This is a genomic window from Halomonas citrativorans, from assembly GCF_014898005.1.
Taxonomy (GTDB): Bacteria; Pseudomonadota; Gammaproteobacteria; order Pseudomonadales; family Halomonadaceae; genus Vreelandella; species Vreelandella citrativorans.
On record NZ_JABUYX010000005.1, the window covers coordinates 1 to 57,671 of the forward strand.

47 protein-coding genes (1 of these 47 running past the window's edge) are annotated in these 57,671 nt (G+C 55.6%); 22 read left to right on the forward strand and 25 right to left on the reverse strand.

Annotated elements, in window-relative coordinates; translation table 11 throughout:
- Window positions 1-248: 248 nt before the first annotated feature.
- The gene (gene htpX, locus INT20_RS07680; protein WP_172117168.1) at window positions 249-1,154 is read left to right on the forward strand and encodes a protease HtpX; all 906 of its coding nucleotides are present in this window, start codon (window positions 249-251) and stop codon (window positions 1,152-1,154) included.
- Between the two features lie 62 nt (window positions 1,155-1,216).
- On the opposite strand, the gene pdxB is transcribed toward htpX, so the two are convergent.
- Window positions 1,217-2,365: a 4-phosphoerythronate dehydrogenase PdxB gene (pdxB, locus tag INT20_RS07685; protein ID WP_193054848.1), complete on the reverse strand. Its 1,149-nt coding sequence runs from the start codon at window positions 2,363-2,365 to the stop codon at window positions 1,217-1,219.
- A gap of 187 nt (window positions 2,366-2,552) precedes the next feature.
- Between pdxB and INT20_RS07690 the strand changes: the two genes are divergently transcribed.
- Window positions 2,553-2,834 (forward strand): hypothetical protein, encoded by a 282-nt coding sequence (locus INT20_RS07690; protein WP_018916661.1) that lies wholly within the window; start codon window positions 2,553-2,555, stop codon window positions 2,832-2,834.
- 17 nt (window positions 2,835-2,851) lie between these two features.
- On the opposite strand, the gene INT20_RS07695 is transcribed toward INT20_RS07690, so the two are convergent.
- Both INT20_RS07695 and rlmKL read right to left on the reverse strand, forming a co-directional pair.
- Window positions 2,852-3,187: a glutaredoxin family protein gene (locus INT20_RS07695; RefSeq protein WP_193056728.1), complete on the reverse strand. Its 336-nt coding sequence runs from the start codon at window positions 3,185-3,187 to the stop codon at window positions 2,852-2,854.
- A 19-nt stretch (window positions 3,188-3,206) separates the two neighbouring features.
- Complete coding sequence (gene rlmKL / locus INT20_RS07700; protein WP_193056798.1) at window positions 3,207-5,429, reverse strand: bifunctional 23S rRNA (guanine(2069)-N(7))-methyltransferase RlmK/23S rRNA (guanine(2445)-N(2))-methyltransferase RlmL; 2,223 nt, start codon at window positions 5,427-5,429, stop codon at window positions 3,207-3,209.
- 325 nt (window positions 5,430-5,754) lie between these two features.
- On the opposite strand from rlmKL, the gene rmf reads away from it, so the two are divergent.
- Window positions 5,755-5,964 carry a ribosome modulation factor gene (gene rmf, locus INT20_RS07705; RefSeq protein ID WP_087106179.1) on the forward strand — a complete coding sequence of 70 codons (210 nt, stop codon included), beginning with the start codon at window positions 5,755-5,757 and terminating at the stop codon, window positions 5,962-5,964.
- 81 nt (window positions 5,965-6,045) lie between these two features.
- Here the strand turns inward: rmf and INT20_RS07710 are convergent, their stop codons facing one another.
- The 5 genes from INT20_RS07710 to INT20_RS07730 form a co-directional block, all read right to left on the reverse strand.
- A complete protein-coding gene (locus INT20_RS07710; protein ID WP_193056729.1) occupies window positions 6,046-7,059 on the reverse strand; it encodes a quinone-dependent dihydroorotate dehydrogenase in 1,014 nt (337 codons plus the stop codon).
- Between the two features lie 176 nt (window positions 7,060-7,235).
- Window positions 7,236-12,059 carry an NAD-glutamate dehydrogenase gene (locus INT20_RS07715; RefSeq protein WP_193056730.1) on the reverse strand — a complete coding sequence of 1,608 codons (4,824 nt, stop codon included), beginning with the start codon at window positions 12,057-12,059 and terminating at the stop codon, window positions 7,236-7,238.
- Between the two features lie 153 nt (window positions 12,060-12,212).
- The gene (trmA, locus tag INT20_RS07720) at window positions 12,213-13,328 is read right to left on the reverse strand and encodes a tRNA (uridine(54)-C5)-methyltransferase TrmA (protein WP_193056731.1); all 1,116 of its coding nucleotides are present in this window, start codon (window positions 13,326-13,328) and stop codon (window positions 12,213-12,215) included.
- A gap of 80 nt (window positions 13,329-13,408) precedes the next feature.
- Complete coding sequence (gene murI / locus INT20_RS07725; RefSeq protein WP_192527792.1) at window positions 13,409-14,197, reverse strand: glutamate racemase; 789 nt, start codon at window positions 14,195-14,197, stop codon at window positions 13,409-13,411.
- Window positions 14,198-14,310: 113 nt separating this feature from the next.
- Window positions 14,311-14,856: a hemerythrin domain-containing protein gene (locus tag INT20_RS07730; protein ID WP_192527793.1), complete on the reverse strand. Its 546-nt coding sequence runs from the start codon at window positions 14,854-14,856 to the stop codon at window positions 14,311-14,313.
- Between the two features lie 304 nt (window positions 14,857-15,160).
- Here INT20_RS07730 and INT20_RS07735 point away from each other — a divergent pair, with 304 nt between their 5' ends.
- Entirely contained in the window at window positions 15,161-16,495 is a 1,335-nt protein-coding gene (locus INT20_RS07735) for a replication-associated recombination protein A (RefSeq protein WP_193056732.1), read from the forward strand.
- Window positions 16,496-16,530: 35 nt separating this feature from the next.
- Here the strand turns inward: INT20_RS07735 and lolA are convergent, their stop codons facing one another.
- A complete protein-coding gene (gene lolA, locus INT20_RS07740) occupies window positions 16,531-17,184 on the reverse strand; it encodes an outer membrane lipoprotein chaperone LolA (RefSeq protein WP_087106192.1) in 654 nt (217 codons plus the stop codon).
- 224 nt (window positions 17,185-17,408) lie between these two features.
- Window positions 17,409-20,606 (reverse strand): DNA translocase FtsK, encoded by a 3,198-nt coding sequence (locus tag INT20_RS07745; protein ID WP_193056733.1) that lies wholly within the window; start codon window positions 20,604-20,606, stop codon window positions 17,409-17,411.
- 118 nt (window positions 20,607-20,724) lie between these two features.
- Here INT20_RS07745 and aat point away from each other — a divergent pair, with 118 nt between their 5' ends.
- The 3 genes from aat (at window position 20,725) to infA (ending at window position 22,605) form a co-directional block, all read left to right on the forward strand.
- The gene (gene aat / locus INT20_RS07750) at window positions 20,725-21,465 is read left to right on the forward strand and encodes a leucyl/phenylalanyl-tRNA--protein transferase (RefSeq protein WP_193056734.1); all 741 of its coding nucleotides are present in this window, start codon (window positions 20,725-20,727) and stop codon (window positions 21,463-21,465) included.
- Between the two features lie 39 nt (window positions 21,466-21,504).
- A complete protein-coding gene (locus INT20_RS07755) occupies window positions 21,505-22,239 on the forward strand; it encodes an arginyltransferase (RefSeq protein WP_193056735.1) in 735 nt (244 codons plus the stop codon).
- A 147-nt stretch (window positions 22,240-22,386) separates the two neighbouring features.
- Window positions 22,387-22,605 (forward strand): translation initiation factor IF-1, encoded by a 219-nt coding sequence (gene infA / locus INT20_RS07760; RefSeq protein WP_007111068.1) that lies wholly within the window; start codon window positions 22,387-22,389, stop codon window positions 22,603-22,605.
- A gap of 156 nt (window positions 22,606-22,761) precedes the next feature.
- Here the strand turns inward: infA and clpA are convergent, their stop codons facing one another.
- From clpA to INT20_RS07775, 3 genes are all read right to left on the reverse strand, one after another.
- A complete protein-coding gene (gene clpA, locus INT20_RS07765; protein ID WP_193054839.1) occupies window positions 22,762-25,035 on the reverse strand; it encodes an ATP-dependent Clp protease ATP-binding subunit ClpA in 2,274 nt (757 codons plus the stop codon).
- A 139-nt stretch (window positions 25,036-25,174) separates the two neighbouring features.
- Window positions 25,175-25,480 (reverse strand): ATP-dependent Clp protease adapter ClpS, encoded by a 306-nt coding sequence (clpS, locus tag INT20_RS07770; RefSeq protein WP_087106453.1) that lies wholly within the window; start codon window positions 25,478-25,480, stop codon window positions 25,175-25,177.
- Window positions 25,481-25,795: 315 nt separating this feature from the next.
- Window positions 25,796-28,030, reverse strand: a complete 2,235-nt coding sequence (locus tag INT20_RS07775) for an NADP-dependent isocitrate dehydrogenase (RefSeq protein WP_172117181.1) — start codon at window positions 28,028-28,030, stop codon at window positions 25,796-25,798.
- Window positions 28,031-28,261: 231 nt separating this feature from the next.
- Here INT20_RS07775 and INT20_RS07780 point away from each other — a divergent pair, with 231 nt between their 5' ends.
- From INT20_RS07780 to INT20_RS07815, 8 genes are all read left to right on the forward strand, one after another.
- A complete protein-coding gene (locus INT20_RS07780; protein ID WP_193056736.1) occupies window positions 28,262-28,873 on the forward strand; it encodes a pseudouridine synthase in 612 nt (203 codons plus the stop codon).
- The gene (locus INT20_RS07785) at window positions 28,870-29,325 is read left to right on the forward strand and encodes an NUDIX domain-containing protein (protein ID WP_193056737.1); all 456 of its coding nucleotides are present in this window, start codon (window positions 28,870-28,872) and stop codon (window positions 29,323-29,325) included. Before INT20_RS07780 ends, INT20_RS07785 begins: the two co-directional genes overlap by 4 nt.
- A gap of 73 nt (window positions 29,326-29,398) precedes the next feature.
- Entirely contained in the window at window positions 29,399-30,556 is a 1,158-nt protein-coding gene (gene mnmA / locus INT20_RS07790) for a tRNA 2-thiouridine(34) synthase MnmA (RefSeq protein ID WP_193056738.1), read from the forward strand.
- Window positions 30,553-31,194: a high frequency lysogenization protein HflD gene (gene hflD, locus INT20_RS07795; RefSeq protein WP_193056739.1), complete on the forward strand. Its 642-nt coding sequence runs from the start codon at window positions 30,553-30,555 to the stop codon at window positions 31,192-31,194. The genes mnmA and hflD overlap by 4 nt, the downstream gene beginning before the upstream one ends.
- A 77-nt stretch (window positions 31,195-31,271) precedes the next feature.
- Complete coding sequence (gene purB / locus INT20_RS07800; RefSeq protein WP_193056740.1) at window positions 31,272-32,660, forward strand: adenylosuccinate lyase; 1,389 nt, start codon at window positions 31,272-31,274, stop codon at window positions 32,658-32,660.
- A 30-nt stretch (window positions 32,661-32,690) separates the two neighbouring features.
- The gene (locus tag INT20_RS07805; protein WP_172117186.1) at window positions 32,691-33,872 is read left to right on the forward strand and encodes a cupin domain-containing protein; all 1,182 of its coding nucleotides are present in this window, start codon (window positions 32,691-32,693) and stop codon (window positions 33,870-33,872) included.
- A gap of 332 nt (window positions 33,873-34,204) precedes the next feature.
- Window positions 34,205-35,803 carry an isocitrate lyase gene (locus INT20_RS07810; protein ID WP_172117187.1) on the forward strand — a complete coding sequence of 533 codons (1,599 nt, stop codon included), beginning with the start codon at window positions 34,205-34,207 and terminating at the stop codon, window positions 35,801-35,803.
- 234 nt (window positions 35,804-36,037) lie between these two features.
- The gene (locus INT20_RS07815) at window positions 36,038-36,505 is read left to right on the forward strand and encodes an outer membrane lipoprotein (RefSeq protein ID WP_087106221.1); all 468 of its coding nucleotides are present in this window, start codon (window positions 36,038-36,040) and stop codon (window positions 36,503-36,505) included.
- 173 nt (window positions 36,506-36,678) lie between these two features.
- On the opposite strand, the gene INT20_RS07820 is transcribed toward INT20_RS07815, so the two are convergent.
- Window positions 36,679-36,957 carry a hypothetical protein gene (locus INT20_RS07820; protein ID WP_192527804.1) on the reverse strand — a complete coding sequence of 93 codons (279 nt, stop codon included), beginning with the start codon at window positions 36,955-36,957 and terminating at the stop codon, window positions 36,679-36,681.
- Between the two features lie 178 nt (window positions 36,958-37,135).
- On the opposite strand from INT20_RS07820, the gene INT20_RS07825 reads away from it, so the two are divergent.
- Window positions 37,136-37,618, forward strand: a complete 483-nt coding sequence (locus INT20_RS07825; RefSeq protein WP_172117189.1) for an FKBP-type peptidyl-prolyl cis-trans isomerase — start codon at window positions 37,136-37,138, stop codon at window positions 37,616-37,618.
- Between the two features lie 53 nt (window positions 37,619-37,671).
- Here the strand turns inward: INT20_RS07825 and INT20_RS07830 are convergent, their stop codons facing one another.
- The 4 genes from INT20_RS07830 to INT20_RS07845 all read right to left on the reverse strand — a co-directional run bounded on the left by INT20_RS07830 (window position 37,672) and on the right by INT20_RS07845 (window position 42,539).
- Window positions 37,672-38,859 carry an MFS transporter gene (locus tag INT20_RS07830; protein WP_193056741.1) on the reverse strand — a complete coding sequence of 396 codons (1,188 nt, stop codon included), beginning with the start codon at window positions 38,857-38,859 and terminating at the stop codon, window positions 37,672-37,674.
- A 61-nt stretch (window positions 38,860-38,920) separates the two neighbouring features.
- A complete protein-coding gene (locus INT20_RS07835; RefSeq protein WP_172117191.1) occupies window positions 38,921-39,556 on the reverse strand; it encodes a C40 family peptidase in 636 nt (211 codons plus the stop codon).
- A gap of 85 nt (window positions 39,557-39,641) precedes the next feature.
- Entirely contained in the window at window positions 39,642-42,107 is a 2,466-nt protein-coding gene (locus INT20_RS07840; RefSeq protein ID WP_193056742.1) for a DUF1266 domain-containing protein, read from the reverse strand.
- Between the two features lie 189 nt (window positions 42,108-42,296).
- Window positions 42,297-42,539, reverse strand: coding sequence for a GlsB/YeaQ/YmgE family stress response membrane protein (locus INT20_RS07845; RefSeq protein ID WP_192527808.1), 243 nt, complete (start codon window positions 42,537-42,539; stop codon window positions 42,297-42,299).
- Window positions 42,540-42,689: 150 nt separating this feature from the next.
- Here INT20_RS07845 and INT20_RS07850 point away from each other — a divergent pair, with 150 nt between their 5' ends.
- The 3 genes from INT20_RS07850 (at window position 42,690) to INT20_RS07860 (ending at window position 46,155) form a co-directional block, all read left to right on the forward strand.
- Window positions 42,690-43,559, forward strand: coding sequence for a D-hexose-6-phosphate mutarotase (locus INT20_RS07850; RefSeq protein WP_193056743.1), 870 nt, complete (start codon window positions 42,690-42,692; stop codon window positions 43,557-43,559).
- A 164-nt stretch (window positions 43,560-43,723) separates the two neighbouring features.
- A complete protein-coding gene (locus INT20_RS07855) occupies window positions 43,724-45,112 on the forward strand; it encodes a YcjX family GTP-binding protein (RefSeq protein WP_193056744.1) in 1,389 nt (462 codons plus the stop codon).
- The gene (locus tag INT20_RS07860) at window positions 45,109-46,155 is read left to right on the forward strand and encodes a YcjF family protein (protein WP_193056745.1); all 1,047 of its coding nucleotides are present in this window, start codon (window positions 45,109-45,111) and stop codon (window positions 46,153-46,155) included. Before INT20_RS07855 ends, INT20_RS07860 begins: the two co-directional genes overlap by 4 nt.
- A 7-nt stretch (window positions 46,156-46,162) precedes the next feature.
- Here INT20_RS07860 and INT20_RS07865 read toward each other — a convergent pair whose 3' ends face one another.
- The 7 genes from INT20_RS07865 to INT20_RS07895 form a co-directional block, all read right to left on the reverse strand.
- Entirely contained in the window at window positions 46,163-47,284 is a 1,122-nt protein-coding gene (locus INT20_RS07865; RefSeq protein WP_193056746.1) for an ABC transporter ATP-binding protein, read from the reverse strand.
- A gap of 38 nt (window positions 47,285-47,322) precedes the next feature.
- Window positions 47,323-48,201, reverse strand: a complete 879-nt coding sequence (locus tag INT20_RS07870) for a carbohydrate ABC transporter permease (protein WP_193056747.1) — start codon at window positions 48,199-48,201, stop codon at window positions 47,323-47,325.
- Window positions 48,194-49,120: a carbohydrate ABC transporter permease gene (locus tag INT20_RS07875; RefSeq protein ID WP_172117198.1), complete on the reverse strand. Its 927-nt coding sequence runs from the start codon at window positions 49,118-49,120 to the stop codon at window positions 48,194-48,196. The genes INT20_RS07870 and INT20_RS07875 overlap by 8 nt, the downstream gene beginning before the upstream one ends.
- Before the next feature lie 139 nt (window positions 49,121-49,259).
- Window positions 49,260-50,519 (reverse strand): ABC transporter substrate-binding protein, encoded by a 1,260-nt coding sequence (locus INT20_RS07880; RefSeq protein WP_193054827.1) that lies wholly within the window; start codon window positions 50,517-50,519, stop codon window positions 49,260-49,262.
- Between the two features lie 111 nt (window positions 50,520-50,630).
- Window positions 50,631-52,046, reverse strand: coding sequence for an ATP-binding protein (locus tag INT20_RS07885; protein ID WP_193056799.1), 1,416 nt, complete (start codon window positions 52,044-52,046; stop codon window positions 50,631-50,633).
- A gap of 80 nt (window positions 52,047-52,126) precedes the next feature.
- Window positions 52,127-52,852, reverse strand: a complete 726-nt coding sequence (locus tag INT20_RS07890) for a response regulator (protein ID WP_193056748.1) — start codon at window positions 52,850-52,852, stop codon at window positions 52,127-52,129.
- A 129-nt stretch (window positions 52,853-52,981) separates the two neighbouring features.
- Window positions 52,982-53,779 (reverse strand): HAD family hydrolase, encoded by a 798-nt coding sequence (locus INT20_RS07895; protein ID WP_193056749.1) that lies wholly within the window; start codon window positions 53,777-53,779, stop codon window positions 52,982-52,984.
- Window positions 53,780-53,953: 174 nt separating this feature from the next.
- Between INT20_RS07895 and INT20_RS07900 the strand changes: the two genes are divergently transcribed.
- From INT20_RS07900 to INT20_RS07910, 3 genes are all read left to right on the forward strand, one after another.
- Complete coding sequence (locus INT20_RS07900) at window positions 53,954-55,891, forward strand: exoribonuclease II (protein ID WP_193056800.1); 1,938 nt, start codon at window positions 53,954-53,956, stop codon at window positions 55,889-55,891.
- Between the two features lie 178 nt (window positions 55,892-56,069).
- Complete coding sequence (locus INT20_RS07905; RefSeq protein ID WP_193056750.1) at window positions 56,070-57,212, forward strand: glycosyltransferase family 4 protein; 1,143 nt, start codon at window positions 56,070-56,072, stop codon at window positions 57,210-57,212.
- Window positions 57,205-57,671, forward strand: partial view of a DUF2334 domain-containing protein gene (locus tag INT20_RS07910; protein WP_193056751.1) — the 5' portion only. Its footprint extends 367 nt past the window's final position; only the first 467 of its 834 coding nucleotides appear in the window; the start codon lies at window positions 57,205-57,207; its stop codon lies off the right edge, out of view. The genes INT20_RS07905 and INT20_RS07910 overlap by 8 nt, the downstream gene beginning before the upstream one ends.

Below are 57,671 nucleotides of genomic sequence, written 5' to 3' on the forward strand. Positions count from 1 at the left end.
TCGACTTCACGAAGCAGGAGTAATCCGGCGTCCGACGTAATGTGGCCCCCGGAGAAGTCGGCTTCAATTTGGCGGCGTGAGAGTGGCGAGAAGGTCAGCTTTTCAGGTACCATTTTGGAAGCGGCTGTTGGTGCTTGATGGATTGGTTAGGTTCTTGAAATCATAGCACTTTCAGCCGCTTTCTTTTATACCCTGTGAGAAATCCGGGCTAGTAACGCTTTACCGTCCTCTTAGGGAGAACCTGCACCATGATGCGAATTGTGCTGTTTTTAGCCACCAACCTGGCGGTACTGCTTGTCGCCAGTATTACACTGCGCCTGTTTGGCGTTGAGGGTTATTTACGCAGCCAAGGAATCAACTTTACCAGCCTGCTGATTTTCTGCTTTATCTTCGGCATGGTCGGCTCGCTGATCTCGCTGTTTATTTCCAAGTGGATGGCGAAACGCAGTACCGGCACGGTAATTATTGAGTCGCCTTCCAATGCCACCGAGCAATGGCTTGTCGATACCGTGGCTGAGCTTGCCCGTGAGGCCGGCATTAAGACGCCGGAGGTGGGCATCTTCCCCGCCCAGCAGTCAAACGCGTTTGCCACCGGCTGGAATAAAGATGACGCTTTGGTGGCGGTTTCCGCCGGGCTGTTAAACCGGATGCGCCCCGACGAAGTGCGCGCAGTGCTTGCCCACGAAATTGGCCACGTCGCCAATGGCGACATGGTCACGCTGGCGCTGATTCAGGGCGTAGTGAACACCTTTGTGATGTTCTTTGCCCGTGTGGTGGCGCAGTTGGTGGATGGCTTTCTTAAAAGCCGCAGCGGCGGCGAAGGTGGCCTGGGCTTTATGGGTTACTTCGCGGTCGTGATTGTCGCAGAAATTGTGTTCGGGATTGTGGCGTCGGCTATCGTTGCCTGGTTCTCTCGCTATCGTGAATACCGTGCCGATGAGGCCGGTGCTCGGTTAGCAGGGACAGGCTCCATGGTGAATGCCCTGGCCCGCTTGAAAGCGGAAACAGAAATGCCGGACCAAATGCCCGACACCCTACGCGCCATGGCGATTACCAAAGGCCAAACACGCTCGCTGGTAGAACAACTTTTTGCCAGCCACCCGCCGCTGGATGACCGTATTCGTGCACTAAAAGAAGCCGCTTACCGTCAATAAACAACATCCGCAACGTATTTAGTCGCAACAGGCCCGCTTAGCGGGCCTGTTCTTTTTACGCGTTAGAATAACCGTGAGACGTGAAATCCCGCGGCACTCAACGGCGCTTCAAGATCAACCGCACTGCCTGATAACTGCACGTTCAGCGTGGCAAATTCACGGCGCAGTGGATAATTGGCTCGGCAGGCATCAAAGCCCTGCTTGATACCCTGCAAAAGCGCTTGGCGCTGCAGGCTATCGTGGTCTCGGCGTACGTCATACACCGCACGCATGCACACACGCAGTGCATCCTCGACCGGCAGTGCATCCTGCAAATGCAATGACGCCAATGCTGGCAGCGGGCAGATATCGACAAACGCATCATGGCGGGGAGCACCAAGATGGCTGGCTAACGCCTGCTGAATCATCCAGGTACCGCGCAGCTTGCCGTCCAGGCTATGCCCGGCAATATGCGGCGTGGCAAGTGCCACCAGGTCGCGCAGCCCTGCGTCAATGTCCGGCTCGCTCTCCCACACGTCCAGCACGGCGGTAATATCGCCTTTCCCCGCTAACCGACCACGCAGCGCTAACCCATCAACACAGTCGCCCCGCCCGGCGTTTAGCAATACCGTGCCAGGCGCTAATTCATTGACGCGCTGAGCATTCAGCAGCTGATAGGTGGCGTGCGGCCCCTCTGACACCAGCGGCGTGTGCAGGCAGAGAATATCGCAACGATCGATCAGCGTATCCAGCGGCTCAAAGCCCTGCTCGCCCTCCTGCTCTGCTCTGGGTGGGTCACAGGCAAGTGTGTTGACGCCCAGCGCATTAAGGCGGGCAAGCAAGCGGCTGCCTACATTGCCGACGCCCACAATGCCAACCGTTTTTGAGAGCAGCGACCAGCCATCGCGCTCAGCCAGCGTTAGCAAGCTGCTGAGCACATAGTCCACCACCGCTTCAGCGTTGCAACCAGGCGCGCTTGCAAAGGTAATACCGCGCTCGGCCAGGGCGGCGTGATCAATATGGTCGGTGCCAATCGTACAAGTACCGACAAAGCGTACAGCGCTGTCTGCCAATAGCGCGGCAGTGACCTGGGTGATGGAGCGCACAATCAGCGCATCCGCGTCCTTGACGTGCGCCGCGCTTATTTCACGCCCTGGCAGATGGGTGATTGAGCCAAAATCACCAAAGCAGCGTTCGGCGGCGGGTATGTTGGCATCTACAGTCAGCTTCACAACGTGATCCTTTTAGTCCGCAGGACAGGCAAGCCTCTCCACAGAAAAACGCTTCATAAGCAAAGATAGGCGTTTGCGATAACGCGCTTTACAATACCGTCCGCCGCATCAAATTGGAAAAGAGTATTCAGGACAAGGAGTGCCTAATGGGTAAGCCAGTGTCAAGAACAACCGTGGGAGTAAGCTTGTGATCGTAAGGTGGGAAACCGACCACGACTATGTGCTGGTTCATATTCACCAGGATATGTTTGGCGACTGGATTTTTAGTCGCGCCTGGGGGCAAATCGGCACGCAGTTTGGCGGCTTAAAACATCAACTGGCCGACACGCTTGAGCAGGCTCAGATGTGGCTGGAAGATGAGACGACCATTCAAAAGTCACGCGGGTTTCATAAAGTACTGGACGTTGATGACCATACTCCAGAAGGCCAGGAAGCGATGCGCCAGCTTTCGCTGCTTGATCTGCTTTAAGCGCCCCCAGTAAGTCATCACTCACCCAGAAAACGCCGCCCGTTGCGAACATAACGCCCTTTTGGCGGCGCTTCATCAGGTTGCATCAGGCGTGTTAGCGCGTGCTCACTTAACCAGCCGCGCTGATGCAACCAAGCGCTTAAGCGCTCTACCTCAAAACCGCGTATTAGTTCATGCCCTTGGCTATCCGCCACAACCGGAATAAGCTCGCCATAGCGCGCTAGTAACTCCGGACAATCACTGATTTCAATGCGTTGCAGCGCCACCGGTTGATTGGCAAGCGCTGCCAGCAGGCCTTCCAACTGGGCGCACAGATGGCAACCCAGCGTGGTGTAGAGCGTAAGCGAGATCACCGCTGCAAGCCCTTACGCCCTAGCTGCGGTGACGCAGCAGGAACACGTGATGCATATTGGTGCGCCGCTGAAAGTCAGGGTCGAAGGTACGCGAGGTAATCTCCTCCACCGCATAACGCTCGCTAAGTGCATCATCAAGCTTGAAGCGACGCTGATTATTCGAGAATACCAGCGTTCCGCCAGGCGCGAGGCGCGCCATGGCAAGTTCGACCAACCGTGGGTGGTCGCGCTGTACGTCGAGCGTATCGCGCATTTTTTTCGAGTTGGAGAACGTCGGCGGATCCATAAAGATCAGGTCAAACTCGGCGTTAGCGGTTTCCAGCCAGCGGAAACAGTCATCACGCACCACGCGATGCAGGCGCAGGTCGAGTTCGTTCAGCGTAAAGTTGTCTTTTGCCCACTCAAGGTAGGTATTGGACATATCCACGCTAACGCTGTCGCTGGCGCCGCCCAGCGCGGCTTGCACCGTGGCCGTGGCGGTATAGCAAAACAGGTTTAAGAAGCGCTTGCCGCTGGCCATTTCACCCAACATGCGGCGCACTGGCCTGTGGTCCAGGAACAGCCCGGTATCCAGGTAGTCACGCAGGTTAACCCACAACCGCGCATCGCCTTCGCGCACGTCAAAACGCTCGCCACTGGCATCACGCTTCTGGTACTGGGCGGTGCCGGTTTGCCGCTCACGACGCTTGATATACACCTTGCTGGAGTCAACGCCCAACGCATCAGGCAACACTTCCAAGGCGTCAAACAGGCGTTTTTGTGCCTGAGCCGGGTTGATCGAGCTCGGTGCGGCGTACTCTTGAACGTGTACACGGTCACCATAGCGGTCAATCGCCAGCGCAAACTCAGGCATGTCGGCATCATAGAGCCGGTAGCAGGTTTCACCGCTCTGCTTTAACCATTTTTTGAGGCGCTTCTGGTTTTTAACCAGACGATTGGCAAACATCTGGGCGTTTTCGGACACCGCACGCGACGCTTGCTGTGGAGAAGCTTGCGTAGCAGCAGGCGCTTGATCGGCAGACTGCCCTTCTGCCTGGGCATCATTATTGGCCGTTGACGTGCCGATATCCATCAGCAGCAGCTTGGCATCCAGCGCACCATTTTTTAACGCATACTGCTTGTGCGCGCGCAGCCCCAAACGGTGGCCCAGGTCGGGGTTGCCGGTAAACATTGCCAGCGTCCAACCTGGAAACAGTGCCTTGGCTTTTTCGCCCAACTGGGCGTAAAGGCGCACCAGTTCGGGAAGTTCCCCCAACCGCTCGCCGTACGGCGGGTTGGTGATCAACAGCCCGCTTGTTGCCGTGAGCGTCTCGGGCCGGGTTAGCTGGGCAAGACTTTGCCCGTGCAGGGTAATCAGCGCTGGAATGCCTGCACGCATCGCGTTGGTTTTCGCCGCAGAAAGCGCGGCTGGGCTTTGGTCAAAGCCCAGCAGCTGCGTTTTACACCGCTTACGGCCAATAGACGCACGCGCTTCGGCCTCGCGCTTTTGCTCAAGCCAGAGCGCTTCATCGTGCCCAGCCCAGCCCTTGAAGCCAAAGCGTTCGCGGTCTAGGTTAGGCGCCTGGTCGGCGGCCATTAGCGCCGCTTCAATCAGCAGCGTGCCCGCGCCACACAGTGGGTCGATCAACGGCTCGCCAGCCTTGGCTCGCTCGGGCCAGCCCGCGCGTATGAGCAGCGCGGCCGCCAGGTTCTCTTTCAGCGGTGCATGGCCTACATCGCGACGATAGCCGCGGCGATGAAGACTCTCACCCGAAAGGTCGATACCAATCGTGAGATTCGCCCGGTGCAAATGTGCGTACAGGCGCAAGTCGGGCGTTTTAGTATCAATCGATGGCCGCTCTTGCCCGGCAAGCTGCAACGAATCTACCACGCCGTCTTTCACCGTTTGCGCGCCAAAGCGGGTATGACGAATGTGGTCGCTGCGGCCATGAAAATCTACGGCCAGGGTTTTGCCCACAGCCAAATGCTGGGTCCAGGCAATGTGGGCAACGACATCGCGTAACTGCTCGGGCGTTTCAATCATCGGCTCGCGAACGAGCTGCAGAATGACCCGGTTGGCAAGCCGAGACCACAAACATACACGGTAGGCGATGGCTTGGCTGGCGGTGAAGTACACGCCTGCCACCGTGGTCTTTCCAGGCGTCGCGCCTAGCGCTGCCAGCTCATCGGCCAGCAGGCCTTCAATGCCTTTCGGGCAGGTCGCCAACAGGTTCAAGGGGGCGTTTTGACTCGTTTCGGTCATAGTCATGGCAGCGCGTAACCGCGCGATATTCCTATATATGGCAAATGTATTTACATCTTATGACAATTTGGGGGTCGACAAGTGCCCCCATCTTGATCTAAGAATAAGAGAGTAGCTACTAAAAACGCATGCGTTGCTTGTCCAGGCCATTTATGACCTATGGCTTGTTTGGGGCGCCGCTTGGTCGGTTCAGCACGTGAGTGCTAGACAAAAGTACCATGCTGGCTGCCTGCTCTTGAGGTTAGCTCTCGAAATAGGAGCCTGACGCCACTAAGGCATAGTGCACTATTTCTTATTAAAGGCTTTCATGAAAAGAGGTTAGCCAATGAAACGACAAAAACGTGACCGCTTCCAGCGGGCTTATGTTCACGGGTACAAAGCAGGTGTTATCGGCCGCTCCCGTGATGAATGTCCCAGTCAAGATGTTAATTTACGTGAGTACTGGATGAGCGGTTGGCGTGAAGGTCGCGGAGACCAATGGGACGGTATGACCGGCGTTTCCGGTATCCACAAAAACCCCATGGTCATGACCTAACCGGTTATAACTTCCTTAATCTACATTTTGGAACATGGAGCCCGCTTAAAAGCGGGCTTTTTAGCCTCAAAACCACGCGAATTACTGCGTTTTTAGCGCACTGGCACATTCGTTCACAAGCGCTGGGCCTTGGTAAATTAGGCCTGAATAGAGCTGAACCAAATCAGCACCCGCCGCAATTTTGGCTTTTGCGGTTTCACCGCTATCAATCCCGCCAACGCCAATAATCGGTAGCGTTGGCAGATGCTGACGCAGCAGACGAATAATCACGTTAGAGGGTTCAAAAACGGGTTTTCCCGATAGCCCTCCCGCCTCTTCCGCCTGAGGGTCACTCTTGACCGCTTCACGGGAAACGGTCGTGTTGGTCGCGATGACGCCGTCCAGTTCATTGCGAGCAATACTACCGGCCACGAGCGCGACTTCCTCTTCGCTCATATCCGGGGCAATTTTAATCAGTAGCGGTACCTTGCGGTTTGCTTCAGCATCCAGCAACCGGCTACGCTCACGAATTGGCCCTAATAGCGCATCCAGCTGCTCACCAAACTGCAGCGTACGCAGCCCCGGCGTATTGGGTGAAGAAATATTCACAGTAATATAATCAGCGACCGGGTGAACGGCATTCAGGCAGGCTACATAGTCCTCCAGGGCATTTTCAACCGAGGTGGTCAGATTTTTGCCAATATTAATGCCCACCACGCCTTGATAGCGGCGCTTTTTCACCTGCTCAATTAAGTGTTCGACCCCTTTGTTATTAAACCCAAAACGGTTAATGATGGCGTCATGGCTCGCCAAACGGAACAAGCGCGGCTTGGCGTTACCCGGCTGTGCCTTGGGCGTCACCGTGCCCACTTCAACAAAGCCGAAGCCCAGCGCGCCGAGCGCATCCAGGTGATCGGCATTTTTATCAAGCCCCGCAGCAAGCCCCACGCGGTTGGCAAAGCGCAACCCCATCAGCTCAACAGGATCCTCGATTGGCTTGCCCACCCAAGGGCGAATACCGCCCACGCGTTGTAATGCGTCTAACGCCCCCAGCGCCAACCCGTGTGAGGTTTCGGGGTCAATACGAAAGAACAGCGAACGCGCGAGTGAATACATCGACAGAGTCTCTCCGGGAGAATGGGCGGCGCAGAGTATAGCGCATCCTGCCCTTTTAGCGCACCGCGCTCGCGCTTAACCAGAAGCTACGCACAAAAAAAAACCGTGCCTGAGTTACCTCAGGCACGGTTACTTCTTACAGCAAGTATGCGTTGTGCTAGCGCACGCTTAGGCGGTTATGCCTCGCTATCGCTTTCTGCAAGGTCCACCAGTTCGCGTACGGCGACGGCAAACAGCGCAAACCCACCTTCACTACCGCTACGCACCTCATCAATCAAACGGCACCAGCGGCGGTGCAGGTCAGCATGCTGCTCAAGCCACTGGTCCACACGCTCCTGAGTATCGCGGCTACCGGCTTCCAACTTCAGTACGCTGGTGGTTAAGGCCAACTGCTGGCGGTCGATATCATCCCGGAACGTTTCCCGGGCCTGCACCTGCCATGCGTCACGTACTCCCAGCTGCGTTACCTGCTGGCTCATCCAGGGAAGTTCCAAACGGCTGCCAATTTCGTAAAACACTTCGGCGACGCGCTGGGGCTTCTCATTGGTAACCCGTGCCGCCTGAATGATCCCCAACCCGGCATACAGGCTAGGCGCGGCGGCAACGGTAGATGCCAGCGCTTCCGGCACGCCCGCGTCCTGCAGCTCATCCCGACGCTGGCGCCAGGCATCAAGCTCTTCGCCGCTTAACAGTTCGCCCATCTCTTCTTGCAACTGCGCCAACCGAGGCGCGAAGTACTCAATGGCATCCTGAGTCGAAAGCCCCATGTGCTGGCGCAGGAACCAGCGTGTCGAGCGGCGGATCAGGCGCATCAGGTCCAGCATCATGGAGTGCTGCACGTCGCTGGGGATCTGGTTATCCAGGTCTTCAATCTGTGCCCAAAGTGACAGCAGGTTGAAGCTATCCCGAGCGATGACATAGTTACGTGCAATATCTGCCCGACCGGCGCCAGTAGAGTCGCGTAGCCGACGGACAAACACGACCCCCATGTGATCAACCAGATCATTCGCGACTTGCGTTGCCACAATTTCACGCTTCAGGCGGTGTTCATACATCTCGGTCTGGTAGCGCTCTGTCAGCACAGACGGGAACAGACGCTCAAGATGGCGATGGATATACGTATCATCGGGCACATCGGAGGTGATCAGGTCGTCTTTTAGCGTGCTCTTGGCGTAGGAAATCAGTACCGACAGCTCCGGCAAGCGCATGCCCTGCTGATTGGCGGCACGCTCTTTTAAGGTCTCATCGGTGGGCAGGAACTCAAGCTCACGATCAATCTGCCCGGCAGACTCCAGCTCGCTGATAAAGCGGCGGTACGGCCCGATGCCTTGGCATGACAGTATCTCGGAGAGGTCCAGCGCCTGAGCCTGACGGTAGTTATCAAGAATCACCAGGTCGGCAACTTCATCGGTCATTTCTGCCAGCAGGTCGTTGCGCTGCTTGTCGGTCATGTCGCCGCGCTTCACCGCATCATCGATCAATATTTTGATATTGACCTCGTGGTCAGAGCAGTTAACGCCACCTGCGTTATCAATAAAGTCAGTGTAAACGCGCACACCTTTGGCCGCGGCTTCCATTCGGCCACGTTGAGTCATCCCCAGGTTGCCGCCTTCGCCCACTACGCGGCAGTTAAGGTCTTCGCCATTAATGCGCAGCGCATCGTTAGCTTTATCGCCGACATCGGCATCGGTTTCATCCGAGCCTTTCACGTAGGTGCCGATACCGCCGTTCCAAACCAGGTCGACCTTTGACTGGAGCATGGCGCGAATCAACTCATTCGGCGACAGGTGCTCTTCCTGAATACCAAAGACCTGCTGCATTTCCGGGGTAATCGCGATGGACTTGGCGCTGCGGTTAAAGACACCTCCGCCCTGCGAAATCAGCTCAGCACTGTAATCCTCCCAACTGGAGCGCGGCAGGTTAAATAGCCTTGTACGCTCGGCAAAGGCCGCATCAGCCTCAGGGTTGGGGTCGACAAAGATATGCAGATGGTTGAACGCACCCACCAGCTGAATCTTGTCGGAAAGCAGCATGCCGTTACCAAATACGTCGCCCGCCATATCACCAATACCAACGACGCTAAACAGATCCCGCTGGGTATCTACGCCGAGGTTTTTAAAGTGACGTTTAACCGACTGCCAGGCACCACGCGCGGTAATGCCCATTTTCTTATGGTCATATCCGTTCGCCCCGCCGGAGGCAAACGCATCCCCTAGCCAGTGGCCATACTCGATAGAGATTTCGTTGGCGATATCCGAGAATGTTGCCGTTCCTTTATCGGCGGCAACCACCATGTAGACATCGTCTTCGTCGTGGCGCACCACGTTTTTAGGCGGAACAACGTCGCTGCCATCCAGATTATCGGTCACATCTAACAGCGCACGGATAAAGGTTTTATAGCAAGCAATGCCTTCGTTCTGCTTCGTTTCGCGGTCAGCATTTTCAGGCATGCGCTTACATACAAAACCACCCTTGGCGCCTACCGGCACGATCACCGCGTTTTTGACTTGCTGCGCTTTTACCAGCCCCAGCACTTCGGTACGGAAATCTTCATGGCGGTCAGACCAGCGCAAACCACCGCGGGCTACTTTGCCACCGCGCAGGTGGACACCTTCCACGCGTGGCGAGCAGACAAAAATCTCGAACATCGGCCGTGGCTTGGGCATTCCGGTGACTTTGGAAGGCTCAAGCTTAAAGGCGATGTAGTCTTTAAAGCGGCCGTCTTCAGCACGCTGGTAGTAGTTGGTGCGCAGTGTTGCTTGAATAAGCTCCATAAAACGACGTAACAATTGGTCGTCGTTTAGGCTGGCAACGGCTTCCAACTGCTCATTAAGCCGTGTGATGCACTCGTCGGTATCGTGTGAGTCCAGCGCAGGATCAAAGCGCAGACGGAACATTTCCACCAGTAACTGAGTAATGGCCGGGTAGTTGGCCAAGGTCGCGGCAATGTAGTTTTGAGACATGCCAAAGCGGATTTGCTTGAGATAACGTGCGTATCCACGCAGCATGGCGACTTCGCGCCAGTCCAGCCCTGCCGCAATAATCAGCCGGTTAAAGGCATCGTTATCCGCTTCGCCCGTCCAAATACGTTTAAACGCTTCACTGAAGGTTTCGCGCATTTCACCCAGGCTGACATCTTTATTACCGTGCTCAAGCTCAAAGTCGTGAATCCAGTAATGCTGCTGCGGCGCACTAATGTCGTAGGGGCGCTCACTAATAACCCGAAGCCCCAGGTTCTCCATCATGGGCAACACATCAGACAGCGGGATCGGCGAACCACGATGGAAAAGCTTCAGGTTTACGCCACTGCCCTGCTCTTCCAGCGGCCGATAAAGCGACAGCGACAGCGCCTCACCGTTATCCAGTGCCAGCAAGTGCTGTATATCGAATACTGCGGTGCGCGCATTGAAGTCTTCGCGATAGCTTGCCGAGAAGGCGCTTTGGAACTGCTCCATCTGATGATTGGCGCGCTCTTCTCCAAAACCCTCAATCATCGCGGCCATCAGCTCGTCGCGCCAGCTGCGTGCCAGGCGGGCGACCTTGCTTTCCAGGCGTTTAAGGTCGTACTGGCTGGGTGCATCGCCGTTAAAGCGTAGAATCAGTTGAATACGCGCCAGAACCGACTCTGACAAGTAGGTATTAAAATCGCCAAAGTGCGCGTCAAGCTCGTCACACAACAGGTTTTGAATGCGTTGACGCAAATCGGTTGAAAACACATCGCGAGGCACAAACACCAGGCACGAGTAGAACTTGCCACTAACATCGGCACGGATAAACAGGCGTACCTGACGGCGTTCCCGAATATCAAGAATGCCCAGCGCCGTATGCGCTAGTGAATCCGTACTGATCTGGAACAGGTCATCGCGGGGATAAACTTCAAGCACCTGTAGAAGCTGCTTACCGTTATGCCCTTGGGGGTTAAACCCGGCGATATCCGAGACAGCTTTTAGTTTACGGCGCAGTAGCGGAATATTGCGCGGCGACTCGTTGTACACCGTCGAGGTGAACAAACCAAAGAAACGACGCTCGCCGATCACATTGCCGTCGTCGTCGTAGCGGTCGACGGTAATGTAGTCTGGGTAGGTCGGGCGGTGTACCCGCGAGTGGTGGGCGCTTTTGGCAAACGAGAGTAATTGGGGCACCAGTTCATAGTTGCCGTACTCGTCAATGCCCTCTTCGGCACGAATGCGCTCATCGTAGCGTGGATCGTCCAGGCGGAAGACCCCAAGCACGCTATTCGGGTCGCGCTGCAGCTCATCGCCTTCCAACAGGTATTCGTCATATCCCAGGAAAGTGAAGTTATCTTTAACCAACCATTCTAAAAAGGCGATGGCCTCTTCATGATCGTCCGGATCAATTTGCGGGGGGCAGTTCTTTTCAAGCTCCTGGATCGCAGCGGTGATCTGACGGGTAATCGCGTCGTAGTCATCAACCGCGGTACGTACATCACGCAGTACTTGATAGAGCTTTTTCTCGATATTCGACAGCGCGTCAGGATCCGTATGACGATCAACCTCGATAACGATGAGCGACTCACGCGCCTCTGGGGCGTTGGCATCACGAGGTGAGGTCAGCGTTTGCAGTTGATTCTGCTCATTGCGGGCCACAGCAAATACGGAATTTTGGATCGCATGGACGGTAAGCCCTTGGCGATTCAGTTCAATGCGTATCGAGTCGACCAAAAAAGGCATGTCTTCATGCAGTACCGCCACAAAGGTATGCGTCGACTGCCAACCATGCTCTTCAAAGTCAGGGTTGAAAACGCGCACTTTAGGGCGCTTCGCATCGTGGTGCTGTAGAAACTGCCAAATGGATAATGTGGCGCCGTAAAGATCGTCCAAACGGCGATCAACAAGATCCTCTAACGGCACGCTCGCGTAAAAACGTCGTGCAAACGTCTCTATCGCCGTTGCTCGCTCCGGTTCCAGCCGCGCTTCCAAGCGCTCAAATAGCTGCTTCAAAAGGTCTTGCCGACTCTCTTCACTCGCAACGTATTGCATCCATCACCTCGACTGCCGGGGCCACACTTGGCCAAAAAACGTGGAACGATAGGCCTTTAGGCCAATATAACGACTAGCTTACGCCACCCAGGATCATCACTCTATCCATCTGACATGTTCTTCATGGTGTATACCTCTTTCGCATTATGCGCCCTATTGACCATTCTTGCGCCGCGTGAGCCATACGCCACATTCACAATGGTCGGTGAATGGAAACTGGTCAAATAGGGCAAAGCGTTCTATCTGGTGCGTTTTGGTGAGCAGCGCCAGATTCTCGGCAAGTGTTGCCGGGTTGCATGAAATATAGACGATCTGATCGTATTCACTGATTTGCTGACAGCTCTGCGCATCCAACCCAGCGCGGGGCGGGTCAACCAACACCGTGGAGAAGCGATATTCGTCCAATGCCATTTCAGCCACGCGCCGCCCGCCTTTTTCGCCTTTAAGCGCCAGCGCAAACTCTTCGGCTGACATACGGGCTACATGGACATTGGTGACTTTGTTGGCTTCAAGGTTGACGTTAGCGCTGGCGACCGACGTGCGCGAAATTTCAGTGGCCAGTACGCGCCGAAAATTATCAGCCAAGGCAATAGTGAAGTTACCGTTGCCACAGTAAAGCTCGACCAGGTCTTCATCCTGACGTCCGGCAGTCACTTCCCGCGCCCAGCTCAGCATCGTTTGGCAGATATGCGCATTGGGCTGGGTAAAGCTGTTTTCGACCTGCTGATAGTCAAGCGGGCGCCCATCAACCGTTAAACGCTCCCACACGTGGTCACGGGTAAGCACCAGGCGCTGCTTGCGTGAGCGCCCAATGATAATAATGCCAAGCTCAGCTTCCAAGGCGCGTGCTTCTTGCTCCCAAGCGTCACCTAGCGGGCGGTGGTAAATCAGCGTTACCAGCGCCTCGCCTGACAGCGTGGTGAGAAACTCCACCTGAAATAGACGCCGACGCAGTTCGTCACTGGCCAGAAACGCCTCGCGTAGACGCGGCATTAGCGCATTGATGGACTCGCTTGCAACGTCAAACTGATCAAGCCGCACGACCTGCTTGTTTTTAGGGTCGGCTGGGTCGACCTCAAACATGGCGTAGTAAAGATCATCGCCTTCATGCCAGATACGAAACTCACAGCGCTGGCGATAGTGACTGGGCGGTGAGGCAAAGACCTCAAGTGCGGGCGGATTAAACACCGCAAAAGTGCTTTCCAGGTAAGCACGCTTCTCGGCAAGCTGCTCGTCATAACGTTCGGGTTGTATCACGGGGATAGCCAAGTCGGCGCCTCTTTTTTCATAAACGGTATTAATATCAATGCTAATAACAGTCGTGTCGGCTCAGGCTGAAAATACGCGCCCTAAGCGCTTAACGCCAACCGGCCAGGAACAGAAAATCCAAACTGCGCAAAGCCTGGGCTTAGCGCATCGGCAGAAGCCGTGGTAAAAAATCGGCCATCTTGCCCTTTTTTTAACGGCGGCGCGATCTGGCCGACGCGCCGAGCGATCGCATCACCGGAGTCAATCCAATTCACGGGTGTGGGGGCGAGTGCTTCAAGCCAGGGCTTTAACAGGGGGAAATGCGTACAGCCCAGCACAACGGTATCCACTGGTGGCTGAGTGCTCGACGTTTGCCAAAGCGGCGCCAGGGCTTGCTGAAGCCGTTGGCGGTCTGGCTGGCCGCCGCCAAGTAGCGCCTCGGCTTCCAGCACCAGCGCATCGGCGGCTACCCGGGTGATGAGGCAGTCGCTGGCAAAGTTTTCAATCAACTTTTGCGTGTAGGGCCTACCCACAGTAGCGCGAGTAGCCAGTAGGCCAATATGGCGTGTTTGGCTAATGGCGGCGGCGGGTTTAATGGCGGGTACCGTGCCGACCACAGGGATCGTCAGGGCGTTGCGCAAACCATCCAGCGCGAGTGTGCTGGCCGTATTGCAGGCAACGACCAGCACGCTTGGCTGGCAGGCCTGAACGGCGGCCTGGCAAACCGACACGATACGCGCTGAAAGCGTTACGTCATCACGTAGCCCATAAGGCATCCACGCGTTATCGCAGGCGTAGCACATCGCCGTATCAGGATAATACTGACGCAGTGACCGGGCGACCGAAAGCCCGCCCACGCCTGAGTCAAAAATCAGCACGGGGCCCGCCATTACTGCCCCTTTGCCGTTTGCTTTGATAAGTACACCTGCTTCTCCATCAGCCGCTCATTCACGGGGCGCTAGTTTAACACGCCCCGCTGGCAGCCAAAGGAACGCTCTGCTGATTAGATCGCGGGTATGTCCGCGCCGCGTAGTTCAGCGTAAAGCTCTGGGTAAGCCTGTTGCAGGCGCTCAAGCTCCTGCTCAGCGCCTTCTGGTAGCGCGTGCAGCAGCTCTTGCATATCTTCCTCACTAAAATATTGATCAATAAGAGGGAAAAGACCTTCTCGCTCCTGGCGTAGATACGCCCTATGCGCCTCAAGGTAAGCTTTTAAATCCTCGGCAAAACGATCCATCGGCAGGATGTTGTCCATCAGAATCGTATCGATGTTGTCGGACAAACGTTGAAGGCGCGGCTTAAGCTCAAGATAATCGCTGGTCATTTTCTCCATTAATTCCAGGTGCTCGGGCGCTTGGGTTTCCAAACGATCAACGCATATACGCTCTAACGGTGCCGCGAAACCTTCCATGTAAGACAAAATGTAATCCACGACTTCACGCATCAGCTGGAAATTGGGCCGCTCACCCTGAGCCAGGGTCTTTTGTTTAAGCTGCAAGACATGAAGCATTCGTGCCATGTTGGCATGATCTAGACGCAGTTGGTTTAACATCGTGCCGTCTCCTTTGTGGTGTCATGCCTCCCGCCTTAACTCTGAAGTGGCGTTGGGCACGCAATCATAAGCGGGTATTACTACACTACGCCTATGGGCGATGGCTAAGCGCTATCGTCATGTAGGTACCGCTACGTATTATGGTTAGATGTCACCATGCGCTTAAGGCGCCACCCTGACAAGCATATCGTTTGTATCAGTTTTTATGGAAGCTATGCAAAAGGTAGTCGGGCAATACGCCATTTGCCATACGTTCTTATGATTACCTCATTACTCAACGTCTCGATTTACAACGGAAGTTTACATGGATCTTTTCGACTCTCAGCGTGCAACACCCAGCGATGACGCGCCGTTGGCGTATCGGATGCGCCCGCAGACGCTTGATGACTACGTCGGCCAGCAAGCGTTGGTGGGTCACGACAAGCCGCTTCGTCGCATGGCCGAAGCAGGCCTGGTACGCTCAATGATTTTGTGGGGGCCTCCAGGCGTTGGCAAAACAACGCTGGCCGAGCTACTCGCGCGCGCATCCAGCGCACATCTGGAGCATTTAAGCGCGGTGATGGCAGGCGTTAAAGAGATACGCGCCGTGGTTGAGCGCGCCCAGCAGCATGCCTCACCGGTGATTCTGTTTCTGGATGAGATCCATCGCTTAAACAAGAGCCAGCAGGATGCCTTGCTGCCTCACGTAGAGTCGGGGCTGCTAACCCTGATTGGCGCCACCACGGAGAACCCCTCCTTCGAGGTCAACTCTGCCCTGCTATCTCGCGCTCGAGTTTACGTTTTGAAGGCACTCTCGCAAGAGGAGCTGATAGCCGTCATGCGCCAAGCGCTGACTGACGAGCAGCGCGGCCTTGGCAAACGTGCGATTGTTGTGGAGGACGATGTGCTTGCTGCCCTGGCGCACGCAAGTGCGGGCGATGCCCGGCGCGCATTGGGACTTTTAGAAACCGCTTGTGACTTTACCCAGCCAGAGAATGGCCAAGAGGTGCTTCACATGTCGGTATTGGCAGATGTTATTGGCCATCAGGCAAGCGCATTTGATAAGCAGGGCGACGCTTATTACGACCTGCTCTCAGCGATTCATAAATCCATACGCTCTTCACGCCCTGACGCAGCGTTACTTTATATGGCGCGCTTTATTCAGGGCGGCGGTGATCCTTTGGATGTGGTTCGTAGGCTTAGCGCCATTGCGTCAGAAGATGTTGGTAATGCCGACCCACGTGCGCTTCCGTTGGTGATAGCGGCCTGGGACGCCTACCTTCGTTTGGGGGACTACGAAGGCCAGCGTGCCATTGCCCATGCAGCCATCCATTTGGCCGTGGCACCCAAAAGCAACCGAATTGACCGCGCCTGGAGCGCTGCAAAACAGTACGCGCGTCAGCAGCCTCAAATAGAGGTACCCACTTATTTACGCAATGCGCCCACCAGGCTTATGGAGCAGCTAGGCCATGGCGAAGGCTACCGCTACGCGCATAACGAGCCTGATGGCTATCCTGCGGGTAGCGCTCACGACTGCTGGCCAGAGGATTTGCCCAAAGCACGCTTTTTTGAGCCTAGCCAGTTTGGCCAGGAGAAGCGCTTCGGCGAGATAATGGCATGGCGGGAAAATCGTGACCAGGAAGCAGATCAGGCGCCCTAAGGCGCCTGATCATTCACGGGTAAACCGCCGACGTTTTAGAGCTCTTCACGAATAACGTCGGTGCCTTCCGGAATTTCGAAGTTAAACAGGCCACGGTCAATAGAGCCGTTCTGGGTGATATCGCTAAACCGAATAAGCGTTTTTTGACCAGTACTGTCCATCATCCAAAGCTCAGTGAGCGTGTCATTGTCAAACACCATGCTCAACTCTTCAAACAGCGTGTCTGCCGAGCTTGGGATCAGCGTGAACACATCTTCACCGCTCTCCTGTTCATAAACCACATCATAACTTGCCGTCAGGTCACTGATACTGCCAGAGAGCAGAAGCGCAGGCGTGTGCGTTACGCGGTCATCCATCGGCTGAACCGTTACCTGCTCAAGGTCCGGATCGTAGAGATACACATCGTTGCCATCGGACACGACGACCTGCGTATAAGGCGCTTCGACTTCCCAACGCAACATGCCTGGGCGGGAGAGCCACATTTCGCCACGCGCACTTTGCAAACGCTGGCCACTACCATCAAGAATCTGCTGCTCAAAGGTCGCCTGATAGCTTTCCAGGGGCTCTAGGCGCTCGGTTAAACGCTCAGCGGCATCATTGGCCCATGCAGCGGGGGTAGCAAACGTCAATCCAAGAGCGGCCGCGGCCAATGACAAGGGTGAAGAAAGCAGAGTTTGCGTGTCGCGCATAGTGTTCTCCCTGGGCATACGTTGTCGAGTTGAATAGACCTACGCTGCCGGATTGAAGCTGATAAAAGTAGTACAGATGAACCAGTACTGATAAACCAATGCTGAGGACTTTCAACAACGTCCATGTGATTCTTCAGACGCGAAACGCGCCACGGGGTTTCATCCGCGGCGCGATTTTCACGCTTCTTGCATGATTACTAAATGCAGAATTACTAATTGCGGCATTAATGCCCCACCGGCGGTGGCGCTAATACTTCGCGGGCGCCGTTGCTGCCCATGGCAGAAACGATCTGTGCCGCCTCCATGGCATCGACCAGGCGCGCGGCTCGGTTGTAACCAATCTTAAAGCGCCGCTGTACCGCAGAAATCGAGGCTTTTTTGGTTTCGGTCACAAACTGAACCGCTTCATCATACAGTGCGTCCTGTTCAGCATCGTCGCCATCACTGCCTTCTGCCTCAAGCCCTGTTAGCGCATCCGCCGAGACGCCGCCCGACAAAATTTCCTCAATGTATTCAGGGGTGCCGCGGCGCTTCCAATCCTCAACCACACGGTGCACTTCGTCATCATCAACAAACGCGCCATGCACTCGATTAGGCGGACCAGAGCCCGCAGGCAAATACAGCATGTCGCCATGACCCAGCAGGCTTTCAGCGCCGCCCTGGTCCAAAATCGTACGAGAATCGATCCGTGAAGAGACCTGAAATGCCATGCGCGAAGGAATATTCGCCTTGATCAAGCCCGTTACCACGTCCACCGAGGGGCGCTGGGTGGCCAGGATCAGGTGAATACCGGCTGCCCGCGCTTTTTGCGCCAGGCGGGCAATCAGCTCTTCCACCTTTTTGCCGACGATCATAAACATGTCGGCAAATTCATCGATGACCACCACGATATAGGGCAGCTTCTCAAGCACTGGGGGCGTTTGGTGCATTTCCCAGGGTTGCGGCTCCCAAAGCGGGTCGGCTACCTGAGCACCTGCGCGCTCGGCTTCATCCAACCGGCCGTTAAAGCCGGCAATATTACGCACACCCATGGCCGCCATCAGCTTATAGCGGCGCTCCATTTCAGCGACACACCAACGTAGGCTATTGGCGGCCTCTTTCATATCGGTCACGACCGGCGCCAGCAGGTGCGGGATACCATCGTAGACCGAAAGCTCCAGCATCTTAGGGTCCACCATGATGAGCTTAAGCTCATCTGGCGTGGCTTTCAGCAGCATCGAAATCAGCATTGCGTTAACGCCCACCGATTTACCTGAACCGGTGGTGCCCGCCACCAACAGGTGGGGCATCTTGCCGAGGTTGGCAATCACAGGCCCGCCACCGATATCCTGGCCAAGCGCCATGGTCAGCGGTGAGGTTTCCTGCTGGTAGCGCTCGGAGTCGATGACTTCACGCAGACGAATCATTGCCCGATGCGGGTTGGGAATCTCGATCCCAACGGTAGGCCGCCCAGGAATCACCTCAACCACGCGCACGCTTTTTACCATTAGCGAGCGGGCCAGGTCTTTGGAAAGATTGCTGATTTTGGACGCTTTCACCCCTGCCGCTGGCCTGATTTCAAATCGCGTGATGACGGGGCCAGGCCATGTATCGACTACTTCTGCTTTTACGCCATATTCACGCAGCCGCACTTCCAGCAGCTCTGCCATATCGGCCAGCTGTTCGTCTGTGTAGTTCGGCTGATGCGGCTCAGCGGGCGTTAGTAGTTGAAGGCTGGGCACATCGCCTTCCGGTTCTGGCAATGTCTCAAAAGCAGGCCGCTGATTTTGCAGGTGCTCAACCGTCCAGAGCGTCGGCCCGCTGTCGGCTTCATTGACCACGTTATCCGCAGAGAAGGTCGGCTCATGGCGTGCAGTGTTGGTGGGCAAAGACGTAGGGCTAAGCAAAGGCTCATCTTCATCCTCTTCCCATACCGGCTCAGGAACGACTTCAGGCACCCGCTCACGGCGGGGCTCAGTATATGAAGGCGTAGCGGCAAGTGAAGGCTCACTTTGAGGCGCCGCCTCAGGCTGATCAAACGCGCTTAGCCTGGGCTCAGGGCGCAGAGGCGTGTCTTCCTGAACCGCCTGCTCTTGCTCATCCCAGCCATCGTGCTGCCACTCCTCCGTTTTCAAGCCCTGCTCATCGTCTTGCGCTTCCTCGGCGTCCTCTTCTTGACGGAAGAAGTGCGAGACAGCGGGCACCGCAGCATCGTCTTCACGAGAAGCGCGTAACGACATCGGCTCTTCAGACGTTGATGATTCAGCGGCTGGCGCAGCGTCGCTGTCAGGCGTGGGCTCTGGGATGACCTCAGGTTGACGCGCTTTGGGTGGCTCTGAATTGAGCTCTGAAGTGCGATCAGCGTTGATCGATACTGGCTCATCACTCTGCGCTGCTGCGGGGCTCTCTGCCTCAGGCGTTGGCGCTTGCGCGGGTTCTGGTGCTGCATCTGGCTGCGGTACAGCGTCAGGCTCAGTGGCCGTTACCACCGCAGGCTTGGTCTGTGTTTCGGCAGCCGTCGTTGCCGCTGAAAAAGCGCTCGCTGCCCAAGGAATCGACGTATCGTTTGTGGTCGCCGCAGGCGTTTCTTGCGCGGCAGACGGTGCCGAGAACTCGGGCTCGCGACGTTCACGATGTGTATCGCGGCTGGTTTTGGCTTTAGGTGCTCGTGGAGGCTCTTCCGCTTTTGGCGCAGGCTTTAAAGAGGCGCGCAGCGCAGCCCGCTCGCGGCGTTTCTCACGACTTTTTTCCCGGCGGGCACTCAACCAGCCACCAACACGGCATAAGCGGCGACCTACTTCATCCGCCACCCGCAGCCAGGACGTACCGCTAAACAGCGGGAAGCCAATCAGTATCAAGGCCGCAGCAATTAGCCCCACACCACCACTGCCGACCAGTGGTTTGAGGGTATTGACCAACCCCTCCCCCAAAATACCGCCGGAGGCATAGGGTAAAATGCTGTTAGGGTGATAAAAGTGCAGCGCACCCAGCATGGTCGTGCCAAACATCAACAGCACCAGACCGCCAGCATGTACGGCAACCGCCACGGGGTCGAACTCAAAGCGCACCTGGCGCGAGCGCATTAGCCACCATGCGGTAAAGCCAAACATACCCGGCCACCACAAAGCACTAGCCCCCAACAGCGAATACAGGACATCCGCAAGCCAAGCGCCGACCGGTCCCATCCAGTTGCGAACGTCCGTTTCAGGCCCCTGATAAGACCAACCAGGATCTTCCGGATGATAACTAAACAGTGCTAATAATAAAAAAACGCACAGCGCCAGCAGTACCACTACTACGCCTTCACGCACCGAGCCTTGCAAGCGCAGACCGAACCGGCGAGCTTTATCTTTCGCGGCTTTAACCCGCGCAGAAGAGGCCGAAGATGGTGCTTGACGCGAATTACGCTGCGTTCGCTTGTCTACCGCCTTATTCACTTTCAAGCGATTCTCCCTTTACACCTCAATGGTGTCTTTAATCCACTTGCGAGTTTGCATCATACCGAGCATCCTTGCGCCGTCACAGAGCTTCTCATCAAGTGCTCAGTAACAGGAGCAAGTAATGCTACCTTGGCTTTCTTCGCCATACCCAACCTTTCCGCCTACCCGCATTGCCATGGACTCGCCCAATGGGCTGCTGGCAGCAGGTGGCGAGCTTTCTCCGCGCTGGCTGGTGGAAGCGTACCGGCGCGGTATTTTCCCATGGTACAGCGATGACGACCCCATTTTATGGTGGAGCCCCGATCCGCGCATGGTACTACGCCCTGAGCAGTTCAAGCTGCGGCGTAGCTTAGCAAAACGACTGCGCAATGGGGGCTTTAACATCACCGTTAATCAACAGTTTGAACACGTCATTAATGCCTGTGCTGCGCCACGCGATGAAGACGCAGGCACCTGGATCACCGTTGATATGTACAATGCCTACGTAGCGCTTCACCGTCTAGGGATTGCACACAGTATCGAGGTCCATCACGCCGGCCAATTGGTAGGTGGCCTTTATGGTTTAGCGATGGGACCGGTATTTTTCGGCGAATCGATGTTTTCGAACATCGCCGATGCCTCTAAAGTGGCCCTTGCTCACTTGGCGGGCGCTATGCAGGCACATGGCGGCAAGTTGATTGATTGCCAAATGCACACACCGCACCTTGCAAGCATGGGTGCGACAACAGTCGCCCGAGAGACGTTCATCAACTATCTTGAACAGTGGTTGCCCGAAGCGGCGTTTAATGTGTCATCACATGAGGCATTGTCAGTGCCTGCATCCCCCTGGCTAGAAGCGGTATCGCGCTATAACACCCCGTGATGCTGGCTGGGTTGGGTTAATTTATCAAGGAGGCAAGCTTTGAGTAGTAATACTCCGCGTCGGCCGGTGCGGGACCTGCGCTTCTTCCTTACCGTGCCTCATGCCTGCAGCTATTTACTCGGCAAAGAAGCGACAACGCTTTTTCTTGACCCGCAAGAGTCTCCCGTTCGGGGCGTATATGACTCGCTGGCGCTACTCGGGTTTCGGCGCAGTGGTCGGCATCTCTACCGGCCCCACTGTGAAAACTGTAATGCCTGCCAGTCCGTGCGTATTCCTGTGGAGCCCTTTGCGCCCAACCGCTCCCAGCGCAAGGTGTGGCGCCGGAACGCAGATATCACTACCCGCGTCGTCCCTGCACGCTATGAGGCGCGACACTATGAGCTCTATGCACACTATATTCGCCATCGCCATGCCGATGGTGACATGTACCCACCCAATCGTGAACAGTACCGCACGTTTTTAACTCTGGAGGAGCCGTATGCCTACCTGCTGGAGATGTATGCAGGCTCGGAGCTGGTGGCCGTATCGGCATTTGATCAGCTAGAGCATGGTCTTTCGGCCATTTACACGTTTTTTGGCGTTGGCGATGCACTAGACAGGCGCTCTTTAGGCACCCTTGCTATCCTTCAGCTCATTGCGCTGACGCGTGAAAAAGGCCTGTCCCACCTGTATTTAGGGTACTGGATCGAAGAGTGTCGTAAAATGCGCTACAAGCAGGATTTTTCTCCCATTGAAGTGCTGGATGGGCGTTATTGGCGGCCCTTAATTCGCTAAAGCCAGCAAATTAAGCCAGCTTTTTTGCCTTGACGACGGGCTTACGGCACAATATAGCGCTGTTTCTTAAGTGTCAGCCTTCTGGCCCTTAAAACCTGAAACGGTTTTGGTTTGCTAACTACGTTAAATAAGTGAGGATCTGCCTATATGGCACGCGAAGATCATATTGAAATGGAAGGTGTTATCGTTGATACCCTTCCCAACACCATGTTCCGTGTTGAGCTTGAGAACGGTCACGTTGTAACCGCTCATATCTCCGGCAAAATGCGTAAAAACTATATCCGCATTCTGACGGGCGATAAAGTGAAAGTGGAACTAACGCCGTACGATCTTTCCAAAGGCCGCATTGTCTACCGTTCGCGCTAAGCCTTTATAACGCCTTTTTTGTCAGCACGCGGTACGGCGCCGTTACCTGTATACGGCTACCTGTCTGCACATGACAACGCCCCGTCGAAGACAGGGCGCTGTGCATTTCTACGGCATGATTAGGCGCTACGCACTAAGGCGATCTTAGCGCCCTTTTCAGGGCGCATCCGCCATCTCAGTCTCGGTGGAGAGATGCAGCTCCCCCTCCTCCAGACTGACATGCACAATACCGCCATTATCGGCCAACTCGCCAAACAGAATCATTTCAGCAAGCGGCTTTTTCAGCTTCTCTTGAATCAAGCGCGCCATGGGGCGAGCCCCCATATCCGGATCGTAACCTTTCTCGGCTAACCAGTCCCGGGCCGCATCATCAACCTCAAGCTGTACACGTTTCTCGTCCAGCTGCGCCTGCAGTTCAATCAAGAACTTGTCGACCACGTTACGCACAACAGTCGTCGGTAACGCATGGAACTGAATGATACCGTCCAAGCGGTTACGGAACTCCGGCGAGAACGTACGGCGGATAACTTCCATCGCATCGGTTGAGTGATCCTGGCTTTGGAAACCGATAGAGCGACGCGAGGCCTGCTCGGCACCTGCGTTAGAGGTCATGATGACAATAACATGGCGGAAGTCAGCTTCACGTCCGTTGTTATCGGTCAGGCGGCCATGGTCCATTACCTGCAGCAGCAGGTTAAAGACTTCCGGGTGCGCTTTCTCAATCTCATCCAACAACAGGACGCAGTGCGGCTGCTTGGTCACTGCTTCGGTTAACAGCCCGCCCTGGTCATACCCGACATAGCCGGGAGGCGCACCGATCAAGCGCGAGACGGTGTGACGCTCCATGTATTCCGACATATCAAAGCGCACAAGCTCGATACCCATGATATGGGCAAGCTGCTTGGCCACTTCGGTTTTACCTACCCCCGTCGGCCCAGCAAACAGGAAGCTACCTACCGGCTTATCGGGCGATTTAAGCCCTGCGCGCGAAAGCTTGATAGCGGCAGAGAGCGTATCAATGGCTTCGTCCTGCCCGAACACCAGCATTTTCAGGTCGCGGTCGAGCTTCTCAAGCAGCTTGCGGTCCGAGCTTGAAACGCTCTTCGGCGGAATGCGCGCGATAGAGGCCACAATGGCTTCCACCTGCTCTACATCAATGGTGTTTTTGCGCACCTCAGGGGGTAATAGCCGCTGGTGAGCGCCCGCCTCGTCAATGACGTCAATGGCCTTATCCGGCAAATGACGATCATTGATGTAACGATCGGCCAAACGTGCTGCGCTTTCCAGCGCACCATCTGTGTACTTAAGCTCGTGGTGCTCTTCAAAGCGAGAGCGCAATCCTTTAAGAATCTTGATCGTATCGTCAACCGAGGGCGCGAGTACGTCGACCTTCTGGAAGCGACGCGCCAATGCACGATCTTTTTCAAAAATACCGCGAAATTCCTGGAACGTCGTGGAGCCAATACAGCGCAGCTCGCCTGAGGAGAGCAGCGGTTTCAGCAGGTTAGAGGCATCCATTACGCCACCAGAGGCAGCACCCGCACCGATAATCGTATGAATCTCATCGATAAACAGTACGGCATTGGGCTGCTTGCGTAGCTCGCTCAGCAGGCTTTTTAGACGTTTTTCAAAATCGCCGCGGTATTTGGTTCCGGCAAGCAGCGCGCCCATATCCAGCGAATAAACTACGGCGTCTGCAATAACGTCCGGAACGTCTTCTTCAACGATACGCTTGGCAAGGCCTTCAGCCACAGCGGTCTTGCCTACGCCAGCCTCGCCGACTAGCAGCGGGTTGTTTTTACGCCGACGCGCCAGAATCTGCACAACGCGTTCAAGTTCGTGGTCACGGCCAATCAACGGGTCAATTTTGCCCAAGCGGGCCTGCTCGTTCAGGTTAGTGGCATATCCGGTCAACGGATGCGCACCACCTTCACTTGCACCCTCTTCGACCTCCTCACCCTCTTGCGATGATGACGGCGCCTCGCCATGGCCTGCTACTTTGGAAATACCGTGGGCGATGTAGTTAACCGCATCGACACGGGCAACGCTTTGCTGCTTGAGGAAATAGACCGCCTGGCTTTCCTGCTCAGAAAAAATGGCCACCAATACATTGGCGCCGGTAACTTCGCTTTTGCCTGACGACTGAACATGGAAAACCGCCCGCTGTAGCACACGCTGAAAACCAAGCGTTGGCTGCGTTTCACGGTCCCCATGGCCTTCGGGAATAAGCGGTGTGGTTGAATTAATAAAATCCTGCAGATCGGACCGCAGCTTGTCGAGGTTTGCCCCACACGCTTTTAAGACATCAACTGCTGAGGCATTGTCCAGCAACGCTAACAGTAGGTGCTCAACGGTCATGAACTCGTGGCGCTTTGAACGGGCCACGGTAAAAGCCGTGTTCAGGGTCAGTTCAAGTTCTTTGCTCAGCATGGCAGTCCCCTTTTCGCTACTACCTAGGGCATTTCGCCACCTAGGACTTGCGTCGGATCAATTTAGTCGACCGGCACTTTCAACATCGGGTACAAATGGCAGGGTTGCAAGCCTCACCGACAAATTTTTATCAACCCTTTCAATTTGCGGCTTCAATATCACTCATTAACGGGTGTTCGCATTCACGTGCATACTCATTAACCTGATGGCATTTGGTCTCGGCAATGTCTCGTGTAAAAACACCACAGGTCGCTTTTCCTTGAGTATGCACCGCCAGCATTGTTTGCACCGCTTTTTCGCTATCCATACTGAAAAATTCTTGCAGCACTTCAATAACAAAATCCATGGGCGTGTAGTCGTCGTTATGCAGCACGACTTTGTATAGAGGCGGTTGTGCTAAAGCGGGCTCAGCAGACTGAGTCGCTACATCCCCATCATCAGGCATTTCAGGCCGCGTCATGCCGGCCATCGCATATGACATTGCGGTTACATCAACCGTCGTCATACCGAACATTGTCATATCAAACATTGGAATAGACATAGATCGCACTGTTGGTTCTCTCAAGACGCATAAAACGACCTAGTCGGGACGACTCCACCTTTGCAGCCGCAAGGGTAACCCGTCAAAGACTATGACGCTTAAGTTCTACAAGGGTTCACGTGGCATCAAAAATATCATACTTCAAAAGTCAAAAACCCCCGTTCTTTATTGGAACGAGGGTTTCGCTTTCACGCCCCCATTAACGAGGGCATTTTGGCCTTAACCTTTTGCCACCACGGCTAACGCTTCGTTCAGCGTTTTGCTCGGGCGCATGGCCTGGCTTGCCAGCTCACCGTTCGGACGGAAATAGCCCTGAATATCAACGGCTTTTCCTTGAACATCGTTAAGTTCTGCAACGATGGTTTGCTCATTGGCTTCCAGCTTCTCGGCCAACTGAGCAAACAGCGCTTTCAGCTCAGCATCGTCATTCTGAGCGGCCAACGCCTCTGCCCAATAAAGTGCCAGGTAGAAGTGGCTACCACGGTTATCAAGCTCACCAACCTTACGTGAAGGCGACTTGTTGCTATCCAGGAACTTGCCGTTGGCTTCATCAAGCGTCTTCGCCAGCACAGTGGCACGTGCGTTGCCGAAGGTGCTGCCCAGGTGCTCAAGCGATGCCGCCAGCGCGAGGAATTCGCCCAGCGAGTCCCAACGCAGGTGGTTCTCTTCCAGGAACTGCTGAACGTGCTTGGGAGCACTACCGCCCGCGCCAGTTTCAAACAGACCACCGCCATTCATCAGCGGAACGATAGACAGCATCTTCGCGCTGGTGCCCAGCTCCATGATCGGGAACAGGTCGGTCAGGTAGTCGCGCAGCACGTTGCCGGTGACAGAAATGGTGTCTTCGCCTTTGCGGATACGCTCAAGCGATACCGCCATGGCATCAACCGGCGCCAGGATACGGATATCCAGGCCGTTGGTATCGTGATCGTTAAGGTACGCTTCTACCTTCTTGATCAGCTGCGCATCATGAGCGCGGTTAGCATCCAGCCAGAAAATAGCCGGAACGCCGCTTTCGCGCGCACGCGTAACAGCAAGCTTCACCCAGTCCTGAATCGGCGCATCTTTGGTCTGGCACATACGCCAGATGTCGCCTGCTTCAACGTCATGGCTAAACAGCGTGTTGCCGTTTTCGTCCGTCACCACCACGGTGCCATCGGCAGCGATCTGGAAGGTTTTATCGTGGGAGCCGTACTCTTCGGCTTTTTGCGCCATCAGGCCCACGTTAGGCACGCTACCCATGGTGGTCGGGTCAAACGCACCGTGCTTTTTGCAATCTTCGATCACCGCTTGGTAGATAGTCGCGTAGCAACGATCGGGAATAACCGCTTTGGTGTCGTGCAATTGGTCATCGGCACCCCACATTTTACCGGAGTCACGAATCATCGCCGGCATGGAGGCATCGATGATCACATCAGAAGGCACGTGAAGGTTGGTAATGCCCTTGTGAGAGTTCACCATCGCCATCGGCGGGCGCTCTTGGTAAAGCGCTTCGATATCACCTTTGATAGCGTCTTGCTGGTCGCTGGGAAGCGACTCAATGGCACTGTAGAGATCGCCAATACCGCTATTAGGGTTAAATCCAGCTGACTTCAGCGCATCGGCGTGCTTTTCAAGTGCGGCTTTGTAGAACTCTTCAACCACGATGCCGAACATGATCGGGTCGGAAACCTTCATCATGGTGGCTTTCAGGTGGAGCGAGAACAGTACGTTGCGCGCCTTGGCATCGCTGATTTCGCTGTCGATAAAGCTGCGCAGGCGGCGGCTGCTCATGCAGGCTGCATCAATCACTTCGCCTTCAAGAACGGCCAGGCCTTCTTTTAGGACAGTTGTGGAGCCATCTTTTTGCTGCAGTTCAATCTTGAGCTTGCCGGCTTTTTCCATAACGGCGGATTGCTCGCTGCCGTAGAAGTCGCCTTCGCTCATGTGAGCCACGTGAGACTGAGAGTCGCTGCTCCACTCGCCCATGCGATGCGGGTACTTGCGCGCGTAGTTCTTGACCGACTTCGGCGCACGGCGGTCAGAGTTACCTTCACGCAGCACCGGGTTTACCGCACTCCCCTTGGCCTTATCGTAAGCCGCCTTGATAGCTTTTTCTGCGTCGTTTTTAGGCTCTTCCGGGTACTCCGGCAGCGGGTAGCCTTGGCCTTGAAGCTCTTTGATCGTGGCTTTCAGCTGCGGGCCAGAGGCGCTGATATTGGGCAGCTTAATAATATTGGCTTCAGGCGTAGTCGCTAACTTGCCAAGCTCTGCCAGGTCATCACTAACGCGCTGCTCGTCGTTAAGCAGGTCAGGGAACTGGGCCAGCACACGTGCTGCCAATGAAATGTCGCGTGTCTCGACTTCAATCCCGGCCGGGTCTGTAAAAGCATCGATAATCGGTAACAGGGAATATGTCGCGAGCGCAGGGGCTTCGTCGGTGAGCGTATAAATGATCTTCGGCGTTTGGGACATTTTTGCGTTAACCTCTTTTCTCTGTCGCTTTAGTTATAAAATACTAAGCTACGCGGCTCATTCGACGATAGACCGTGCCGCGAAGCGCGCTAAGCAGCTCAATCTGGCTGCCTTGATATCACTTCGGTGGTGTTGACGACGACTCCAGCGGTCACGCAGGAGTATACCAGCGCTGCACTTTAACCGCATGAGAGATTGTCGACAAATCCGGCGCAAGATGTAAGAGACGTTATGAGCAGCCTATATTTACTCCACAAACCCTACCGCATGCTCTCCCAATTTACCGATAACGAAGGGCGAGCTACCCTTGCCGATGTTATTAAGGTGCCCGGTGTTTATGCGGCTGGACGACTTGATTATGACTCTGAAGGTCTCCTGTTACTTAGTGATGACGGCGCGCTCATCCACCGAATTGCGCACCCTCGCCACAAGCAACCCAAAACCTATTGGGTACAGCTTGAAGGCCAGGTCGACGACACCGCGCTTAATGCGTTGCGGGCCGGGATTACCTTGAAGGACGGCCCTACCCGCCCTGCCAAAGCTCGACTAATAGCGCCACCGGCACTTGCCCCCCGCGAACCGGCCATCGACCCCAAGCGCCACCCCTCCACTAGCTGGTTGGAACTGACCATTAGCGAGGGCCGTAACCGCCAGGTACGCCGGATGACCGCCCATGTCGGGTTTCCCACACTACGCTTGATTCGTGCCTCGATAGGCGCCTGGCAGTTGGGTGATTTACAGCCTGGTGAATGGCGCAAGGAAACCCTGCATGCCCCAAGAAAGGCGCCAAGCCCCCAGCGCTCGGGCAAATCGTCTGCCTCGCGCCAGCGAAAGCCCTCATGAGCGCTACTCGAAGCAGTGCCATTCACAGTACGGCCGCCTGTGTTATTCAACATCACGACCGCTTTTTACTGGTTGAAGAAGCCAAGGGCGGCCCAACTACCGTTTTTAACCAACCGGCGGGGCATATTGAGTTGGGCGAAGGCCCTATGGCGGCAATCGTACGGGAAGTGCAAGAAGAGACGGCCTGGCAGGTGACGCTTACGGGCTATTTAGGTCTGTATGTTTTTCACGCAAAGAGTGGGCAAACCTTTCACAGCCACGGGTTTCTTGCCGAGCCGCTTAAGCAGCAAGACACCCCACTGGACCGTGACATTGTGGCGACCCACTGGCTAACGCTTGACGAAATTCGCGCCTTAAAAGACGCAAACCGCTTAAGAAGCCCCTTGGTACTCAAACGCATTGAGGACGCTATCTGCGAACGCTGCTATCCATTAAGCGTCATTCAAGAGTGAAGCACTCGAAGCACCAACCCCCCATCGTGTATAATCACCGCCCAATTGCATACCACTTCAACCGAGGATGCCAATGACATCCACCAATGGCTCGCCCACTACCGAGGCGCCCGCCGCAGGCAAAGTAATTGTCGGCATGTCGGGTGGCGTCGATTCGTCTGTCTCCGCTCTTATCCTGCAGCAGCAGGGTTACGAGGTGGAAGGCCTGTTCATGAAGAACTGGGACGAAGACGACGGCACTGAATACTGCACGGCAAAGGAAGACCTTGCCGACGCCGAAGCAGTATGTGCCAAGCTGGGCATCAAGCTGCATACGGCCAACTTTGCCGCCGAGTACTGGGATAACGTGTTTGAGCACTTCCTGGAAGAGTACAAGGCCGGGCGTACACCCAACCCCGACATCCTGTGCAACCGGGAAATCAAGTTCAAGGTGTTTCTTGAGTACGCCGAAATGCTGGGCGCCGAGAAGATCGCCACCGGCCACTATGTGCGTGAAGGACAGGTTCGCCAAGGCACCAGTGGTGTTCGCCCGCGCCTGCTTAAAGGGCTGGACGGCAACAAGGATCAGAGTTACTTCCTGCACGCGGTGCCCGAAGCGGCTATCGCCCGCACGCTGTTCCCGGTGGGTGAGCTGGAAAAACCCGCCGTTCGTGCGCTTGCCGAAGAACACGACCTGATCACCGCCAAAAAGAAAGACTCCACGGGCATCTGCTTTATCGGCGAACGGCGCTTCCGTGACTTTTTACAGCAGTATCTACCCGCGCAACCCGGCAAGATTGAGACACCTGAAGGCGATGTAATTGGCGACCACATGGGGCTGATGTACTACACCCTGGGGCAGCGCCAAGGGCTGGGGATTGGCGGGCTGGCCAACTACTCCGAAGACCCATGGTACGTAGCGATAAAAGATTTAGAGCGCAACGTACTGGTCGTGGTACAAGGCAAGCATCATCCGCTACTTTTTTCGGATACGTTGGCCACCGAGGCCATGGACTGGGTCGCAGGCGAACCACCCGCAGCGTCAGGCCGGTTTACCGCCAAAACCCGCTACCGGCAGAGCGACTGCCCCTGCGAAATGCGCACGTTGCCCGATGGCGGCGTTGAAGTGACGTTCGATGACCCGCAGTGGGCGGTGACGCCCGGCCAATCGTTGGTACTTTACGATGGCGATATCTGCTTGGGCGGCGGCGTCATTCGCGCGACATGGAATGCCACGGAGACTGCCGCATGAGCACCCCCACTCCCATTCACCGGGCGCCTGACTCACCCGCTATACGCCAGGCACTTGCCCTGGCCGGTGTGTTTCAAGCAGCCAGCCTGGTGGATGAGCTAGCGCGCACCGGCCAAGTGGATACCCGCTCCTGGGACACGCTGATTGAAGCGACCGTGGATACCAACCCGGAAAGCTTTGAAGCGATCTATGGCGGCCACCCCAACAACCTGCGCCGTGGCCTTGAAACGCTTGAGGCGCTGGTAGGCCGTAAGCAGGCCAACCCGGTAGTGCTGCGCTACGGTTTTACGATTTTACTGGTCATGAATAAGCTGCGCACCAACAACGACATGATGGATTCTCTGGGCCAGCACCTTACCCGTATTCAGGGTCAGGCCGAACACTTTAGCGCTACCCATGAAAACGTCATCTCAAGCCTCGGCGAAGCTTACAAGGAGACGGTTTCCACGTTTAAAACGCGCATTGTAGTGCAGGGTGCCCCCTCATTACTGCAAAGCCGTATGATGCCGGAACGCGTGCGTGCCTGCTTATTGTCAGGCATTCGATTTGGGCTCTTATGGCATCAGCAGGGTGGACGCCGCTGGAAGTTGATTTTTCAGCGCAAAGCTCTGCGCCGTGCGCTGGATAGCCTCGGTTAACGCTTTTAAATGGCGGATATTGCGCCTCTTTACTTTTTCCCGACTCACCTGTTCTTGAACTACTTGGAAACGATGCCATGCAACTCTCCGCTTTGACTGCTCTCTCTCCTGTTGACGGTCGCTACAGCGCCAAAGCGTCCGCGCTGCGCGAACACTTCAGTGAATTTGGCCTGATACGCGCCCGCGTAATTGTGGAAGTACGCTGGTTGCAGCGCATGGCGGAGCACCATCAAATCGTTGAAGTGCCGCCTCTCTCCGCCGAGGCGACCGCCTTTCTTGAGCAATTAGTGGGTGAGTTTTCGATTGCTGATGCCGAACGTATCAAAGAGATTGAGCGGACGACCAATCATGATGTGAAAGCCGTCGAGTACTTCCTGAAAGAGAAAATTGCTGGCAACGCCGAATTGAACGCAGTGACCGAGTTCATTCACTTTGCGTGCACCTCGGAAGACATCAACAACCTGTCTTACGGTGTAATGCTGGCCGATGGCCTTAAAGCACTGTTGCCTACCATGCACGAAGTAGCCGATGAAGTGGCTAAGCTCGCGATTACCCACGCTGCTCAGCCGATGCTCTCGCGTACCCACGGCCAAACGGCAAGCCCCACCACGCTTGGCAAAGAAATGGCTAACGTGGCCTACCGCTTAAAGCGCCAGCTCAAGCAGATCGAACGCGTTGAAATTTTGGGAAAAATCAACGGCGCCGTTGGCAACTATAATGCTCACTTGACCACCTACCCCGACATCGACTGGGAAGCCAATGCGCGCACCTTCGTCGAAGGGCTGGGACTAAGTTTCAACCCCTACACGACGCAAATTGAGCCGCACGACTACATTGCCGAGCTGTTCGATGCGGTATGCCGTTTCAACACCATTTTGATCGACTTTGATCGTGACGTTTGGGGCTATATTTCGCTGGGTTACTTCAAACAGCGCACGGTTGAAGGCGAAATCGGCTCGTCTACGATGCCGCACAAGGTTAACCCTATCGACTTTGAAAACTCGGAAGGCAATCTCGGCCTGGCGAACGCCGTGCTTGCTCACCTGGCGCAAAAACTGCCCATTTCCCGCTGGCAACGCGACTTGACCGACTCCACCGTGCTGCGCAATTTAGGTGTAGGTTTGGCATATGGCCTGATTGGCTATCACGCCAGCTTAAAAGGCATCAGCAAACTGGAAGCCAACCCTGAGCGCTTGGCCGCCGACCTGGATAACAGCTGGGAAGTGCTGGCCGAGCCAATTCAAACCGTTATGCGCCGCTACGGTATTGAAAAACCCTACGAAAAACTTAAAGAGCTGACACGTGGCAAGCGTATTGATCAGGCAGGCTTTGCCGCCTTCATTGATACCCTTGAGCTGCCAGACGACGTTAAAGCAGCGCTTAAAGAGCTCTCCCCGGCAAGCTATATTGGTAATGCACAAGCGCAAGCTGAAGCACTTACTCAACGCCTGGGCAGCTTGTCATAAGCGCTGCGGCCACTCAATTAGGATACCGCCATGAGCCAACACGATAAGCCACTTACCCTGCTGGGCGATTTAACGCCCGAGGACTTCCTGGCCCACTACTGGCAACAGAAACCGCTGCTGATTCGTGGCGCTATACCTGACTTTCTAAGCCCGATTGATCCTGATGAACTGGCGGGCCTTGCTTGTGAACCGGGTGTAGAAGCGCGCCTGGTAGAAGAAAAAGGCCCCGACAGGGCCTGGCAGGTTTCTCATGGCCCGCTTGATGAAGCTACGTTTGAGCGCCTGCCTGAAGGCCACTGGAGCCTGTTAGTGCAGGCGGTTGACCACTATGTACCGGCGGTTGCTGCGCTGATGGATGAATTCGACTTTCTGCCACGCTGGCGGTTAGACGATATTATGATCAGCTATGCACCGCCAGGTGGCAACGTCGGCCCGCATATCGACCAGTACGATGTCTTTTTACTACAAGCCAGCGGTCACCGCCGTTGGCAGCTGGGGGGTAAGCAGTCCGATGACGCCCCGATTATTCAGGGCATTGACCTGCGTATCCTGGAAACCTTTGAGGTTGAACCAGACTCAGACTGGACATTGGCACCAGGCGATATGCTGTATCTTCCGCCGGGTTGGGCACATCACGGCGTCAGCCAGACCGATGACTGCATGACGATTTCGGTAGGCTTTCGCGCACCCTCTGCCGATGAGTCCATTACCTCTTACGCGGATTACCTGGGCGAGCAGTTGCCCGCGTCAAAGCGCTACAGCGATGCGGGCATGGCACCCGCAAGCCAGGCCGGCGAGCTGGATGATGCGGCTATCGAGCGCATGCGCCAGTTTATGCTGTCAACGCTGGACAATCCTGAGCAAATGGCACAGTGGTTTGGCCGCGTGATGACGCAACCCAAGTACATGGATCAGGTCGCTCCACTGGAGTCGCCGTTGGATGAAGCAGCGCTGGTCGCGCATCTGCAAGCGGGTGAACCGCTTTTTGCAATGCCCGGTTCACGCTTTGCCTGGCGTAGCGATTCGCGCGGCACCACGCTGTTTGTCGATGGCGATGGTCATTCCTGCTCTGAAGCACTTGCCAAGCGCCTATCAGAATCGGCTCCCTTCTATGAAGACGTTCTTGAGCTTGATGGTGCGGCGGCGTTACTTACCCAGTTGGTTAACACTGGCAGCATGGGCTTTATGGATGAAGAAGAGGACGAAGAGTAGATCCAGCACCTACCCAACGTCTCTCAATATTGAGCACCAAACGCCATCTTCGGATGGCGTTTTTTATGGGCCGGTGACGCGCCTGACGAAAAACGACTACACAAACACGCCATTTTGTTAACCCTCTGTCGTCAAGTTACAACCCCGTCTGCCTCCAAGTGTCAATTGTTGAATCCCTCCTTGTCGTCAATAGTTATTGCACTGCAGCGCTACCAGGTATCTCTGCCTAGACAGAAGCCATGCCTTACAGCCGGTAGACGCTGATAACGTTTTCGCAAGCGCAGCACAAACACAACCTTGCGAAGTGCTGTTTAACCCTGGAGGAATTGCTCATGTCTGGACTACTCAACGATATTAAAGCCATCGCTCAATTACGTGAGGCCCAAAGCGGCAAGTGGGAGGCGATTAAGCCTGAACATGCAGCGCGGATGCGTGCTCAAAACCGTTTCCATACAGGGCTCGATATTGCGCGCTATACCGCCAAGATAATGCGCAATGACATGGCTGCCTACGATGCCGATACGGCACAGTACACGCAGTCGCTAGGCTGCTGGCACGGTTTTATTGGTCAGCAGAAGATGATCTCCATCAAAAAGCATTTCGGCACCACCAAGCGCCGCTACCTCTATCTTTCGGGTTGGATGGTCGCTGCCCTACGTTCCGAATTTGGCCCCCTGCCCGACCAGTCCATGCATGAGAAAACCTCGGTCGCCAACCTGATTGAGGAGCTTTACACCTTCTTGAAGCAGGCCGATGCCTGGGAGCTTAATCATCTTTTCCGCGCGCTGGATGACGCAAAATCCAGCGGTGACAGCGCCAAAGAGCAGGAAGTCATTAGCAAAATCGACAATTATGATACTCATATCGTGCCTATTATTGCCGACATTGATGCCGGTTTTGGTAATGCGGAAGCCACCTATCTGCTAGCGAAGAAGTTTATTCAAGCCGGCGCATGCTGCATTCAGCTCGAAAACCAGGTGTCCGACGAGAAACAGTGCGGCCACCAAGATGGCAAGGTCACGGTTCCGCACGAGGATTTTCTAGCCAAAATTAACGCAGTCCGGTACGCGTTTCTTGAGCTCGGCGTGGAAGATGGCGTTATCGTTGCTCGTACGGACTCGCTGGGCGCTGGGCTGACCCAGAAGATTGCCGTGACCCATGAACCAGGCGACCTCGGCGATCAGTACAACAGCTTTCTGGATGGTGACGTTATCGAGAATGCTGCCGATATCAATAATGGCGATGTGGTTATCAAGCAACACGGCAAGCTGGTCAAACCCAAGCGTTTGGCATCAGGCCTTTATCAGTTTAAAGCTGGATCGGGTGAAGACCGCGTCATTCTTGACTGTATTACCAGCCTGCAAAATGGCGCCGACTTGCTGTGGATTGAAACGGAAAAGCCCCACGTTGGGCAAATTGCCAGCATGGTCAACCGTATCCGCGAAGTGGTGCCCGATGCCAAATTGGTTTACAACAACTCGCCCTCTTTCAACTGGACGCTCAATTTCCGCCAGCAGGTGTTCGATGCCTGGCAAGCCGAGGGTAAGGATGTGTCCGCCTATCAGCGTGACAAGCTAATGAGTGTCGAGTACGACACTACCGAGCTTGGCCAGTTGGCGGATGAATGGACGCGCAATTTCCAGCGTGACTCATCCCGTGAAGCGGGTATTTTTCACCATCTTATTACGCTGCCCACCTACCACACTGCGGCGCTTTCAACCGACAACCTGGCCAAGGGCTACTTTGGTAAAGAGGGTATGCTGGCCTACGTACAAGGTGTTCAGCGAGAAGAGATTCGCCAAGGAATTGCCACGGTAAAACATCAAGATATGGCAGGCTCTAATATTGGCGATGACCATAAGGAGTTCTTCCACGGCGACGCAGCGCTTAAAGCGGGCGGCAAAGATAATACAATGAACCAGTTTGGCTAATGTAGCCGTACCCGCACTCCACGACGAAGTATCTTTATCTCAGGAGGCTTTTTAGCCTCCTTTTTTTATTGTTAGATATGCACACTGTTTTCTTATTCTCTGTCTACACTGGGATTTACGGCCTTTTGATATTCTCTGGTCTTAATTAGTCAATTCAGTTACTTTTTATAAACATTGCACTACCCTTGAAGCACCTGATTATACTTTTTTAAGCTGCATACCTTGGAGGTTTTAATGAAACGTTTACTACCTGTTGCTGCGTTAAGCATCCTGACCTTGGCCGGGTGTGCCAACACTGCCCCCTATTCAGGTGATGTGTATCGCGGCAACCAAGCTAAAACCAGCCAAAGCGTTACTTATGGAACCATCGTAGCGGTAAGGCCCGTACAAATTCAGGCAGATAGCCGTGCGGGAGGCTTGCTGGGTAGTGGCGGTGGCGCCATTATTGGTGGTCTGTTGGGTAGCCAAGTGGGTGGCGGTTCAGGTCGTCAGTTGGCAACTGTTGCCGGCGCTCTGGGTGGCACGATTGCGGGCACCGCTGCTGAAGACCGCGCCAACCGCATCAGCGCACTGGAAATGGAAATCCGCCTTGATGATGGCAGCGACGTGGTGGTGGTACAAGGAGCGGATCACGCCTACCAGGCAGGCCAGCGTGTTCGCCTGATCGGTAGTGGCTCAAACGTAAGCGTCGCTCCGTATTAATAGCGCTTCGCCGATAGGCTCGGGTTGATAGGTCTCAGGCTTGTCGCCAGGTAAGATGAACATTTACCACGTTAAGTGAGCTATTCGTTTTAACGCAAAAAAATGCCCGGCTATCTTTAGCCGGGCATTTTTATGTTCATAGCGGCAATGACATTCGCCGCTTGATAGCTTAATTAGTGTGACATATTGCTCGCCCAACCGGCCAGTTTCACAATGACCCAACCAACCAACGCCAGCAAAATAGTCACAAGCAAAATATCCACCGGACGAACCAGCGTTGTTGCGCCTAATACAGCCAGCGTCGTTACCCACAAGTAGCGATTATCGCCGTGGCTTTTCATCACGCCAGGCAAAAGCCGGTCCAGGCCTTGGCTGAGGCCATTGCTCCACTTCTGATTGGCAAAGTAGGCAATCAGGACAAATGCAATAAGCCAAATAAAGAAGATTGTCATGCAAGCTCCAGTGAATGTGATCTTAAAAAGGGAAAAGTTGTTGGCTTAGAGTATCCCCGGTGACTGCAAGGCGCAACACCACTATTAACGATCAGGCGTAAAAACCCGGTTTACCCCCTGACAAGCCACGCCTCACGCGTTACCATATTGGGACATGCACTCACCGAAAGGTTATCCAATGCAAATTGCGCAAAACTCGGTTGTCGCGTTCCACTATACCCTGACCAACGATGAAGGTGAGGTGCTCGACAGTTCCGAAGGCCGTGAGCCGCTCACGTATCTTCATGGCGCTGGCAACATCATCCCGGGCCTGGAGAAAGAGCTGGAAGGCCGCGCAGCGGGCGACAAGCTGAACGTTAAAGTATCCCCCGAAGAGGGCTACGGCGAAGTCCAAGAGCAGCTGGTACAAGAAGTACCGCGTGATGCTTTTCAGGGCGTTGAAAACATTGAGCCGGGCATGCAGTTCCAAGCCCAGACTCAAGGTGGCCCGCTAATGGTGACCGTTAAGAACATCGAAGGCGATACCGTCATCGTTGACGGCAATCACCCGCTGGCAGGCCAGCAACTTAACTTTGACGTTGAGATTGCAACCGTACGTGAAGCAAGCCAGGAAGAAACCGAGCACGGCCATGTGCACGGTGAAGGTGGCGTTGAGCACTAAGTGCCCACGTTTGCTAAAAAGGCAGCCTGCGGGCTGCCTTTTTTATGCCTTCATTAAAGGCAGCAACGGCGCTCGAAACAGCACATTCCTAGCGTGATGGTTAACGTAACCGTTAACAGAATCCACGAAGCCCAGGTCACACCAAGCCAGCCAGCTCCCTGCCAAAAAGGCTCCAGCCAGAAGCCACCGAGACTTGCGCCCACGTAATAAAACACCAGGTAAAGGGCTGACGCACTGCCACGCGCGCCTTGGGCATAACGCCCCACCCAGCTGGACGCCAGTGAGTGCGTTAAGAAAAAACCAAACGCATTAATCGTTAGACCGACAATAATTAGCACCAGCGAATCATGCAGAGTGACGGCGGTACCTGTCATCAGAATCGCCACGCCTGCCATCATGCAAGTAGCCGGAGACGTGCGCTCGGCCAGTCGGCCAGAAATAGCCGATGCAAAAGTGCCACCCAAATAGGTCAGGAAAATCAGCCCCAGCCCGCTCGCTGCCAGCGCATAAGGTGTAGCGGCCAAGCGAAAGGTGATGTAGCTATATTGATTGATAAAAATAAGAAAATTGATGCCGCCCAGGCAGTAGGCTGCAAGCAGCACCGGGTTGCGCAAATGCCCGGCCAGGTCTACCAGCGCGCGGCGAAGCTGAAAACGCTTGGGCTCAAACGCATGGCTATTAGGCAATAAGCGCCAAAATACTGCGCAGCCAACCAGCGTCATCGCCCCAACCACAATAAAGGAAGCGGAGGGCCCACCTATCTCCGCGACGGCCCCCCCTACGACCCGACCGCTAATACCGCCTAGCGTATTGGCACCAATATAGAGCCCTACGGCGCTTAGCAGCGCAGACTTTTCAAAGGCATCGCCCATCCAGGCAATAGCAACGGCGGGTAGGCCGCCTAATACAAATCCCTGAACCAAGCGAAGCAGTAGCAGACTTTCAAAGTTCGGAGCAAATGCCAGCGCCAGCGAACAGCCCCCCGCCAGCAGTAGCGTGATACGCATAATGCCTTCACGGCCTATCGCATCGGAAAGCGGTCCAAAGACCAACAGGGACAAGGCAAGCGACAGCGTAGCAACCGACATCAGCAGGCTGACGCCTAAGGTAGACACCTCGTAGGCCGTTTTAAGCTCGGGCAGTAACGGTTGAGGAACATACAGATTAATAAATACCAGAAATGACCCTAAACACAGGGCCATTGTTGCTCGCCACCAAGCACGTGTTTTGGCTTCAATCATGCCATTCCCAGGAGTAGACAACTTGCGGGGCTGGAAGCGAAACGCCAACAGCCCTGCCCCTTCACGGAGTGAAGTTACTGCCTAAATAAGCAAGGTTGGTGGGTTCCAGCGCCCGACGCGACTGCCAGTAATAACGCTGCCAGTAGCTGTTATCCAAACTGGAAATGATGACGCCTTGTGAGGTAGAGGCATGTAAAAAGTAGCCATCTCCGACATAGATGCCCACATGATTATAACGCCCTGGCGGACGGAAGAAAACCAGATCGCCCGCCTGCAGCTCTTGGCGGTCGATCGAGCGTCCCTCATGTATCTGGCCCGAAGTGGAACGGGGTAGTTCTAAATTAAACGTATCGCGATAAACATTACGTACCAGCGCCGAACAGTCGATTCCTCGTTCTGACGTCCCGCCGATGCGGTAAGGCGTCCCCGACCATCGCTGGTGCTGTTCCAGTAGTGCCTGACGCACCAGAGTCGGTGGCGGTGTCTGAAAACTACGTAACTGGTCTAACGAATTACTGACGGGTGACATCTGAGGACTAACGCCTTTCGCCATTCCTGGCAGCGTCATCGAGAAATAGTCCTCGGGCGGCTCGATAGATTGATGCGAAGAGCCTGCACAGCCAGCCAGAAAAGCAATGACAACACAAACACTTACAACACGGACAGCGGTCACAGCGGGGTGTGGCAACGCAACCATGCGATTAACCTCGTACTATTATGGTGAAGGTAGGGTAATTAACACGCGTTAAACTATAAGCTAGACAATGCATGGTTGGCGAGCCTCAATGTAATGTTCGTGAATCACCGGGTAAGGTGTCGATATGCAGCGGCGCAAAATGGCGCGGTTTATTACCCGGAAAATCGAGGCTTGCCCAAGGGCCCGCAAGGATCGGTGCACCGCACACCCAAGCCACCATGGCTTGACGAAACCCGGCTAAAAAGCTGTCACGTTCGGGCGTTTCACCCATAAAAAACGAGAATCCAGCATACATTCCTGCGGCGTACTCTTGCCAGCCAGCATAGTGATCAGCCGCCAAATGGTACGCACGGTCCAGCACCTCGGCAAATGCCTGACTTTCCAGCCAACCCAACTGCCGGGCAGCGATCGCCAAATCGACAAGCTGAGCAATATCCCATGCGGCCATGTCAACATCATTACAGCTATCTTCATTACCCTGCACACGCCGTAGGCGAAGCAGATGGTGGCGATCTTCTTCGGCACAGTCACCCGATTCCAGAATCGCGATTTCGGCCTCTAGACGCTCCGGGTTCAGCGTATAGGGCGCATAGTTGATCTGATACTCCTGGCGGTCGCCAGCCTCCAACATAAAGGTTAGAAACTCTTGCATATCGGCAGCACTGCTCAAGTGATAGTGACTCTCCACCCACTCTTTAATGTCCGCGCACTCGCGCGCACTTTCTGGCTGAGGCTCACTCCACACGGCACTATTAAGCGGCCCAACCAGTGACATGGCCGTAAAATGGGTAAGCGTTGGCCGTCCGCCTGGCTCGCACCAGGCATCGGGGCGCCAGTCCAGCCAGTAAAAGAGGCTCCCTGGATCTTCCAGGTGCCAAGCAATCTCGTTAATTAACGAGGTATGCTCAGGCTCCGGCAAGCAACTTTCCCAGGCAAACCAGGCTTCCAGCAACCGCTTGGGGTTAGGGTAAAAACGACACAAACAGCTACGTAGTTCACGGGCATAAGCAAGCAGCGGCTCACGCTCGAATAAACCACTATCCAGCGACATGTGCAAATAGAAGGCAAACTTTTCCGCCATATGGATAGTGGCCGCATGACGGCTGACACCCTTCACCGCATTACGCTGCTTCAACTCGTCTGACGCGGGCTGACCAAACAGCGTGTGTGATGGCGGCAACACGCCGTGCACCGCATCGGCCGCTAACTGATTAAGATGATGTGCCTGGGCAGGCAACCAGTAACGGGCGAGAACAGCGGGGCCCTCATCCGCATGCAGGCCAAGCGACTCTAGAAGGTAAAGCGCGGCATCTGCTCGGCGCTGCTCGGCAATGGGTGCACCGGGGTTTAGCTGGCGCAGCATGACATCGGGTTCACGTACCCCCGCTAACGCCAGCAGCCAGTGATGGGACGTATTGCGCCACGCTTTGACACGCTGTTGTGATGCTTGGCGACTCGTCTCATTCAACAGCGTAGAGGGCGGGCAGGCCCATGGGCTATGCGCGGCGTTGAGCAGTAAGGCGTGATGAGGGTTAGGCGTCATATCGCGTCGGTCGACACCCTCAAAAAGGCTCTGACCTCGCATATAGGCTTTTAGAATAGCGCGCCAGTCGTGGTAGCGATGATTCATTAGGTCCGCTGCGTGGCATGCAAGATCATCTGCTTCTGCCTGGCTTAACCAACCACAGCAAGCACCGGCCCAGGCAATCTCCACCAGCCGCAGCCAGTCCCACGCGGCCCACTCAAGCGGCTCGCCTTGGCTTACAAACGCGTTGAGGACACCCGCGTAGGGCGAGTCTTCTATTTCATCCTGCTGCCAAGCAAGCCGTTGGGCGTTATCCATCCCCAGCAGCTCACGGGCTTCAATATCCCAGCGCTGGCGCTCTCCCTGAGCGCTCAGCCATAGCGCCACTTCGAGTAGCTGCTCGCGGTCATTGATCTGCCAAATGCGTTCAAGCCATTGGTCGGCTTCCGGCCAATCGGCTCGGTTTGCGGGGTAGCTAATAACGGGGCGAAACAGCGCACATAAACGCCACACCTGCGCTTCTGCCGCCTGGGGCCATAACGGCGCCGGCGCGGGCAACTGTGCCAGCGTATGTTCAAGCCTTAGCCAGGTAATCCCTTCGTCTTCGCTTTCCAGTGCTGAGAGTGCCTGGCAAGCGTCAATAAAACGATCATCCGCGCCGGTTTCCCAGCCCTTGGCGCCCAGCACCCGGCGCAGCTCTGAAAGCCAGCCACGTAAATCGCTGTAGTCAGCGGTAATACGGCGGATAACATGGTGCGCCCAGGCATGAGCCTGATCGGCATTTAACCACCCTGCTGCCCCGGCCAACGCCGACCACTCAAGCGCGCCCAATAAGCGGTCTGCTTCTCCTGTCGAAGCGCCTAACGCATGAAAAAGCTGTTCGGCCAGCTCGTTACGGCTGGTAATACCCAGTTGCAGCAAACGCTGCTCAGCAGCTTGCGTATCCACCGAGAGCGGATGCGGGGTAAATGCCCAATCACACAGCACCAGCTGTTGGGCCCACCAAGCGTTTAACGCGTCGACCAAGAGACACCTCGAAACAAAAAATCTACCAGCAGTGCGCTAGAGCAAAGCGCCTTAGTGTAACGGAAAGTGGTGGCAAGACCGATAGCTAAACTGACCGATTGGTGCAAAACGACACTGCCCGACACAAGGCCGGGCAGCAAATGATATCGAACCAGTGCGCCGCTTAAGCACGGCGTCTTTTATTTAACGCTACGCACTTCGCACTTTACTAATAACCCACAGCAGTACGACAGCCCCTACCGTAGCGGTCACTAGCGAGCCAATAAAGCCGCCCGCCTGCAAGCCTAGCAAACTAAACAAAAAGCCACCTAACACGGCTCCAACGATACCCACACCGATATTGCCCAGGATGCCGAAACCGCCGCCGCGCATGATATTGCCAGCGATCCAGCCAGCCAAACCACCAATAATTAACCACGCAATAAAGCCCATAGTGCCTCCTTGATATCCACTTTTCAGGGTTTTACCTATGTCTCTTACCTGCCAACCTAGGCGTTTTACCTACTCATTATGCTTGTCCTACCATAGCACACAGCGCGACAATCCTGCCTGATTTGATACACACCCTTTTAAGGAACGCTCATGACCCCTGATTCACTCGTAACTCTTATGGCTAGCGTAGACGGCCAGCAAATAACGACGTGGGAAGGACGCAATGTCGCTCTTTTCAATATGCCCTGGGGCGAGCTTGCCATCAGCCTACAAGGCGCCCAAGTGCTTCACTTCAAACCTGCCAATGATACCGGCTGGCTTTGGGTAACACCGACACCGCCCGCAATGCCCGACGTTATACGCGGCGGCATCCCATTATGCTGGCCCTGGTTTGCAGACGAGCGCTACGCCGACGAAAGTCCTGAACGCGACGGCCCATTCCACGGTTTGGCTCGCCAAGCCAGTTGGCGGCTGGACGCCGTTGATGAGCACGCAGAGGGAATTGAGGTGCACCTTTCTCCCGAGCACCCTCTGCACAACCAACTCACCGCACGCGTGGTGGTTCAGGCCAACGCGCAGCGCTTAAATGTTGAGCTTATCAGTGAAAATATCGGCGATACGCCGGTTAAAACCAGCGGTGCGCTGCACACCTATTTAGCCGTTGATGACGTGCATCAGTGTCGTGTGGAAGGTCTTGCGGGCGCCCGTTACCTGGACAAACTGCGTGATTTTGCGGAGTCCGAGCACCAAGGCACGCTGGCTATCCGTGGCGGCATCGACCGAATTTATCACAGCAATGAAGCCGTGCTTCTAGATGATGGCGTGCGCCGCTTGCGCGTTGCCAAGCAGTCAAGTGATTCAACCGTGGTGTGGCACCCCGGTGCGAACCCTCCCGGCGACACACCTGCTGACGCCGCGCGCCATTTTTTGTGCATTGAAGCCGCCAACACGCGCCTTGACCCGGTGTGGCTGGTACCAGGCGCCCAGCACCTGCTGGGGACAACGCTAAGTCGCGGTTAATGCACGGTTCATCAACCCTTGGCTATGCTATTCACTATGCTAGCAACCAAATTAGCCATTACGTTTGCAACGCCGCCAGCCACTAATGTTCGCTCACTACGTGAGCCGCTTACGGCCACGGCCCCATGACTTCTGAATTCAGGATTAACAAAAGGAACGCCAGGATGCGCCAGCCGTTAAGCCGCGAACTGAGTAACTTACTGGAACGAGGCCGAGACCGTCAGCTGCGCTTAGCGGTAACGGGGCTATCACAAGCGGGCAAAACGGCGTTTTTAACCTCGTTGGTGAACCAGCTACGTCATGCGGGCGTCGAGGCAAGGCTGGATTTATTGCCCGCCGCCCGAGATGGCCGCTTACTGGGCGCACAGCGGCTTAATCAACCCGATCTTGGCGTTCCCCGTTTCCCCTACGACCCAGGCATGGCGGCGCTGCGCGATACGCCGCCGCGCTGGCCCGAACCGACACGGGGCATCAGCGAATTACGCCTGCAGTTGCGCTATCGGCCTGCGCAAAGCGGCTGGCTGTCGCCGGATATCGCCCATTTAACGCTGGACCTGTTTGACTACCCAGGCGAATGGCTGCTCGATTTACCGCTGCTGCAGCACGATTTTTACAGCTGGTGCCAGGCCCAGCCCTTGTTGGAAGGCGAGCAGCGGCGCGCACTCTTCAGCGAGTGGTTAAACGCGGTGAAATCTTTAGCCCCCGCCTCTGAAGCGGACGAAGCTCAACTGGCGCACTTGGCTGACGCCTATGCGCAAGGGCTTCGTCGTGCCAAGGCGGCGGGCTTTTCGGACCTTCAACCGGGGCGTTTTTTGCTTCCCGGTGAGCTGGCGGGCGCCCCGGTGCTGCAGTTTTTCCCCCTGCCCCATCTTGATGCTTCCAGGGAAATGCTCAACAGCCTGCCCCAAAGCAGCCTTTACGCCACGCTTGCTGCCCGTTTTCGCTACTATCAGCAACAGGTGGTGAAGCCCTTCTATCGTGATCATTTCAGGCGTTTTGATCGCCAGATTGTACTGGTCGATGTACTGGGTGCACTGAACGCCGGGCCAGAACGGTTTGAGGACCTTTCCCGTGCGCTGCATCAATTAATGCAAAGCTTCGACTACGGCAAACGCAGCCTGCTATCGCGGCTGTTCGCACCCAAAATTGACCGTTTGGCCATCGCCGCCACCAAAGCGGATCACGTAACGCCTGACCAGCACAGCCATGTTGTACAGTTACTGGAAGCGTTGCTAGCCGAACCGCTGAAGGATTTACGCTTTGCCAACGTGCCGGTAAAAGCGCTGTCGCTTGCAGCTATTCGGGCCACCGAGGCACGCGAAGTATTGCAAGATGGAAAACGCTCCTCGGCGCTACGCGGCACGACGCTTGAAGGAGAAGACGTGCTGGTTTACCCAGGCGATGTCCCGACCCGCCTGCCCAATGCCGACTTCTGGCAGCACCAGGGCTTTGACTTCCCCAGCTTTCGACCCATGCCATCGGCATCGGATGCACTGACACATATCCGAATGGACGCCGCCATTGATTGGCTGATTGGAGATAAACTCGCATGACCGACCCACAGCCACGGCGTAATTTTCGCCTGCACGATACGCCCGACACGGTTACCGAGCAGGAGACCCGCCTACGCCAGCAGCAGCGCTTTGAAGCAACCGACGATGACCAGCCCCTTATAACGGCGGCCGAGGAACAGGCGTTGCCCGCTACCAGCCTGGGCGCCCCACGCAAACGCCGCTGGGGGTTAATGTTTGCCTTGGCAGGTGGAGCCACGCTGGGCATCATCGAACTGGCCACCGGCATTCCCGATGCGCTTTCCCAGTCAGCGTGGATGAATTTGGCGTGGCAGCTGTTTGGCATCAGCCTGATTGGCTTAGGGGGCATGTCACTGATCAGAGAACTCGGCCGATTAAGGCGTCTGAAACGCCATGATCGACTGCGTAGCGATTTAGCTGAACTGCCCCAACGCTCGCCCCATCAGGCAAAGAAAATGGCCGAAGAGCTTCGCCAGCAATTAAAGCTTTCAGCGGACGATCCCCACTGGCAAGCGTTTGAGCGCGCCTGTGAGCCGCATCATAACGGAGAGGAAGTTCAGGCGCTGCTGCGCCACCACTTGTTGGCACCCCGCGATCGTGAGGCGCAGCGCCTGATAACCCGTATGTCTGGGGAAACCGCCATTATGGTGGCGATCAGCCCCCTTACGCTGGTGGATATGGCGCTGGTAGCCTGGCGCAGTCTCGCCATGGTCGACAGGTTATGCCGGCTTTACGGCCTGGAACTTGGTTACGCCAGCCGCTTACGTCTGTTTAGAAACGTGTTGCGCAACATGGCGTTTGCAGGCGTAAGCGAACTCGCCGCCGATGCCAGTATGGATATGCTCTCGCTGCACCTGGCTGGGCGAATTTCCACTCGCGCAAGCCAAGGCCTGGCCACCGGGCTGCTTAGCGCCCGTTTGGGGCTACGTGCCCAGCGCCTCTGCCGTCCGGTAGCCTTCATGCCCGAAGAGCAACCCAGAATGGCCGACCTGCGCCAGGACCTCTGGCGCCAGATCAAACGGCTGGATAAAGAGCCTGCCCAGGCCACACGGACCAGGGAGTAGCCACTGGCTAAGCGATTCGCTGCTCGCTCACCGCATCAAACAGAATGGCTTGTTCCATATCAATACGCAGCGCCAGGCGCGTTCCGGCGACAACCGGGCATTTAGGACCAACGCGGGCAGTAACTTCCTGCTCGCCCAGCGGCAACCGCAGCAGGATATCCGCACCGGTCGGCTCTACCACGCTGATATTTGCGTTGAGCAGCGTGCCTTCGGCCTGCGCCGTTAGACGCACATCCTCTTCGCTAAAGTGTTCCGGACGCAGGCCAAGAATGACCGGTTGATTAAGACGCTCGTCCATATCGGGCGTCATACGGCTTTCAGGCCAGGGAAGCAGTAAGTCCGTCTCACCTGGCGTTGCAATTCGCAGCTGGTAGCGGTCGCTCTCTTTTTCCAGCATCGCGCGAATAAAGTTCATGGAGGGCGACCCCATAAAGCCCGCCACAAACATATCGACCGGGTTGTTATACACCTCATCAGGGCTGCCAAGCTGGAGGATATTGCCGTCACGCATGACGGCAATGCAGTCGGCCAGCGTCATTGCTTCTACCTGGTCATGAGTAACGTAGACAATCGTGGTGCCTAGGCGCTGGTGAAGCTTTTTGATTTCGGTGCGCATATCAACGCGCAGCTTGGCATCCAGGTTGGAAAGCGGCTCATCGAACAGATAGACCTTGGGCTCCCGCGCCAGCGCCCGCCCCATCGCCACCCGCTGGCGCTGCCCGCCGGAAAGCTGGGCAGGCTTGCGCTCCAGCAGGTGGGTGATTTGCAGTAAGTCTGCCACGCGCTCTACTGAGGCTTCGCGTTCGGCTTTGGGCACTTTACGCATCTCTAACCCGAAGCTAATGTTCTGGCGCACGGTCATGCTGGGATAAAGCGCATAGGACTGAAACACCATGGCGATATCGCGCTCGGCAGGCGTGTTAAAGGTAACGTCTTCGCCATCAATCAAAATATGGCCGCTGGTCACCGGCTCAAGCCCGGCAATCGCGTTCATTAGCGTGGACTTGCCGCAGCCAGAAGGCCCGACCAGAATCAAAAAATCACCGGAATTAATCGAAATACTGACGTCTTTCAGCACTCGCTCGCTGCCAAACTCTTTACGAACGTTGCGAATTTCTAATGTCGACATAAAAAACATCCTGTTTTGTTATCAGGCTCTTCTCACAACTAGCCTTTGACGGAACCGGCGGTTAACCCACGCACGAAGTATTTGCCTGCCAGTACGTACACCACCAGGGTGGGTAGCGCTGCGATCATCGCCGCTGCCATATCGACGTTATATTCACGTACGCCGGTGGAAGTGTTGACAAGATTATTAAGCGCCACGGTCACGGGCTGAGTGTTGTGGGCCGAAAAGGCCACGCCAAACAAAAAGTCATTCCAGATTTGAGTGAACTGCCAAATCACCGAGACGACGATGATCGGTGCAGAAACCGGCAGCAGGATTCGCCAGAAAATGCGGAAGAATCCGGCGCCGTCCAACTTCGCAGCCGACACAAGCTCGTTGGGAATACCCACATAAAAGTTACGAAAGAAGAGCGTGGTAAACGCAATCCCAAACACCACATGCACCAGTATCAAGCCAGCACGTGAGCTGGAAATGCCCAGCCAACCCAGGGTTTGCGCCATGGGCAGCAACACCACCTGAAAGGGAATGAAGCAGCCGAACAGCATTAACGCAAACACCAATTCGGACCCCTTAAAGCGCCATTTGGTGAGCGCGTAGCCGTTAAGTGCGCCGATGGTGGTTGAGATCAATACCGCGGGTATAACGATCGCAAAGGAGTTCCAGAAATAACCGCCGACGCCATCGCAACGCATGCCGGTACAGGCTTCTCCCCAGGCTTTTGTCCAGGGCGCGAGGGTCGGATTTTGTGGCCACGATAAAAGTGTTCCGGCGCTGATTTCACTAAGCGGCTTCACCGAGGTCATCAACATCACGATAAGCGGCAGGATATAAAACAGCGCAGCAAGAATCAGTACGCCGTACAGCACAACACGACCCAACCGGGCCGCGAAGGTTTGGCGACGAATGACATTATCCATGCTTACGGCTCCTTAATTCGGAGTAGAGATAAGGAATCAAAATCGCCAGCACGCCGCCAAGCATGAGCATGGCACTCGCAGACCCCAAGCCAATCTGGGCGCGATTAAACGCGTGGGCATACATAAAGGTGGCCGGTAAGTCGGTCGCGTACCCAGGCCCGCCGCCAGTCAGGGCAATCACCAGGTCAAAACTTTTGATCGCAATATGCGCCAAAATCATTACGGCACTAAACACCACCGGGCGCAGGCAAGGCATTACCACACGCCAGTAAATGCGCGGCAGGCTTGCACCATCTAACTGAGCCGCTTTGACAATGCTGTCGTCGATGCCGCGCAGCCCGGCCAGAAACAGCGCCATGACAAACCCGGATGCCTGCCATACGGCCGCAATGACCAGCGTGTAGATAGCCATATCGGGGTCAATAATCCAGTCAAAGCGAAAGGACTCAAAACCCCAGCTCTGCACCATCGCTTGAATACCCAGCTGCGGGTTAAGCAACCACTTCCACACTACGCCAGTGACGATAAATGAAAGCGCCATGGGATAGAGATAAATGGTGCGCAGCGCGCCTTCCTGGCGAATTTTTTGATCCAGCAAAATGGCCAGAAACGCACCGATTACCAGACAAATGGCCACAAACAGCACGCCAAAAATCATCAGGTTGGTTGAGGCAACCCACCAGCGGTCGTTCGCCATTAAACGGGCATATTGCCCAAAGCCCACAAAATCGTAGCTGGGCAGCATGCGCGAGCTGGTCAACGAGAGCACGAAGGTCCACAGCATAAAGCCGTAAACAAAGAACAGCGAAATCGCTACCGACGGCGCCAATACCAGGCGCGGAAGCCACGCCTGCAGACCACCAGAAGATGTTGACCGCTTGGCACCAGGCGCTAGGCGCAGCGCAGAGGTATTTTTCATGGGGAGGTAACTCTTATAAAAGAAGTGGCTTACCCGTAAACTCAAGCGCCGCCGTTGCGGCGGCGCCCTACAGCATTTCCTGGCGGTATTGCCTGCGCCCTACCTGAGTCAGGCTAAACCAAGCCAAGCGAAAAGCGCGTTAGAACGAGGCCGCTTGCGCTGCGCTCACCATGCGTTCAGCGGCTTCTTCGGCGGTCATATCAGCACTATTGAAGTAGTTAGTTACGACGTCAAAAATAGCCCCTTGTACATCCGCGCGAACGGCCATGCCGTGCGCCATACTGGGCACTAAACCGCCCTCTTCAGCGGTGCGCTGAAAGTCGGCCAGCGACTGCTGAGCACAGCTGTCGAATTCATTCATATCCAGGTCAGGACGCGCTGGAATTGAGCCTTTCGCCAGGTTGAAGGCTTCCTGGAAAGTAGGTTCAAGCACCAAACGTGCCAATGCCTGTTGCGCCTCACGCTCGCCGTCATCCGTTACCCGGAACATGGCCAGACTATCAATGTTGAAGGTAAATGCGTCTTCCGTGCCGGGTGCCGCTGCACACAGATACTCTTCACCGGCTGTCAGTCCCGCCGCGGTAAACTCACCTTTGGCCCAGTCGCCCATCAACTGCATACCTGCCACGCCTTCAATCACCATCGCAGTGGCAATGTTCCAGTCACGCCCAGGCATACCTTCGTCCATTAGCTCACGCAGACGCTTAAAGTCTTCCAGCGACTCGATCATTTGATCGCCGCCCAGCGCTTCCGGATCTAAATCCACCAACGCCGCTTGGTAAAACTCACTGCCTTGACCACCTAATAACACGCTTTCAAATACCGTAGCGTCTTGCCAGGCTTGGCCACCGTGCGCCAGCGGCACAAAGCCCGCTTCGCGAATGGCCTCTCCCGCGACAAACAGCTCGTCCAGGGTCGTTGGCATTTCAACCCCAGCAGCGTCCAGTACTTCAGGGTTGGCCCAAAGCCAGTTCACCCGGTGGACGTTAGCAGGTACCGCCACATACTGACCGTCATAGCGCATGATATTGGCGACAACCTCAGGCAGCAGTTCATTCCAGCCTTCGGCGTCTGCGACATCATCAAGATTACCTAACAGACCCAGCTCGCCCCACTCCTGGATTTCAGGCCCCTTGATTTGAGCCGCTGAAGGAGGATTCCCAGACATGGCACGCGACTTGAGCACGGTCATCGCCGTTTCACCACCGCCCCCGGCGACAGCAAAATCCTGCCAGCCATAACCTTCCGCTTCCATCAGCTCTTTAAGCACGTTGGCAGCGCGGGCTTCACCGCCGGAGGTCCACCAGTGAAGTACTTCGACGTCATCGGCGTGAGCTGTCGCGGCAAGTGTAGCCCCGGCTAAGGCGAGTGCGAGGGTGGTTTTCTTAAACATCGGCATTGCGTCGCTCCTGATATTGTTATTGTCCTCTCGGACGGTCGGCCTTTAGAAGGTTACTCCAGGAAAAGCAGCAACGTGAGTTACCGAGTGCTGCATAGTGCTGGAGGTTTATTACAAACCCGTAATAGTTTCCTGACGCGGTAGCGTAAGGGTCACGATTAGGCCTTGTTCGGCATGGTTGGCAAGCTGAATATTGCCACCGTGTGCCCGGACGATATGCTTGGCAATGCCTAACCCCAAGCCGCTACCACCGGTATGGCGGCTGCGAGAGGGTTCCAGCCTTACAAAGGGCGAAAACACGCGTTCTAGCTGCTTTTCAGGAATGCCCGGGCCGTAATCGCGTATCTGTAAGGTGACGCTTTCCTCCTCATCAAACAGATAGATATCCGCCTGCTTACCGTAAAAAATCGCGTTCTCAAGCAAATTGGCCAGGCAACGCTTTAGCGCTAGAGGCTTGGCAACAATCGGCTCGATGTTGACGGCACTCTGGCGCTCAATCTTGACCTCCCCCCCTTGCAAGCTAAGCGCCTCGGCCAGTTCTTCAAGCAGTTGCTCCAGGGAGACAGGCACTGGTTCTTCATGCAGGTCCAGCCCTTTTACCGATGCCAGCGCGCCTTTTACCAAACTATCCAATTCGTCCAGAGAGGCACAAAAACGCTCGCGCTGGAGCGTGTCATCCAGCATCTCGGCACGCAGGCGCATACGGGTGATCGGTGTTTTTAGGTCATGAGAAATAGCGGAGAACAGCCGCTCGCGCTCCTCAATCTGCTCGCGTATGCGTCGCTGCATTCGATTAAACGCAATGGCAGTGGCCGCCACCTCTTTGGGGCCGCTCTCCTTTAAGGGGGGAATATCAAGGTCATCTCCCAACTGCCTGGCCGCGCGTGAAAGCCGTGCCAGCGGCCGGGTCACGCTGGTAATGCCCAGTAACGAAAGCGCCAACACGCTCAGCAGTACCAAAAGCCCTACCAGCAAACGCTCTTCAGAAAGCCAGCGATAGCCGCTAAAAATATCGGGCACACCCAGGAGCGTGGCAACGTAAAGCCAGGTGCCGGGTGAAAGCTCTAACTGTACGACTAAAATGGGCGGCGATAGCGGCTCCATCATCAGGCTGTGCTGCCCCCAACGGGGCGGCAGGTCATAAAGCAGCACCTCGTTATTGAGTACGCGCAGATTTTCCGGACGCGAAAATTCGACGACGACATCGTCAATATTAAGCTCGCGAGTGAGCACCGAACGTACGTTGTTCACGACGACTTCTTTTTCCAGCCCTGAGCCAATATCGTTGACCATGAGTCGGCGCTCGTTAACGCTCACAAAAAAACGCGTGCCGCCCATATTACGCAGCTGATCAAGCACGATGTGACGATAATCCACGGGCAGTGAGCGGAAAAACTTCATGGTGGAGGCGATGCTAAACGCCATATTAGTAGATAGCTCATCCAGCTGGGCCAAATGGCTGGAGCGCACCTGGGATGTCCAGATCGCGTAGCTGGCCCCTTGAGCCACCAGCACTCCTGCGATCATGATAATGACAAAGCGCCCACGCAGAGAGGCGGGCAGCCAGCGGGCCAGCCTACGTCTAATGCCTCTCCATCCTGTCGCTTTCACGTTAATGCATCTACCTGGGCGGTTAACACATAGCCCGCCCCTCGCACCGTGCGGATCAGTTGTGAATGCTGAGCATCTTCGCCCAACCGCTGGCGAAGCCGACAAACGTGAACATCAATGGAGCGATCAAACGGCGGCGCGTCTCTCCCCCGGGTCAGCGCATAGAGATCATCCCGCGAGAGCACCGTGGCAGGGTGTTCCAGAAACACTTGAAGTAGTTGAAAATCGGCCCCTGAGAGCGAGGTACGCTCACCCTTCTCGTCAATCAGCTCTCGCGTCATGCGATCCAGCTGCCACTGACCGAACCCCACCCAACGCGCTTGCCCTGTGGGAATAGGCGCCGCATCACTGCGCGTACGCCGCAATACTGCTTTAATGCGCGCTAACAGCTCGCGGGGGTTAAATGGCTTGCTCAGGTAGTCATCAGCACCTAACTCCAGGCCGAGAATTCGATCGGTCTCATCAGCACTGGCCGTGAGCATAATAATCGGCACATCGCTATGTTTTCTCACATCACGGCAGATGGTAAACCCGTCATCGCCGGGCAACATTAAATCGACAATCAGCAAGTCGGGAGAACACTCCAAGCGCAGAGCATGTAGCGCTTCGGCGCCATCGGCGGTGAAAACACGATAACCGTGGCGACCCAGATAATCAGCAAGCAGCTCACGAATTTCCGGATCGTCATCGACCACAATCAAGGTAGCAGCGGGTGTCGTCATTGCAGCGGCTTTGGCCCTATGTTGTTGTCGTTCTGGGGCCATGATGATGGTCGAGGGGACCAGGCATCTCAAGTCCCCTTCGACTAATGATGGAACGGGCGCTAACGAATCTTCTTTTTAATGTCGCTTTCAGAGTGCAAATCGCTCGCGTAACAGCTCGGCCACACCGGCATCGCCGTGGTGGCCTATCTGCCGCGCGGCGTTTAGCCTGCCGGCCATTTCTGGGTGTGAGTTAATCATGAAGTGCGGCTCGCCCACCAGGCTTAGCATCTCAACGTCGTTGAGGTTGTCGCCAAAAGCGAGGCAATCTTCAGGTGCAACCGAGAGGCGCTTGAGCAGCGCCGACAGTGCCACTCCCTTATTGACGCCTCCCGCCATAATCTCTAACGAATCGCTGGTTGAATAAGTCACGTGAAGCGAGCCATCATTAATTTCGCGGATGGCGGTTTCGACCTTTAACAGCGCATCGGGGCGCCCGCCGTAAAGCACCTTACCTATCCCCTCGGTAGGCATCTTCTCCGGCGGCACCACTTGGTAGACAAAGCCCGTGGCTGCATGCATTTCCAAATGGCTGGGCGACTCAGCATCTATGTACCAGGCATCGTCCAGGTAAAGGCTTAACCGTACATTGTCCGGGCGCGGCAATTTAATCAACGCGGCAGCCTGAGGGGACCCGACATGGTAGGCCGCCAGCAATTGATCGTTAGGGTCGTGTGTATAGGCACCGTTACTGCTGATTAAATGGATGGGGACATTGAGCTGATCTCTAAAGACACGCATATCGGCGTAGTGGCGTCCTGATGCAAGCACCAAGTGATGCCCCTGGTTTACCAACGTTCTTAAGACCTCAATGGTATCTTCGTGCAAGCGATGGTCGCGCCCCAACAGGGTGCCATCAAGATCAGAAGCAATCAGCCGTGGTGTCATAACGTGCGCTCTCCATTAATGAAACATCAGCTTAACCGATCCTCCTCAAGCTATGTAACACCTTGATACTATCTAAGATACTATCTAACTAACATCAACTTCCACGGCGGATAATTGGCGCAGCCCCTGGGAATCCGTATAGTGGCAAGCTACTCTCGCCAACTGATTGATCTCATGCTTCAGAATAATTCTATGCTTGCTCAGCTCAAGCAACAAATTCGTGATACCACCCCGCGCGCTGAAGGGGTGATTAAAGCCACCGAGAAAGGCTTTGGCTTTCTCGAAACCGATAACGGTGAATCCTACTTCGTGCCGCCTCCCGCGATGAAGCAGGTGATTCACGGTGACCGCGTAGAAGCGGTGATTCACGAAAACGGTGACAAGAAATCGGTTGAGCCTGAAAAGCTGATTGAAGCCGGTCTTGACCGCTTTGTGGCGCGTGTTCAAAAGCGCGAAGATCGTTTGGCCGTCGTCCCTGATCACTCTTCTATTCGTAATGTGATCAAGTCACGTATCAAAAACAGCCTGGATGAAGCCAGCATTGCCGATGGTGACTGGGTGGTTGCCCGCCTGGTTCGCCATCCGCTTAAAGAGAATGACCGCGGCTTTTTTGCCCAGATTGATGAGCTGGTCGCCAAGTCGGACGACCCTGCGGTGCCATGGCGCGTCACACTTGCCCGTCACGCGCTGGAACAGGACTGCCCCGATGCGGGCACCGAATGGCCATTACACGAAGAAGGCCTGACCCGCGAAGACCTTACCGAGCAGCCCTTCTTCACTATCGACGGTGAAAAAACCCGCGATATGGATGATGCGCTACACGTAAGCAAACACGCGGAAGGCGGCTGGCAGCTAAGCGTCGCGATTGCGGACCCCACTGCCTATGTAGAAGAGGGGCATGCCGCTGACCTGGAAGCACGTACCCGCGCCTTCACCGTGTACCTACCGGGCCAAAACGTGACCATGCTGCCGGAACAGTTGGCCGATGACCTGTGTTCGCTACGGGAAGGCCAAGAGCGTCCGACACTCGCTTGCACGTTGGTTATCAATGCCGACGGCAGCTTGGGTGACTACCGCTTCTTCGCGGCGAACGTTAAATCGCACGCCAGGCTCGTGTATGACCGCGTTTCTGACTGGATTGACGGTCAAGGCGATTGGGCACCCGAAGATAACATCGCCGAGCAGCTTACTGCGCTGCAGGAGCTCACCGAAGCACGTACCGCCTGGCGCAACGAGCACGCACTGGTCTTTAAAGATCGCCCCGATTACGTTTTTGAGCTGGATGCGGCAGGCAATGTGCTGGCGATCAATACCGAAGACCGGCGCATCGCCAACCGCATGATTGAAGAGTCGATGATTGCGGCCAACGCCTGCTGCGCGGACTTCCTGGCAAGCCACATCGGCCACGGTATCTTTAACGTGCATCGTGCCTTTGAGCCTGAAAAAGCCGAGGCGGCGCAAGAGTTCCTGGCAAGCCAGGAGATTACCGTTGAGCGTGAAGCGTTAACGGAACTTGATCACTACAAAGAGCTTAAGCGCGCGCTTGAGAGCCGCGATGACGCTTGGCTGGATGCCCGTCTGCGTCGTTTCCAGGGCTTTACCAGCATGTCTGCTCAGCCCGGCCCGCACTTTGGCCTTGGCTTGGCTGCTTACGCGACCTGGACATCGCCGATTCGTAAGTATGGCGATATGGTCAATCACCGTTTGATCAAACGCGTACTGAAAAGCGAACAGGCCCCGGCAGAAGCAAGCCAGGCGTTAACCGAGCAGCTCACCGAGCGCCGCCGCCTAAACCGGATGGCCGAGCGTGATGTGAAAGACTGGCTCTACGTGCGCTTCTTAACGCCTGCGGCGCAGAACCAGGACACGTTTGAAGCTGACATTATGGCGATTAACCGTGGCGGAATGCGCGTACGCCTGATTGAGAATGGCGCTACCGCGTTTGTTCCAGCTCCCTTGATGCATAGCGACCGCGACAAAGTGGCTATCGATGATAAAGAGGGACGCATTCAGATCGAGGGTGAAGAGCGCTATAAACTGGGCGATAGCCTGCGTGTTGCGCTGGTAGAAGCGCGTGAAGAGACCCGTTCGCTGGTGGCACGCCCCGCCTAAAGTGTCTGCCCGCCCATATGGGCGGGCTTATGACCTCGGCAACCTGGCAATAGCCGCTTGCCGCTTGCTTCAGCGGTCAACAAAATGACACATTATACAGGGGGCGCCTGCAGCCCCCTGCGTTTGCAATCATAAGTCGCCCGCTCAACTATCAGTGGTTCGAGGAGGTATCGGCGTAGTGCATATTGCCGACATGACCATGTTTTATGCGCCCTCCAGTGGCGGCGTACGTACCTATCTTGATGCCAAGCGTCATCGCTTGAACGCCCTGGCCGATGCTCGCCATACCCTGCTGGTGCCTGGCGAGCGCCATGTGTATATAGCCCAAGATCACCGTGTTGATGTGCCCGCAACCCCACTGCCTTTCAGCAATGGCTATCGCTTCCCATTGACAAGGCGTCCCTGGCGGCGAGCGCTTAATGAGGTGCGTCCGGACCTGATCGAAGCCGGCGACCCGTATACCGTCGGCTGGGCGGCCATCGCAAGCGCCCGTGAGCTCGATATCCCGCTGATAGCCTTTTACCACTCCGACCTACCCACCATGATCAGCAATCGGCTAGGGGGCTGGTCACGTTCGTTGATCAATGGCTACATCTCGCGGCTTTATGATCACTATGATCGCGTCCTCGCTCCGAGCCGTGTGATGGCAGAGCGACTCGAAGGGCTGGGTATTAAGGAGGTTCGCGTTCAGCCGCTGGGCGTAGATCTCACCACCTTTCGTCCTGAACTTCGCGATGAGCAGGTCAGGGTCGAGCTGGGGCTTGATGATGACACACGCCTGCTGGTTTTTGCCGGGCGTGGCTCGCAGGAAAAAAACCTGTCGATCCTGCTGGAGACCATGCGCCGCCTGAAGAGCGGCACATCCACACAGCGCTATCATTTACTGATGATCGGCTCCTCAATGCCAACTCAGGTTCCCGACAACGTAACGGTCATCAATCATTTTTGCCCGACCGCCGAGATTGCACGTTATTTCGCCAGTAGCGATGCGTTGTTGCATGCGGGCACCCAGGAAACCTTCGGGCTGATTGTGCTGGAAGCCATGGCTTGTGGCATTCCGGTAGTGGCAGCCCGCGCCGGTGCGCTGACCGAAAACATTCCCGAAGAGTGCGGAATGCTGTGTCGACCACTGGACAGTGAAGATATGGCTCGCAGCATTCAGGCGCTTTTCGAAAACGATGCAAAAGCCATGGGCCGTCGCGCGCGCGCGCATGTAGAACGCCATCATGACTGGGATATCGTCGTGCAGGGGGTTATGCAGCACTATCGCGAACTTCTCGGCATTAGTCATACGGCAACGGTGAGCGCACAGCATGGCTAACAGGGAATTTGCACTGGTACTCCATGACATTGCCCCCATCACCTGGCCGGACTATCGCGCCTTTGTCGAGGAGGTCGATAGCATGGGAAAAATCCCCATGACTTGGCTTGTCGTGCCTGACTTTCATCATCGCAGTAACACCTTTAAAGACACCGACATGCTGCAGCTTCTGCATCAGCGCAGGGAGCGCGGAGACGAACTGGCGTTACATGGTTTCTATCACTGCGATGATGCGCCCGCCCCCCGCACGCCGCGCGATTACTTCATGCGACGGCTTTATACCTATGAAGGTGAGTTTTACCCGCTCAGCTACGCTGATGCGCTTGAACGTTTACAGCGTGGCGTCGAACTTTTTCGTGCTCAAGACTGGCCACTGGAGGGATTCGTTGCGCCCGCCTGGCTTTTAGGCGAAGGCGCACGGCAGGCACTGAAAACCCAAGGGTTTACCTATACCAGCGA

Bases quoted from the DNA above. Each gene is read 5' to 3' on its own strand.
- htpX (WP_172117168.1), top strand. From the start codon at position 249: ATGATGCGAATTGTGCTGTTTTTAGCCACCAACCTGGCGGTACTGCTT.
- rlmKL (WP_193056798.1), bottom strand. From the start codon at position 5,429: ATGACCGAAACGAGTCAAAACGCCCCCTTGAACCTGTTGGCGACCTGC.
- rmf (WP_087106179.1), top strand. From the start codon at position 5,755: ATGAAACGACAAAAACGTGACCGCTTCCAGCGGGCTTATGTTCACGGG.
- INT20_RS07710 (WP_193056729.1), bottom strand. From the start codon at position 7,059: ATGTATTCACTCGCGCGTTCGCTGTTCTTTCGTATTGACCCCGAAACC.
- INT20_RS07715 (WP_193056730.1), bottom strand. From the start codon at position 12,059: ATGCAATACGTTGCGAGTGAAGAGAGTCGGCAAGACCTTTTGAAGCAG.
- murI (WP_192527792.1), bottom strand. From the start codon at position 14,197: ATGGCGGGCCCCGTGCTGATTTTTGACTCAGGCGTGGGCGGGCTTTCG.
- INT20_RS07730 (WP_192527793.1), bottom strand. From the start codon at position 14,856: ATGTTAAACCAACTGCGTCTAGATCATGCCAACATGGCACGAATGCTT.
- INT20_RS07735 (WP_193056732.1), top strand. From the start codon at position 15,161: ATGGATCTTTTCGACTCTCAGCGTGCAACACCCAGCGATGACGCGCCG.
- lolA (WP_087106192.1), bottom strand. From the start codon at position 17,184: ATGCGCGACACGCAAACTCTGCTTTCTTCACCCTTGTCATTGGCCGCG.
- aat (WP_193056734.1), top strand. From the start codon at position 20,725: ATGCTACCTTGGCTTTCTTCGCCATACCCAACCTTTCCGCCTACCCGC.
- infA (WP_007111068.1), top strand. From the start codon at position 22,387: ATGGCACGCGAAGATCATATTGAAATGGAAGGTGTTATCGTTGATACC.
- clpA (WP_193054839.1), bottom strand. From the start codon at position 25,035: ATGCTGAGCAAAGAACTTGAACTGACCCTGAACACGGCTTTTACCGTG.
- clpS (WP_087106453.1), bottom strand. From the start codon at position 25,480: ATGCCTGATGATGGGGATGTAGCGACTCAGTCTGCTGAGCCCGCTTTA.
- INT20_RS07775 (WP_172117181.1), bottom strand. From the start codon at position 28,030: ATGTCCCAAACGCCGAAGATCATTTATACGCTCACCGACGAAGCCCCT.
- INT20_RS07780 (WP_193056736.1), top strand. From the start codon at position 28,262: ATGAGCAGCCTATATTTACTCCACAAACCCTACCGCATGCTCTCCCAA.
- INT20_RS07785 (WP_193056737.1), top strand. From the start codon at position 28,870: ATGAGCGCTACTCGAAGCAGTGCCATTCACAGTACGGCCGCCTGTGTT.
- mnmA (WP_193056738.1), top strand. From the start codon at position 29,399: ATGACATCCACCAATGGCTCGCCCACTACCGAGGCGCCCGCCGCAGGC.
- hflD (WP_193056739.1), top strand. From the start codon at position 30,553: ATGAGCACCCCCACTCCCATTCACCGGGCGCCTGACTCACCCGCTATA.
- purB (WP_193056740.1), top strand. From the start codon at position 31,272: ATGCAACTCTCCGCTTTGACTGCTCTCTCTCCTGTTGACGGTCGCTAC.
- INT20_RS07805 (WP_172117186.1), top strand. From the start codon at position 32,691: ATGAGCCAACACGATAAGCCACTTACCCTGCTGGGCGATTTAACGCCC.
- INT20_RS07810 (WP_172117187.1), top strand. From the start codon at position 34,205: ATGTCTGGACTACTCAACGATATTAAAGCCATCGCTCAATTACGTGAG.
- INT20_RS07815 (WP_087106221.1), top strand. From the start codon at position 36,038: ATGAAACGTTTACTACCTGTTGCTGCGTTAAGCATCCTGACCTTGGCC.
- INT20_RS07820 (WP_192527804.1), bottom strand. From the start codon at position 36,957: ATGACAATCTTCTTTATTTGGCTTATTGCATTTGTCCTGATTGCCTAC.
- INT20_RS07825 (WP_172117189.1), top strand. From the start codon at position 37,136: ATGCAAATTGCGCAAAACTCGGTTGTCGCGTTCCACTATACCCTGACC.
- INT20_RS07830 (WP_193056741.1), bottom strand. From the start codon at position 38,859: ATGATTGAAGCCAAAACACGTGCTTGGTGGCGAGCAACAATGGCCCTG.
- INT20_RS07835 (WP_172117191.1), bottom strand. From the start codon at position 39,556: ATGGTTGCGTTGCCACACCCCGCTGTGACCGCTGTCCGTGTTGTAAGT.
- INT20_RS07845 (WP_192527808.1), bottom strand. From the start codon at position 42,539: ATGGGCTTTATTGCGTGGTTAATTATTGGTGGTTTGGCTGGCTGGATC.
- INT20_RS07850 (WP_193056743.1), top strand. From the start codon at position 42,690: ATGACCCCTGATTCACTCGTAACTCTTATGGCTAGCGTAGACGGCCAG.
- INT20_RS07855 (WP_193056744.1), top strand. From the start codon at position 43,724: ATGCGCCAGCCGTTAAGCCGCGAACTGAGTAACTTACTGGAACGAGGC.
- INT20_RS07860 (WP_193056745.1), top strand. From the start codon at position 45,109: ATGACCGACCCACAGCCACGGCGTAATTTTCGCCTGCACGATACGCCC.
- INT20_RS07865 (WP_193056746.1), bottom strand. From the start codon at position 47,284: ATGTCGACATTAGAAATTCGCAACGTTCGTAAAGAGTTTGGCAGCGAG.
- INT20_RS07870 (WP_193056747.1), bottom strand. From the start codon at position 48,201: ATGGATAATGTCATTCGTCGCCAAACCTTCGCGGCCCGGTTGGGTCGT.
- INT20_RS07875 (WP_172117198.1), bottom strand. From the start codon at position 49,120: ATGAAAAATACCTCTGCGCTGCGCCTAGCGCCTGGTGCCAAGCGGTCA.
- INT20_RS07880 (WP_193054827.1), bottom strand. From the start codon at position 50,519: ATGCCGATGTTTAAGAAAACCACCCTCGCACTCGCCTTAGCCGGGGCT.
- INT20_RS07885 (WP_193056799.1), bottom strand. From the start codon at position 52,046: ATGATCGCAGGAGTGCTGGTGGCTCAAGGGGCCAGCTACGCGATCTGG.
- INT20_RS07890 (WP_193056748.1), bottom strand. From the start codon at position 52,852: ATGACGACACCCGCTGCTACCTTGATTGTGGTCGATGACGATCCGGAA.
- INT20_RS07895 (WP_193056749.1), bottom strand. From the start codon at position 53,779: ATGACACCACGGCTGATTGCTTCTGATCTTGATGGCACCCTGTTGGGG.
- INT20_RS07900 (WP_193056800.1), top strand. From the start codon at position 53,954: ATGCTTCAGAATAATTCTATGCTTGCTCAGCTCAAGCAACAAATTCGT.